The following is a 50271-nucleotide window of genomic DNA, read 5'->3' on the forward strand; positions in this document are numbered from 1 at the left end:
ATAATTCCGGACAACGCTCGCACCCTACGTATTACCGCGGCTGCTGGCACGTAGTTAGCCGGTGCTTCTTCTGCAGGTACCGTCACTTGCGCTTCTTCCCTGCTGAAAGAGGTTTACAACCCGAAGGCCGTCATCCCTCACGCGGCGTCGCTGCATCAGGCTTTCGCCCATTGTGCAATATTCCCCACTGCTGCCTCCCGTAGGAGTCTGGGCCGTGTCTCAGTCCCAGTGTGGCCGGTCGCCCTCTCAGGCCGGCTACCCGTCGTCGCCTTGGTAGGCCATTACCCCACCAACAAGCTGATAGGCCGCGGGCTCATCCTGCACCGCCGGAGCTTTACACCAACCCCCATGCGGAGGAAGGTCATATCCGGTATTAGACCCCGTTTCCAGGGCTTGTCCCAGAGTGCAGGGCAGATTGCCCACGTGTTACTCACCCGTTCGCCACTGATCCACCCCGAAGGGCTTCACCGTTCGACTTGCATGTGTTAAGCACGCCGCCAGCGTTCGTCCTGAGCCAGGATCAAACTCTCCGTGAATGTCTACCCACAGTGCCTAATTAAAAGCACCGGGCGGCACTCGCGTTGAGCGGCACGGCAACCACCGGAATAGGGCGGTCCCGCGCACTGCGTCCTCGCTAGTGTTTTACTTCAAAAGGAATCTCCAACCCCAGAAGAATCTGAGGCCGGGGATGTCAACATATCTGGCGTTGACTTTTGGCACGCTGTTGAGTTCTCAAGGAACGGACACTTCCTTCGGACCGCCTTCCAGCGGGCCCTCCGGGCGCTTCGTTCTTTCGTGTTTCCAGCTTACCAGATGTTTTCCGCTCCGTTTCCGGCGCTTCGTTCATCCAACTCGCTGGTGTCTTCTGCGGCTTGACGCCCCGTCCGACGTTTCAAACTCTAGCCGACCCCTGCTCCGAAAAGCGAATCAGCCGCAATCCAATAAAACGAGCACGCCGAATAGGAACCAAGCCGCGACAAGACGCGACCCGACCCGACCCAGGAGGTGGTGTTTCAAGAGGATTGGCCGCCCCGGGACCGTCCGCGCCGATGCGTGTCCGGTGCTCCCTGCCGAGCGACTGGGAGACAGTACCCCCTATTCAGTGCCCGAAACAAACGCCCAGCCCGGGACCGCGCAGGTCTACCCCTGCGAGCCCCTGCCAACCGCCCCTGCCAGCCCCTCCCGACCCCTACCGACCCGCCACAACGCCCCCGGTCACGGCGTCAGGTCGCAGCACCGTTGGCAGCCGTCCGGGCGAGGCGCAGTTGTTCCTCCTCCACGATCAGCGCGGCCAGCGACTGCTCCGAGACGTCGACCGCTTCAGGAGTCGATTCGGCCACGTCGCTGCGGCGCGCGTAGTCGTCGAACAACTGGCTCTTCGCGCGAAGAATCTCCACCATCCGCTGGTCGACGCTGTCCACGGCCAGCAAGCGGTGCACCTGCACACGCCGGACCTGGCCCATGCGATGGGCTCTGGCTATCGCCTGGCTCTCCATGGTGGGCTTCACCTGGGGCTCACAGAGAATGACGACCGACGCTGCCTGGATGTTCAGTCCCACACCGCCGGCCTGGATCTGGCTCAGCAGCACCGCATGGCCCTGCACGGCGGCGAACTCGTCCACCACGTCCTGCCGTCGGACAGCGTCCAGGCCTCCGTCGATCGGGCCGAAAGCACGCTGCCCCAGGGCGTCCTGGACGACCCGCAGGACATCTCGGAAGTACGAGAAGACAACGACCTTCAACCCATTCTCCGCAGCCTCGTCGACGACCTCCATCAGCCGCAGCAGCTTTGCCGACCCTTCCGGGTCCGCGTACGCGGCACGGCGCATGGCCATGAAGTTCCCCTCGGCGACCGCCGAGCGGTAGGCGACGAGATCGGACGCCGACAGTTCCTCCCATTCGTCGACATGAACGACGTCGGGGAGCTCCGTCAGGACGTCCCGCTGGTTGCGGCGCAGGTAGGCCGGTGCCACTGCCTTGCGAAACGACGTCGGCCCTGCGGCGGCCGAACTGCTGTGGATTCCGGGCAGAAGATCAGGCTGCAGATAGCGGACCAGGTTCCGGAACTCCTCCACCCGGTTCTCCATCGGGGTGCCGGTGAGGAACAGGACACGGTCGACGCGGGCGGTCCACTCTGCCACCGCCTGCGAGCGCTTCGTGCTGTGGTTCTTGACGTAGTGGGCCTCGTCCACCACGACCATGCCGACCGTGACGTCCTCCGGGACCTCCAGGCGACGCAGTCCGTCGAAGGTCACGACGGCGACACCCCCGCTGCGGAGCCATTCGGTGCGCGCCGCTTCCCGCTCCTGGCCGTGGAATCGGAACGCCCTCAACGTGCTGCGCGACTCGATCTCCCTGATCCAGTTGATGAGGACGCTCGCCGGGCAGACGACGAGGAAGTGTGCGCTCCCGTGCGCCCGCAGATGCGCGAGCGCGGCAATCGCCTGGATCGTCTTCCCGAGGCCCATCTCATCGCCGATGATCACCCGCTTCTGGGCGAGGGCGAAGCGGGCACCGAACGCCTGGTAACCACGGAGCGGGACCGTGCACCGGGTGTCGTCCAGCGGCTCGGCCCGGACCCGGTCCGACAGGCTCTCCGGGAGGAAGCCCTCGGAGGCGGTGAGCCCGTCGGAGCCGGATCCGGCGAACTCGCCCAGGACGCCGTAGAACTCGGCCGAGCGGACTTCGAACTCCGCCCAGGCCTCGATGTCCGTGGCCGGTGGGCGGAGGAGGTCCACCGAGGCCTGGGCGAAGAGCATGGACGTTCCTCGGCCCTCCGTCTCCGCGAGCAGGGCGTCCAACCGGTCGACCGCGGCGAACGCCTCCTGTCGGCGCTGCCGCCCGGCGAACAGGCCTCTCACAACGCCCCGGGCCGGCTGGGCGGCGGCGATCAGGGCGGCGGCCTCGCCGGCGACACGCTCCGCCAGCTCCCTGGCCCGTCTCGCATCGGGCCCGGCGGCGACCAGCCGTTGGAGTGCGACGACCAGCGCGGTGCCCGCCGCGTCCTGGTGGTCGACGTCCAGCCGGATCGCCACGGCCTGCTCCGCTGCCCGAGCGATCTGCCCGGCGGCGGCGATGGCCTGGAGAGCGCTCTGGGCTCCGATTCCGGGCAGCAGTTGGAGCGTGTAGGGCGTGGCGTCCACCACCTGCCGCACGGTCCTGATCCCGGCGGCCTCCAACGCGCCGACGCGCAGACGCCCCTCGGTGACGTCCTTCAGCCGGGCCACCGGAATGGCGTCCAGTTCGTCGCGGACCAGCTGGCCCCGCAGACCGGCCGCGGCCTGGCGCACGTGCTCGACAGCACCCTGGTGATCGTCGACGACCGCGCGGGCGACCGCATGGAGCCGCTCCCCGTCCGCCAGCACGACCTTGGGCTTCCGGACGGCGCGCTGCCTCTCTCCCACCTACGGCTCCTGTCCCGACTCGACCCTGCGGCACCCTCTCCGGGCGTCCACATGATTCCATCCAGGCACCGCCGACCGCCCCGGATTCCCGACCACTCCCCCGGCCGCCCGACGGCCCGGCGGAGTCTCCGGGCCGGGGGCGCCCGGGCGTCCGTCTCGATCGACGGCGGTCACCCGGCCGTCAGCCGGCGGTCACAGCGCTGCCAGGGCTGCCTCCAGGTCGTCCAGGCCCAGGGAACCCTGCCGCAGGGCCTTCATGTGCCAGTGCTTGAGGTCGAAGTCGGAGCCCAGCCGGCGGCGGGCCGCCTCGCGGCCGGCCAGCCAGGCGCGCTCGCCGAGTTTGTAGCCGATGGCCTGGCCGGGCCAGCCGAGGTAGCGGACGATCTCACTGTGCAGGTGGGCGGGCGCCAGACCGACGTAGTCGGCCATGAAGGCGGTGGCCAGCTCCGGGGTCCAGCGCTCGCCCGGGTGGAACGGGGAGCCCGCCGGAATGACGCTCTCCAGGTGCATGCCGAGGTCGACGATGACGCGGGCGACGCGCATCATCTGCTTGCCAAGGTAGCCGAGGCGGCGTCCGGGATCGGTGAGGAAGCCGAGCTCGTCCATCAGCCGCTCCGCGTACAGGGCCCAGCCCTCCACGTTGGCGCTGATCTTGCCGAGGGTGACCTGGTAGCGGGACAGCTGCTCCGCCGCCGCGGTCCAGGAGGCGAGCTGCAGATGGTGCCCGGGGACGCCCTCGTGGTACCAGGTGCTGACCAGGCGCCAGGTGCGGAACCGCTCCTGCGCGTCGCCGTTGGCCGGCGGGAGGAAGGTCCGGCCCGGGCGGGCGAAGTCGAGGCTCGGTCCGCTGTAGTACGGCGCGGCGGCGCTGCCGGCCGGGGCGATCCTGGTCTCGACCCGGCGCAGCGGGCCGGTGATGTCGAAGTGGCGCCCGTCGAGTGCCTCGATCGCGTCGTCCGTGATCTGCTGCAGCCAGCCGCGCATCTGCTCGGCGCCGTGCACGGTGTGTCCGTGCTCGTCCAGGTGGGCCCGGGCTTCCCGGACGGTGGCGCCGGGCAGCACCCGTTCGGCCTCTGTGCGCAGCTCGGCCCAGACCCGGTGGAACTCCTCCCAGGCCCAGTCGTAGGTCTCGTCCAGGTCCAGGTCGGCGCCGGTGTACCGGCGGGCCCCGAGCAGGTAGCGCTCGCGGCCGACGGCGTCCGGCGTGCCTTCCGCAGCGGACCGGTAGCTGTCGCGGAGCCAGTCCCGGAACGCGGCCACAGCGGCGGTCGCCTCGTTCGCGGCGGTGTCCAGTTCGGGGCGGAGCCGCTGCGGCGCGGGGGCGACGAACTCGGCGAACCAGCCGGGGCCCCCGGCCGTCTCGCCGGTCCACGCGGTGAGCTGCGCGCACAGCACGTCGGCCTGGCGGGGCGCGGCGAGCAGTTTGCGGGCGACGCCCTCCGCCAGCGTGGCGCGGTAACCGTCCAGCGCGGCGGGCAGGTTGCGCAGTCGGCCCAGGACCGGGGCCCAGTCGTCGTCGGTGGCGGTGGGCATCATCGTGAAGATGCCCCGGAGCTGGTGCACCGGCGTGTGCAGGTTCCGCACGGCGCGGAAGTTCTCGCCGGCCTCGTGCACCCGCACCTCGGCGTGGAGCCGCTCGCGCAGCAGCCGCGCGCACACGAGCTCCGCCGGATCCCCGTCGGGCCCGGCCTCGGGGACGGCCTCGGGGACGGCGTCCAGACGCGCCAGCGCCTCCCGCGCGAGCCGGACCGTCTCCTCGACGCCGTCCGGCGACAGGTCGGGCATCCGGTCGTCGCCCGGAGCCAGGCCCAGGGACGTGGAGGTGACGGGATCGTGTGCGGCGATCCGGGCCACGTAGTCGTCGGCGATCTGTCGTGGAGTCATCGTCAGCTCCTTCGGTCGGCGATCGGTCGCGGTACCAGGCGTAGGAGGCCTTCGGGGTGCGCCGCTGCGCCACGAAGTCGCTACGCCGCGAAGTCACTGCGCCACGAAGTCACCGCGCCGCGAAGTCGCTGCGCCGCGACGTCGACGTGGACGATTCCGGAGCGCCGGCGGAAGGCCTCAGGCCGTCGAACACGTCGTGATTGTAGCCAGGGTCCGCCCTCCCGCCCCGGACGGCCGCCAAGTCCGCACCGCAGCACACGGGTTGGGCCACGACCGGGCGCGACGAGCCGGCCGCCCCCTCCGGTGCGCAGTGGCGCTGATCACAGCAGGTTTCGCGCAGTCGGCGAAATGCGGGGGCCACCCAGGTTGTTTGCACAGGCAACCAATTCCGCCCCGGCGCACACCACCGGCACCCCCGAGGGATCCCATGACCGTCACCGAGCCCGCAGCCTCCCGCGCGGCCGAAATCCTGTCCCGGCCCGTCACGCTCAACGGGCTGACCGTTCCCAACCGCATCGCGATGGCGCCGATGACGCGCAGGTTCTCCCCGGGCGGCGTGCCCGGCGAGGACGTGCGCTCGTACTACGCCCGCCGGGCCGCCGCGGGCGTCGGCCTGATCATCACCGAGGGGACGTACGTCGGCCACGAGTCCGCCGGCCAGAGTGACGACATCCCGCGCTTCCACGGCGAGGAACAGCTGGCCGGGTGGGCCCGCGTCGCCGAGGACGTCCACGCGGCGGGCGGCACCATCGTGCCGCAGCTCTGGCACATCGGCATGGTGCGCCAGCAGGGCGACCCGCCGTTCGCCGACGCGCCCGCCGTCGGCCCGTCCGGGATCCGCCTGGACGGCACCGAGGGAACGGGCCGGGCGATGACCCGGACCGATCTGGACGCCGTCATCGGCGCGTTCGCCGAGGCCGCCACGGCCGCCGAGCGGATCGGCTTCGACGGCGTCGAGCTGCACGGCGCCCACGGCTACCTGCTCGACCAGTTCCTGTGGGCGGGCACCAACCGCCGCACCGACGCCTACGGCGGCGACCCGGTGGCCCGGACGAAGTTCACGGCCGAGCTCGTCGCCGCGGTGCGAGCGGCCGTCTCCCCGGAGTTCCCGGTGATCTTCCGCTACTCGCAGTGGAAGTCCGAGAACTACGAGGCCCGCCTCGCCGAGACCCCCGAGGAGCTGGAGGCGATCCTCACCCCGCTCGCCGAGGCCGGCGTCGACGCCTTCCACGCCTCGACCCGCCGCTACTGGATCCCCGAGTTCGACGGCTCGGACCTCAACCTGGCCGGCTGGACCAAGAAGCTCACCGGCCGCCCCACCATCACCGTCGGCTCGGTCGGCCTCGACGGCGACTTCGTCGGCGCCTTCAGGGGCGAGGGCTCCCCGGTCCAGGCCATCGACAACCTGCTCGACCGGCTGGAGCGCGACGAGTTCGACCTGGTCGCCGTCGGCCGCGCCCTCCTCCAGGACCCGCAGTGGGCCGCCAAGGTCCTCTCCGGCCGCCACGCCGACCTGCGCCCCTACGACGCCGACGCGCTCCGCACCCTCAGCTGACCACCACCCCCGAGGACCCGGCCGCGCGGCAGGTACAGCGGCAAGTACGGCGGGGCCGGGTCCCTTCGGACTCCCGCAGGACCGCTCCGGCAGAACGATGTGTCAACAAGCTTGCGTGAGCGGTGATTCCGGACGAAGTCGACACGGACGAGGCCGTGACGCCGGTGGTGGCCCTCGGCCTGCTGCCCCCACTGCCCTGCACAGTGGCCCGTACGGCCTTATGGTGAAGAAAGGCCCCCCGGATGGACCCCTGAGCAGCCTGCCGACGTACGGCGACGACTTCCCGGAGGAGCGCCGATCATCTTCCCGGAGGAGCGCTGATCATGAGTACCTATCGAGTGGCACAGGCGACCGCCCCGGGCGGTGCGCTCCACCCGGCCGAGCGAGAGGTGCCGCAGCCAGGACCCGGCCACGTGAGGATCGCCGTGGAGGCGTGCGGCGTCTGCCACTCCGACACACTCTTCGTGAACGCGGCGCTACCGGGCGTGTCGTTCCCCGTGGTGCCCGGACACGAGATCGCCGGGCACATCGAGGAGTTCGGCGAGGGCACTCGGGACCGTGGATGGCAGATCGGCGACCGGGTGGCGGTCGGCTGGTTCGGCGGCAGCTGCGGCCACTGCAAGCCGTGCCGCCAGGGCGACTTCATCGTGTGCCGGAACCTGAAGGTCCCGGGATGGGCGTATGACGGGGGCTTCGCCGAGAAGGTGATCGCGCCCGCCGACGCACTGGCCCGGATCCCCGACGAACTGGCGGCGGGCGATGCCGGGCCGATGGCCTGCGCGGGCGTGACCACGTACAACGGGCTGCGGCGCAGCGCCGCACGGCCCGGCGATCTGGTCGCAGTGCTCGGGCTCGGCGGGCTCGGGCACCTCGGGGTTCAGTACGCGGTCGCGATGGGCTTCGAGACGGTGGCGATCGCCCGGGGAGCCGAGAAGGCCGGCTTCGCCGAGCAACTGGGCGCCCACCACTACGTCGACAGCACCGCCGGCACCCCGGTCGCCGAGGCGCTGCAGTCCTTCGGCGGCGCCAGGGCCGTGCTGGCCACTGCCGGGAACTCCGAGGCCATCGCGTCCACGCTGGACGGCCTGGCCCCGCGCGGGGAGCTGGTGGTGATCGGGGCGGATGCCGCTCCGATGGCGATCAGTCCGGCCGGACTGCTCATGGGTGCCAACGTCGTCCGGGGCCACCCGTCCGGCACCGCGCAGGACGTGGAGGACACGATGGCGTTCAGCGCCCTGCACGGCATCCGCCCGATGACCGAGACCGTGCCGCTGGACCACGCCGAGGAGGCGTACCAGAAGATGCTCGCCGGGAAGGCCCGCTTCCGGATGGTGCTCACCACCGGCTGACCCGGATCGGCCACGCCCCCCTGGCTAGGCGGTCCCACTACGGGCCTCCCCCGGCTACTCGATCATGGGCCAGGCCATCGAGGCGCTCGGCTGCAGCGACTGCTCGGCCCAGATGATCTTGCCCCAGGGGGTGTAGCGCACGCCCCAGCGTTCGGTGAGCCGGGCGACGAGGAACAGGCCGCGGCCACCCTCGTCCTCGGCGGCCGCGTAGCGCAGGTGCGGGGCGGTGCTGCTGGTGTCGGCGACCTCGCAGATCAGCGTGCGGTCGTACAGCAGCCGCACCTTGATCGGTTCGGTCCCGTGGCGAATGGCATTGGTCACCAGCTCGCTGAGCACCAGTTCGGTGACGAATACGGCCTCCTCAAGGCCCCACTCGGTGAGCTGCCGGGTCGCCTCGGCCCGCGCCCGGCCCACGGCCTCGGGGGTCGCGGCCACTTCCCACTCGCTGGTCCGATCGGGTGCCAGCACCTGGGTGCGGGCGACGAGCAGGGCGATGTCGTCGGTCTGGCGGACGGGCAGCAGGGCGTCGAGCACGGCGTCGCAGACCTCCTGGGGCGACCGGTCGGCGCGGCCCAGGGTGGCGGTGAGGACGTCCAGGCCGACACCGATGTCGCGGGTGCGGTCCTCGATGAGGCCGTCGGTGTAGAGGACCAGGTTGCTGCCCTGGGGCACCCGTACCTCCGTGGCCTCGAAGGGCATCCCGCCCAGGCCGAGCGGCGGACCGGCGGGAAGGCTGAGGACCTCCACCGTGCCGTCCGGGTGGACGAGGGCGGGCGGCGGGTGGCCCGCCCGGGCCAGGGCGCAGGTGGCGGTGGTGGGGTCGTAGATGGCGTAGAGGCAGGTGGCGCCGGTGATCGCGAGCTCGCCCTCGGCTGCCGCCGTCTCCTGGTCGATGTGGGCGACCAGTTCGTCCAGGTGCCCGAGGAGCTCGTCCGGCGGCAGGTCGAGGGTGGAGAAGTTCTGGACCGCGGTGCGCAGGCGGCCCATGGTCGCGGCCGCGTGCAGGCCGTGGCCGACCACGTCCCCGACGACGAGCGCGACCCGGGTGCCCGACAGCGGGATGACGTCGAACCAGTCGCCGCCGACCCCCGCCTGGGCGGGGAGGTAGCGGTAGGCGATGTCGAGGGCGCTCTGCTCGGGCAGCGCGCGCGGCAACAGGCTGTGCTGAAGGGTGACGGCCATCATGTGCTCGCGCGTGTAGCGGCGGGCGTTGTCGATGGACACGGCGGCCCGGGCGGCCAGCTCCTCGGCCAGGGACAGGTCCTCCTCCTCGAAGGGACCTCGGTCACGGCTGCGCCAGAAGCAGGCGATGCCCATCAGCACACCCCGTGCCGACAGCGGAACGGCGATCAGCGATGCCAGGCCGAACTCCAGCACCGCCTGCGTACGCTCGGTGTCCTGCATGCGCCAGCCGGCGTCGGTCGCCAGCTCGGTGACCAGCGTGGGACGCCCCCCGACGAAGCCCGCCGCCTGCGGGGTGCCCCGGTCCCACCTGACCAGCTCCCCTCGGGGGTACAGCGGCGAATCGTCCCGGGCGCCCGCGACCGCCACCCGCCGCAGCTCCACCGGGGCATCGGCCACCAGGACCCGTGGTTCCTCGCCGTCCAGGACCGCTTCGGCGAGGTCGACAGTGGCGTAGTCGCAGAATTCGTGGGCGGCCGTCCGGACGAGCTCCTCCGCGGTGCGCCGGACGTCCAGGGTCGTGCCGATGGCCAGGCTCGCTTCGTACAGCAGCCTGAGCCGGCTGCGGGCGACCTCCGCCCTCCCCGCGAGGGCGCGCAGTTCGGTGGAGTCGCGCAGGGTGGTGACGCTGCCCGACGGTCCTCCCCCGCTGTCGGTGGGGCGGCTGTTGACGGCCAGCAGGCGGTCTCCGACGGGGAGTACCTCGTCGGTGACCGCACGGTCGGAGAGCAGCAGTTCGGCCGTGCGGGGGGCGAGGCCGAGGTCGGCGACGGTGCACCCCTCCACGTCGGGCGGCAGGTCGAGCAGGCGGCGCGCCTCGTCGTTGGCGAGCAGGACCCGGCCGTCGCCGCTGACGATGGCCACGCCCTCGCGCACCGCGTGCAGCACCGCGTCGTGGTGCTCGTACATCCGGGTCATCTCTTCCGGCCCCAGGCCGCGCGTCTGCCGCAGCAGACGCCTGCCCACCAGCGCCGTGCCGGCCGTGGCCAGGCCCAGCGCCAAGGCGCCGACGCCCAGGACGACCGGCAGCTGGCGGTTGAACGCGCTGCTCACGTTGGAGACCTTCATCCCGGACGAGACGATGCCCACGACCGCCCCGTGGGAGTCCTCCACCGGGACGACCACCTGGTACTCGGAGCCGAGTGGGCCGTTCACGTCCTCGACGGTGACCTGGCCGTGCAACGACGGCCCGATGGTGCCGATGAACATCTTGCCGATCAGCTCCGGATCGGGGTGGGTGTAGCGGATGCCGTTGCGGTCGGTCACCACGATGAAGTCGACCCCGGCAGCCGTGCGGGCCGCTTCGGTCAGCGGCTGGAGCACCGCGCTGGGGTCGGGGCCCTGCATCGTCGCCACCAGACCGGGACCGTGGGCGAACGCCTGGGCCGCGGCGAGCGTGCGGCCGTGCGCCGCTTCGAACCGGTCGCTGCGGGACTGGACCAGCAGCACGACGACGGCCGTCACCACGAGCAACAGCACGATCAGCACCTGCAGGACGAACATCTGACCGGCGACACTCCGGATGCTCATCACCGACCACAGGCGATGCGCCGACTGCTCCCGCGGGGCTGAGCGTGGGTGTCGCCGCTCACGACGGCTACCCGATCGACGCAGGGGCAGCCAGGAGGAGCGGCCCGTGTCTCTGGCCATACACCCATGATCCACCGCACCCCGGTCACGAGCGGGCCACACTACGCTGATGGGGGCGAAGCGCAGGTGGCAGCGTGTCCCGCCGCAGCGCCGAACGGCTCACCCGCCCCGCGGCCGGCCGGCCCTCACCGTTCCTCTCCTCCCTCTCCTCTCGTCTCCTCCACGACCGAACAGTCCTCGGCGCGGATGTCAGGCGGGGGACGGGGAGGTGTGGAACTGGCGGGTGAGGTAGTTGGACCAGGTCTGGTGAAAGGTGGTGGCGAGCCGGGAGTGGGGGGCGATGAGGTCGAAGGCGTGGTAGGCGCCGGGGTAGAGGTGGAATTCGACCGGGACGCCGTGGGCCCGCAGGCGGGTGGCGTAGTCGAGGTTCTCGTCGCGGAAGCAGTCGAGGTCGCCGACGGTGATGAAGGTGGGCGGCAGGGCGCTGAGGTCGGTGGTGCGGGAGGGGGCGGAGTAGGGGCAGACGTCGTCGGTGCCGGCGCGGTCGCCCAGGATCGCCTGCCAGGCGAGGAGGTTGGTCGAGCGGTCCCAGATGCCGATGTCGGTGATCTCGTGGCTCGATGCGGTGCGGTTGCGGTCGTCGAGCATCGGATACGTGAGTGATTGGAACAGGGGTGTCACGCCACCGCGGTCGCGGATCAGGAGGGTCGTGGCCGCCGCGACGCCTCCGCCGCCGCTCTGGCCCGCGATGCCGATGCGGGCGCCGTCCAGGCCCAGCGCGTCCGCCTCGCGGCCGAGCCACTGGTAGGCGGTGAAGCCGTCCTCGGCGGCGCCGGGAGCGGGTGTCTCGGGGGCGAGCCGGTAGTCGACCACGGCGACGGCGCAGCCGAGGCTCGCGCCCAGCCGGGTGAGCCACGGGTCGTCCTGGGCGGCGAAGCCGAGGACCTGTCCGCCGCCGTGGAACCAGAGCAGGACCGGCAGAGGTCCGGGCGCTCCGGTGGGGCGCAGAAGGCGGATCGGTACGTCGGGGCCGTCCGTTCGGCGCACGAGGTACGTCTCGATGGTGACCGACGGATCGCCTGGCTGGGCGTCGGCGGCGGCCTCGGCCTCGGCGCGGAACGCCGCGCGCGTTGCGGCGAGGTCCGTCAGGTCGAACGCGCCGTTGGGGGTCATGGGGACCGCGTCGAGGGCCAGGCTCAGTTCCTGGTCCATCAGTTGACGGGATGCGGGCATGGCCGTTCCTGCTTTCGGGGGGAGGTGTTTCGAGGGGGCCGGGGGGAGACGCTTCAGGGGCGGAACGAGTCGATGACGACCACGCCGGTGGGTCCGTACGTCTCCAGGGACTCCAGGACCTCGCTCGCCTCGTGGAGGCCGACGGTGCGCGAGACGATGCGGCCGGGGTCGAGGCGGCCGGCGGCGATCATGTTCAGCATCGTGCCGAAGCGCTGGCCCTGCATGCCGAAGGCGCTCAGGAACTCCAGCTCCTTGACCATCATGACGTCGACCGGCAGCGCGACGTCCCCCTGTTCCGCAGCGGTGGTGTGTCCGAGCTGCAGGTGGCGGCCGCGAGTGCGCAGGGAGAGGACGGAGTTGCGGCAGGCGGCGGCGATGCCCACGGCGTCGACCGACACGTGGGCACCGCCGCCGGTGAGGGTCTTCACCGCTTCGGCGGGGTCATCGGTCGCCGCGTTGACGGTGTGGACGGCGCCGAGCGCGCGGGCGGCGTCCAGCTTGTCGTCCGTGATGTCGATCGCGATGACGTTGGCGCCCGTCGCCGCGGCGATCTCGACCGTCGACAGTCCCATGCCGCCCCCGGCGCCGTACACCGCGACCCATTCGCCGCCGCGGACCTTCGCCTGGTCGACGACGCCGTGGAAGGCGGTCATGTAGCGGCAGGCCAGCGCGGCGACGTCCACGAAGCCGACGCCCTCCGGTACTTCGACCAGGTTGACGTCGGCGAAGCGGACCATGACGTACTCGGCGAAGGCGCCCCAGTAGGACACCCCGGGTACGAGCGAGTCCACGTGCTCGCAGACGTGCTGATTGCCGCTGCGGCACATCTCGCACGCGCCCTCGCCGGGGTTCATCGGGAAGATGACGCGGTCGCCCTCCTTCCACCCCCGTACCTCGCGGCCGACCTCCACGACGGTGCCGGCGAACTCGTGGCCGAGGACGAACGGGGCCTCGACACGCGGCCCGCCCGTCCAGAACTCCCCGGCCCACAGGGCCCAGTCGGTCCGGCAGATCCCGTTCGCCCCGACGCGCACGATCGCGCCGTCCGGCGGGCAGGAGGGATCGGGCACCTCGCGGATGACGAGCGGCTTGTGGAGTTCCTCGATGACTGCGGCGCGCATGGCGCGGCCTCCTCGTGCTTGGAGTCGACGGGAGCGGGGAGCAACCGCCTAAAGTCCACCGGTTTAAGTGGTGGACTTGGAAGCTAGCCGCTTGCCCGGAATCATGTCAACCGCATAAAGTGGTGGACATGGACGACAGGGACGACAGCCGCGAGGGGCGCCAGCGCGCCAAGGCCGACTTCCGCTTCGACGACGCGCGGCTGTGCTTCGCCTTCGCCGGCACCCTGGCCGACCGCGGCGCGGACACGCCCTTCGAACGGCTCGCCCGGCCTGAGGACTTGAGCCGCTGGGCCGTCGAAAGCGACTGCACGACAGCGCCGCCGCCCTGCACCGAGGCCGACCTCGGCCGCGCCAGGCAACTGCGTGAGGCGATCCAGCGGACCGGCCGCGCCCTGGCGGACGCCACGCCGCCCTCGCCCGAGGACATCGCGCTCGTCAACCGCGCCGCCGCCGAGCCCCCCTCGACACCCGAACTCGCCCCCGACGCGACCACCGTGCGCTGGCACGGCGACGCGCTCGCGGCGGTGCTCTCGATGGTCGCCCGGGATCTGATCGCCCTCTGCGCATCGGAACACCGCACCCGCGTCCGCATCTGCGGGAACCCCGACTGCGGCGCCCCCTTCGTCGACACCTCCCGCGCGGGCGCCCGCCGCTGGTGCTCGATGAAGACCTGCGGCGCCCTCGTCAAAAAGCGCGCCTACCGGGCCAGGCAACAGACACCCGCCGACGGCCCCCGGTAGCGCATCGCCGCGCGCGGCGAAATCGGCACCTACTCCTACCAGGTCCACGGAGCAGGCTGCCTCTTCATCAGCGACAACGGCACCCGAGATCGACGTGGACTTCGCAGCCGACGACAGGGAGATCTTCGATTTCTGGCGGCTGCGCCGCTATGGCCGGAGTTTGCCCGCGCCTCACGACCCCACGGAGCAGGACCTGCGGTCCGCAGTGGAGTCGCTGAAGTCACCGCTGGTCGAGGTGCGGCCAGGGTGGTTCAGCGTGGCCGAGGTCAAGACTTCAGCGTGAGACCGGCGCGGTCGACGACGAGCCCGCCATTCAGCGACTGATCACGAGGTCGTAGGTCGCGGGGCCACGAACCCCCGTGCTCGCGATTGCTTCGGATTCCTGGGGTATCGCTCTCACTACTGGCTCGTTCTGAGCAGGTGTTCGGGCCGCGGTACACGCGGACGGATCATGCGGCCGACCGCGCTGACGTCGAGAGTCAGGAGGGCCCGGCCTCTTCTGTCCCCGCCATCCCGCTCGCCTCTGCGATTCCCTCGACCGTCGCGCGGTCGCTCGCCCGCCGGCCCTCAGCGGCGTCAAGCCGGTCGCGCATTTCCCGCAGTCGGGCCGGGTCGGAGGCGACCTCCAGCGGTACGAGCGACATGACCTCCTTGGCCCACTCCCCGTCGCCGAGGTCGGCCACCACACGGTCGGCGCGGTCCTCGTGTCCGGGTGTCAGGGCGCCGATCAGGCCGAGGAGAACGAGCAGTTCGCGCTGCACCGCAGGTGTGAACAGCTCCCGCTCCTCGTCGTCCAGCTTCACCGCGATCCGCCCACCGCCGAGCTCGGCATAGCCGCGCAGGACGTCCATCAGAAGCTTGAACTGCCGCTCGGGCATCAGGACCTGGAGCGACTCGACGTAGAGCTTCAGTCGCAGCGCCGGCAGTTCCGAGGGGTTCGCATCGCCGTCCTCGTGCTCGCTGTCCGCCATCCGGGCCCTCCCTGGTGTGTCGGTCGACCGGCATCCTCACCGTTCGTAGTCACCCGATGGCACGGATGGTGAAGACAAGTGACGGCGCCCGGAGGCGGGCGGAGTTCCCATTGCCGTCAAGGATCAGACGATACTCGGAGCCGGGACGGGCGCGATCGACGGGCCGGGGGCCGCCGCGGCCCCCGGCCGAACCGCTGGCGAAGACCGTCCGACCTATCGGACACCCTGTCATCACCGCCGAGCGCGGGGTACTCGGCTACGGGTTCGCATTTCGCCAGTCGCTTCCTTCCCGGTCGCGATCCTGACTCGCACCCCTCGCGCAGCTCGCAACTAACGTCCAAATTTCACATGATGACTGGCAATCAGATCGCGGTACCAGGTGCAGGAGGCCTTCGGGGTGCGCTTCTGCGTCTCGAAGTCGACGTGGATGAGGCCGAAGCGCTGGTGGTAGCCCTCAGCCCATCGAACAGGCTGTCATTATAGGGAGACCGTAACTACCAGTCACGGCCTTTCCCAACTCGGCCATCTCGCAGGAAAGTTACCGACCCCTACCTTGCATTCTGCGCCCGGTGGGCGGCGATCAGGTTGCGGTACCAGGCAAAGGAGGCCTTCGGTGTACGCCGCTGCGTTTCGAAGTCGACGTGGACGAGTCCGAACCGCTGGCTGAACAGCCCCTCTGCCCATTCGAAGTTGTCGAGGAGGGACCAGGTGTAGTAGCCGCGGATGTCGATTCCCTCAGCGGCGGCTTGGGCGAGGGCGTCGAGGTGGGCGGCCATGAAGTCGATGCGGGGCTGGTCGGGGACGGTCTCCTCGGTGACGGAGCAGCCGTTCTCCGTGATGGTGATCGGTGGAAGGGCCTTGCCGTAGGTGTCCCGCAGGCCGAGGAGGAGTTGGTGGAGGGCGTCGGGGACGACGGGCCAGCCGAAGGCGGTGTGGGGGACGTCGGGGATGTCGACGAAGTCGAAGGGGAGGCCCGGTTCGGTGGGGGCGGCGATGCGGGTGGGGTTGTAGAAGTTGAGGCCGAGGCCGTCGAGGCCGGGGGCGGCGATGAGGTCGGTGTCGCCGGGGTGGAGGGCGCCGTAGAGGTCGTCGGGGACGCCGAGGGCGGAGAGGTCGGGGTAGTGGCCGAGGAGGACGGGGTCGGTGAACAGGCGGTTGTGCAGGGCGTCGTAGGCCTCGGCGGCGGCCGTGTCGGCGGGCGAGGCGGAGGCGGGCTCGACCGGGGTGAGGTTGTTGGAGAGCATCACCTCCAGGCCGCGGTCGTGGAGCAGGGACGCGGCCAGGCCGTGGGCGAGGAGTTGGTGGTGGGCGGCCGGGAGGGCCTCCAGCATCAGGGTGCGGCCGGGGGCGTGGGTGCCGAGGGCGTAGCCGAAGACGGTGTGGACGAAGGGCTCGTTGAGGGTGATCCAGGCGGGGACGCGGTCGCCGAGGCGGTCGGCCATGACGGTGGCGTACTCGGCGAAGCGGTACGCGGTGTCGCGGTTCAGCCAGCCGCCGTTGTCTTCCAGGCCTTGCGGGAGGTCCCAGTGGAAGAGGGTGGGCAGCGGGGTGATGCCGGCGTCAAGGAGGGCGTCCACCAGGCGGTCGTAGAAGGCGAGTCCGGCGGGGTTGACGGTGCCCGCGCCGGTGGGGAGCACGCGGGGCCAGGAGATGGAGAAGCGGTAGCCGTCCAGCCCGAGGTCCTTCATCAGCGCGATGTCCTCGGGGTACCGGTGGTAGTGGTCGCAGGCCACCGCACCCGTGTGGCCGTCGCGGACGGCGCCGGGGCGGGCGGCGAAGGTGTCCCAGACGGAGGGCCCGCGGCCGTCTTCGGTCACCGCCCCCTCGATCTGGTAGGCGGCGGTGGCGGCGCCCCAGCGGAACCCCGTCGGCAGGTCGTAGCGGTCCGGCATGACTGCCTCCTGACATGAACGTGAGGGGAACTCATGTTACTGGCGCGACACCGAAACGCCAGGGGCAACCGGCCACCACCACAAGGGAACAGCCGCCACCCGCACGCCCCGACCGTCCGCGCGCCATCCCACCGGGCCCCGTCCGGTGGCCGACCGCCGGGGAGGGGGGTTGCATGGGGTGACCGGGCCCCAGCGATTCGGGAGGCTACCGTGTACGAGATGTGGGCCGAGCACGACCCGGCGGTGTCACCGCCGGCCGTGGTGTGGCACGTGGTGACGAAGAACGACTCGTCGACGTCCCTGTGCGGACGCTTCCTCGAACCCGCCCAGCGCGTCGCGCCGGCTGCGGGCGTCGAGGAGTCGGCGGGCCCGGACCGTTACTGCGATCCATGCCTGATCACCGTTCGCGAGGCGATGGCCGCGGCCGCCCGGTGACCGAAGCCGTCAGGTCGCCCTGGGGTCCACCTGAGGACGGACCCCAGGCCTGTCCGACCGATCTTGGTGGGACAGGACCTGGGCGTTCGAGGGCGGCGTCGACGGCAACGGCGTGAACAGGAGTGCGGGAACGGGAGGTTGGGCGGTTCCGGCCGTCCGGGCCGGTCAGTAGGGCCCGGCCAGCGCGGCCACCCCCGGGAAGCGGGCGATCGCCTGGCCGGCGGTCGGCGGGTGGGCGCGCCGGGGTCGCAGTGCGCCGAGGGCCACCGCGGGTCTGGCCAGCCGGGCGGGTCTCGCGGCGAGGGAGAACACCTCGAAGTAGGCGGCCGAGACGGCGGGGTCGGTGAGGGCTGCGCCCAGCACCCGGCGGGTGTACCAGCGGGTGAACACGGCGGCGGGCCCGGCGGCGGTGGCGGGGTGGCTCGACAGCGCGTCCGGGAAGCCCTCGTCCTGGTCCTTGGCCATGTCCCAGGGCGTGTCGACGACCCTGGCGATCCGCCGCTGGATCAGTGCGCTCACCCCCGGGTGCAGGCCTTCGCTGTCGACGGCGGCGCGGATGGCGGCGGCACACTGGGCGGCGACCGTCATGCCGTGCCCGTACACCGGGTTCAGCGCCGCCACCGCGTCGCCGGTGGCGGCGAACCCGGCCAACTGGCCGCCCTCGTAGCACTCGTAGCGGCGCCGGCGGTTCAGCGTCCCGTGGCAGGTGCGGATCGGGCCGAGCGGGCGGGCGGCGCGGGCGAGGTCGTGGACGACCGGGTGGTCCAGCGCCTTCAGGAAGTCGTGGAACTCCCGCTCGCCCCGCGCGGGTTCGCCGCCACGGGTGCCGGAGAGCGTGACGATCCAACGCCCGTCCTCGATCGGGATGATGGTGGCGCCCCGACCGGGCCGGCCGCGCCCCGGGACGGGCACGATGCTCACCACCGGGAAGCCCTCGTTTCCGCCCGGCGTCTCGAACACCCGGGCGGCGTAGGCGAGTCCGGCGTCCACCGTCTCCTCGCACAGTCCCTCGACCCCCAGGGCGCGCAGCCACTCCGGGGCGCGGGAGCGGCGGCCGGTCGCGTCGACGACCAGGTCGGCCCGCAGGGTCTCCCGCGAGCCGTCCGGGTTCTCGATGTGGACCCCGACGATCCGGCCCGGGCCGCCCACCAGACCGAGGACGGAGGTGCGTTCGCGGACCGTCACGTTCGCCTGCTCGCGCAACCGCCGCCGGACGACGTGGTCGAGCAGGTGCCGGCTGCACGCGATCAGGTAGGCCGGCGAGTCGAAGCCCTGGAGCCAGCCCGGCCCGAGGCGCATCAGCAGGCCGGCGGGGATCGAGCGGTAGTGGGCGCCGGCGGCGAGCAGGGCGTCGAGCGTTCCGGGCAGGACCTCCTCGACGGCGTCCGCGCCGCCGCCGAGCAGGATGTGGCTGAACTCGCCCTGCGGCAGGCCCCGACGCGGGCCGGGCAGGACGGGCAGGACGTCCTGTTCGAGAACGGTGACGCTCCGGGCGTGCGGCGCCAGGGCGGCGGCCGCCAGCGTGCCGGCCAGGCCGCCGCCGAGGACGAGGGCCGTGCTCACCCGGCGGCCCCGGTGCGGACGAGGCCGTCACGGCGGGTCGCGCGCATCCACACCGGGCCGGGGCGCAGCGTGGCGAGCGGCAGCTCGCGGACGGTCCGGCCTGGGACGTGCTCCAGGTGCCAGGCCCGCATGATCGTGGCGAGCAGCAGGACGGACTCGGTCATGCCGAACTGCTCGCCGACGCAGCGGCGCGGTCCCGCGCCGAAGCCGATGAACGGGCCGCGCTGTGGGTGGACGCCCACCCACCGCTCGGGGTCGAAGCGGTCGGGCTCGGGGAACAGGGCGGGCTGGCGGTGGAGCAGGTAGGGGCTGTAGATGACCGAGGTGCCCTCGGGCAGGCGGTGCGCGCCGAGTTCGGTGTCGGTGGTGGTGACGCGGGTGAGCAGCCAGCCCGGGGAGTACAGCCGGACGGCCTCGCGGACGACCCGGGTGGTGAGCTCCAGCCCGTCCACGCTCGCCGACGTGCCGGCCGCCGTGGTGGCGCCGGCCTCGGCCCTGTCCACTCCGAGCACATCAGCCTCGGGCGCGTTCACCCCGGGCGCATTCACCCCGGTCGCGTCGACGCGGGCCGCGTCCACCTCGGCCCGGACCCGATCGGCGATGTCCGGGTGCTGGGCGAGCAGGTGCAGGGCCCACACGGTGGAGTTGGCGATGGTGTCGAAGCCGGCGGCGAAGATCGTCATCACCTGGTCGGTGACCTCCGCGTTGGAGAGCGCCTGCCCGCCCGCGTCGGCGGCCACCAGCGTCGACACCAGGTCGCCCCGGTCCTCCGGATCCGCGCGGTAGGCGGTGACGACCTCGTCGACCAGGCGCACCAGCCGGGTGCGGGCGGCGTCGTAGCGGCGGTTGGCCGGCAACGGGATCCGGTTGAGCCGGTGGGGCAGCAGCATGCGCCGGTAGGAGCCGCCGATGAGCAGGACGAAGTCGTCGACGGTCTCCTGGAGGCCGGTGAACGGCAGCCGGGTGAACAGGGTCGAGACCAGGCTGCGCCCGGCGGCCAGGCTCAACTCGGCGGTGATGTCGACCTCCTGCCCGTCGCTCCAGGACCCGGCCAGCCGTCGGGCCTCCCGGGCCATCACCTCCGTGTACCGCGCGATCCGGTCGGCGCGGAAGGCGGGCTGGACGTAGCGGCGCTGGCGGCGGTGGTCGGCGTGGGGGCAGGTCACCAGGCCGTTGCCGGCGAAGTCGCGGACCCGTTCGAACAGGAACCCGCCCTTGTCGAAGACCCGGTCCTCGCGCAGGACGTGCCAGGTCAGCTCCAGGTCGCAGACCACCACCGCCGAGACCGGCCCCAGTCTGATCTGGACGAGGCCGCCGTACCGGGGCAGGGAACGCAGGAACGCCAGCGGGTCGCGCAGGAACGGCACCAGGTGCCCGAGCAGCGGCAGGCCGCCGGGCGGACGGGGGATCATCGCGGTGACTCCGTACGGTAGCGGGCGGCCGTCGCCGTCCAGTGGATGAGCGCGCGGGTGAAGCGGACCAGCCCGAGGGCGAAGGCCCGGACCTCGCCGGGCGACGACGGGTCGCGGGCGATGCCGTCCGCCAGGAACTCCAGCGTCGTCGACTCGGCCTCGCACAGCGCCCCGAGCCGGGCCGACGCCTCTTGGGGGGCCAGGCCCTCGTGGACGGTGAACGAGCGCAGCAGGTTCTTGCCGTTCCCGGCGGCGGACTCCCCCTCGGCGGAGTAGAGGTCGTTGACCCAGCAGACGACGTGGTTGAAGCGCATCAGCAGGTCCGCCACCCTCGGGTGCCGGAAGACCTCGTCGGCGAGGTCCAGGCCGTGGGCGAGTTCGATCCACCCCGCCGCGCACGACACGGCGCCGTCCTGGTCCCGTCGGCGTAGGTACTCGGGGACGGTCTGCACGGCGCCGGCCGGGGCGGCGGTCCCGAGGTCGTGGAAGGGGGTGTCGCGGAAGGGCGCGTCGTGGAAGGCGGTGTCGCGGAAGGCGGTGTCGCGGAGCGAGGCCTCGTCGAGGTAGCCGAGCGAGGTGTCCAGGTACGCGCGGAAGTACGCCGCGTAGCGCGCCCGCCACTGCGGCGGCGTCAGCTCGACCGTCTCCCGCCACAGCACCGCGAACGCCTCGACGAGTGCGTCGCCGGGCGGCTCGATGCCATCCCAGCCGCCGTCCGAGACACCATCCGAGCCACCGCCCGGAACGCTGTCCGGAACGCCGTCCGAGCCGCCACCCGGAACGCTGTCCGAGTCGACGCCCGAACCGCCGCCCAGGACGTCCGTGAGCGCCTGGACGGTCCGCCGGGCCGCCGTGACGGGCCGGCCGATCCACTGGTCGTCGAAGCGGTCGTCGAGGATCCAGGTGAGCACCAGCCACTTCGCCGCCGCAACCAGCCTCGGCCCCCGGGGGACGTCGCCCCACGCCTCCGCCACCAGGTCCAGGTGGCCCTGTGCCAGGAACCCTTGGACGTCACCGCCGAGCACCCCGCTCGCCACCAGCCACGCCCCGACGTCGCGGCGGAGGGCGCCGGCCTCGCCATGCGGCGCCGGTCTGGCGACTCCCGCGAGGAGGTCCGGGCCTCCGGGGTGCTCGGCGGCGAGGCCACACATGCCGCGGTACGACGAAACGCCCATGCCCGTGCTCCCCCTCGCTCACCACCTCCGACCGGCCGGTCGGAGAAGGACCAGTCTGGCCAGCCACCGCGACTGTTCAAAGCGCAACCATCGCTTTTCCCCCGCACGAGTGATCGCGCCGTCACCACGTCGACACGGACCGTGACCGTTCCCCGCGTGCCGCCCGGCCCCTCCCGACACGCCCCACCCGTCGGCGGCCAGGCTCTCGCCGGGCGTCCGATATCCGGTTGGGATGTGGCGCCGGGGTGGCTACGGTGGCGGGATGGCGACTCAGGTGATTGTGCTGAACGGTGGTTCCAGCTCGGGCAAGTCCGGGATCGCCCGGTGTCTTCAGGCGGTGCTGCCGGAGCCCTGGCTGACGGTCGGGGTCGACACCCTGATCGAGGCGATGCCCGCGTCCCTGCACGATACGGACGGGGGCATCGGTTTCGCGGCCGACGGCGGGGTGAGCGTCGGGTCGAAGTTCCAGGCCTTGCAGGCGGCGTGGATCGCGGGGGTCGCGACCATGGCGGGGGCGGGCGCGCGGGTGATCGTCGACGAGGTCTTCCTCGGCCGGGCGGAGTCCCAACTCCGGTGGGAGAAGGCTCTCGTGGGGCTGGACGTGCTGTGGGTCGGGGTCCGCTGCGAGGCGGCGGTGGCCACCGGCCGGGAGCTCGCCCGGGGGAACCGGATCCTGGGGATGGCCGCTTCGCAGGCGGAACTGGTCCACCAGGGCGTGCGCTACGACCTGGAGGTGGACACCTCGCACACCGAGTCGCTGGAGTGCGCGCGGAGGATTGCCGCCCACCTCGGAGGCGACGCTGCCGGATCCGCCCCCGTCGGCGGGTGACCCGGGGCCTGGCCCTGGACCTGGCCGACGCAGACTCGGCGTCGGTCAGGCCCAGGGCCAAGACTCGGGCCTGAGGTCAGGGGTTCTCCCGGTGCCGCCACCGCACCGGGTCGGCGGCGCCCGGCACCGACGCGTCGGCTCCCGGCGCCCCGGCCCGCGCCAGCGGCCGGTAGTCGGCGCACGACAGCACGAGCAACTCGTTGTCCCCGGGCTGGAATTCGTAGTCCACCCGCTCCACGTGGCTCGGGATCCCGAGGGCGTCCAGGTGTTGGCGCAGCCCGTCGAGCTCCCCGTAGCGGACGCCGGTGTCGTACACCATGACCGGGAAGAGCCGGACTTCGCGGCGGGCGGTCCGGGCGAGTTCCAGGAGGGCCGCCAGGTGGAAGTCCTCGTCCAGCCGGTTGCCGTAGGAGAAGAGCAGGTGCGAGCTGAGCACCAGGTCGAAGGAGTCGTCGGCGAACGGGAGTTCGGGCAGCGAGCCGGCGACGTAGCGGTCCGGGCGGGCGGCGATGTCGGCCCGGAAGTCGCGGGCGTTGGCGATCCACTGCCGGGTGAGGCGGTCGGGGTCGCCGTACCATGTCCAGACGAACTCCGGGGCCTCCCTCACCAGTTGGTCGCGCTTGTGCCGGGTCTCCCGTTCGACGAGGACGCCGAGGTCCTCCCGGTGGTGGGCGTACTCGCGGTCGACGGCCACCGCATCGATGCCGCGCCGGCCGGCCTCGGCCGTGAAGGCGGCCGCGCCGCCCGGGCAGTCCAGGATGCGCCGGCCGGGGGCGAGGTCGAGGTCGGTGAGCGCGAACATCGCGCGGTACTCGTCGAAGGAACGTGCGCTGACCAGCACGGTTCAGCCCCTCCCGATGTACGGCATGGTGGTGGGCAGGACGGTCAGGGACTGGACGTTGGTGTCCGGCGGCATCGAGGCCATCAGCAGGACGGCCTCGGTGAAGCGTTCCACCGGGATGGTCGCCTCGACCGCCATCGTGCCGTCCGCCTGCATGGCGGCGGGCTGCGGGCCGCCGTCGACCGGGGTGACGTTGCCGACGTCGATCTGGCCGACCGCGATGCCGTACGCGCGGCCGTCCAGGGAGAGCACCTTGGTGAGGCCGAGGACGGCGTGCTTGGCGGCCGTGTAGGCGATGGAGTTGGGCCGCGGGACGTGGGCGGACGGCGCGCCGTTGTTGATGATGCGCCCGCCCTGCGGGGACTGGGCGCTCATCACCCGGAAGGCCTCGCGGGCGCAGAGGAACCCACCGGTGACGATGGTGTCCAGGACGCGGTTCCAGTCCTCGAACGGGGTCTCGGTGATGGGTCGGCGCGGGGCGGCGGCGCCGGCGTTGTTGAACAGCAGGTCGACCCGGCCGAAGCGGTCGCGGACGGCGTCGAACAGGGCCGCGACCTCCTCCGGTTGGCGGATGTCGGTCGGGACGGCCAGCACCCGGGCGGGGTCGACGTCGGCGAGGGCGATGGTCTCCTGGAGGGCGTCCTTGCGCCGCCCGGCCAGTGCGACGGACCAGCCGGCGCCCAGCAGCGCCAGGGACACGGCCCGGCCGAGCCCGCTGCCGCCGCCGGTGACGACGGCGGTCCGCCCGTGCGGTGTCTGCGCGCTCCCGGTCACATGTCCTCCGTGTTCATCCAGATCCGCAGCATCCGCCGGGAGTTGGGCGCCGGCTCGTCCACGTAGGCCGAACGCCCGTGCAGGACCCGGCTGTTGCGGATGATCAGCAGGTCTCCGGCCGCCATCGGGAGGCCGAAGGCGATCTCGGGCCGGTAGAGCACCTCGTCGAGCACGCCGAGCGCGTCCCACTGGCGGTCCGTCAGCGGCGGGCCGCCGCGGTCGGGGGACGAGCGGACGGTGCGCGTCTGGTAGTAGCAGGCGATGGTCCCGTCCTTCTGGGTGTAGAGGATCGGGGAGACCACGACCTGGGGCCCGGCCCGTCCGGTCCGGTCGAAGGTCCACTCCTCGGTGAGGGTGGCGAGGGCGTCCGGCCGCTCCCGCCCGATCAGGTCGTAGACGTGCCGCGCGCTCGCCAGCTTGGTCAACCCTCCACCGTTGTAGGCGGGTTGGATGCAGAGCAGGACGAGCAGGTCGCAGGTGTCGCAGTGGAAGCCGAGTTCGGTGTTGCCGTCGCCGTCCTGGTCGCGCAGCACCTGGGTGAGGTCGCCGCGCCCGTTCTGCGGGACGATCTCGCCGAAGTCCCGCAGCAGGAAGGACAGGGCGGCCGCGACCTCCTCCTCCGGGGCGGTCGGATCCATCAGCCCCACGACGTGGGCGACGCCGACGGAGCGGGCGCCGCCCTGGACGAGCGCGCGCAGCTTCGCCCGGACCGGCTCGGCCGCGCCCCACCGCTCGGCCCGCGCGTCCGCCCAGAGCAGTTGTCGCTCCCCCTCGTCGAGCGGGAGCGACCACTGCTCCCGCCGTTCCTCCAGCTCCTCGCTGCTCCAGCCGATCTCGGACACCGTGTCGTCGTACATGTGCGGAACCACTCCTCTCTACCGCTGGGCGGCGGCCGCCGCCACCGCCTTGGACCAGAGCGCCAGCGCCTCGTCGACCTGCCCGGCCGTGACGGTCAGCGCCGGGATCATCCTGACCACGTTCAGGTGGACGCCGCAGATCAGCAGCAGCAGGCCGAGGTCGGCCGCCGCCTGCTGGGCGCGCTTGGCGGTGTCCGGGTCCGGGGAGCCGTCCGGGTGGCAGAACTCGTTGCCGATCATCAGCCCGAGGCCCCGGACGTCGGCGACGCCCGGCGCTCCGGCGGCGACCGCCCGCAGGCCGTCCAGCAGCCGCGACCCCTGCTCGGCGGCGTTGTCGACCAGTTGCTCGTCCCGGATGACGTCCAGCGTGGCCAGCGCGGCGGCGCAGGCGACCGGGTTGCCGCCGTAGGTGCCGCCCTGCGAGCCGGGCCAGGCCCGCCGCATCAGGTCGGTCGGCGCGGCGATCGCGGACAACGGGAAGCCGCTGGCCAGGCCCTTGGCGGTGATCAGGACGTCGGGCACCACGCCGTCGTGGTGCAGGTGGGCCCAGAACCGGCCGGTGCGGCCGAAGCCGGTCTGGATCTCGTCGACGACCAGCAGGATGCCGTGCCGGTCCGCGCGCTCGCGCAGCCCGGCGAGGAACCCGGCGGGCGCGGGCACGTAGCCGCCCTCGCCGAGGACCGGTTCGACGAACATCGCGGCGGTCTCGGCGGGGGCGCTGACGGTCGCGAGCACCTGGTCGAGCCCGCGCAGGGCGTGCTCGACGGCCTGCGCCTCGCTCAGCCCGAGGCTCAGGCCGAGCCGGAAGGCGTCGGGGAACGGCGCCACCGCGACACCGGGCATCACCGGGCCGATGCCCGCGCGGAAGCGGCTGCCGGCCGTGGTGAGCGCGGCCGCGCCCATGGTGCGGCCGTGGAAGGAGCCCTCGAAGACGATCACGTTCTGCCGGCCGGTGGCGTGCCGGGCGAGCCGCAGCGCCGCCTCCACCGCCTCGCTGCCGGCGGTGGCGTAGAACAGCGAGTCCAGGCCGGGCGGCAGCACCTCGCCGAGCCGCTCGGTGAGGGTGAGCAGGGGGTCGTGCAGCACGGTGGTGTACTGGCCGTGGATCAGCCGGCCGGCCTGCTCGCGCACCGCCTCGACCACGCGCGGGTGGCAGTGGCCGGTGCTGGTCACCCCCACGCCGGAGGTGAAGTCGAGGTAGCGGCGGCCGTCGGCGTCGAAGAGGTGGAGCCCTTCGCCGCGGGTGGCGACGACGGGGGTGGCCTGCTTGAGCACCGGGGACAGCTGGGACACGAGGTCCGCCTTCCATGGGTCTGGGGGTACGGGTCGGTGGGGGCGCGGCTCACGGGGCGCAGCTCACGGGGCGCCGGCGCGGCGGACGGATCGGTACGGCGGACGGGGGTCAGTGCGGCGGACGGGGGTCAGTGCGGCGGCGCGACGGGCGGCAGGTAGCCGGCCTCGGCGGCCCGGGTGAGCGCGGCCGACCACCACTGCGGGGTGGGCTCGGCGAACCGGACGCCCAGCCGGTCCAGCACGGAGGTGGTGTACGCGCGGTCCACGAGGACGTTGCGCTCCTCCTGGAGGGACCACGCGGCGGCCAGCCCCGCCGCCGTCGGGTGGTCGCGTTCGGCCCGGGCGATCGCCGCCGCGAAGGCCTCGTCGTCGGTGAGCCGGACGGGGTGGCCGTGGCCGGCGAGCCAGCGGACGAGTTCGTCGTGCGGCGTCTCGTGCGGGCTCTCGACGTGGTAGGCGCCGGGCGCGGCGTACGGGTCCAGCGCGATCGCGGCGATCCCGGCGGCCACGGTGTCGACGTAGGAGAACGCGTAGGTGGTGCGCGGCCGGCGCGGGGCGGCGCCGGCCAGCAGGTAGCCGCGGATCAGCTGGTAGATCCGGTTGTCGCCGATGTTGGCCTGGAAGGCGCCGGTCCGGCTGTGCGCCGCGATGTGGCCGCTGCGGTACAGGTAGGCGGCCCGCCCGGTGGCCGCCCAGGCGCGGACGGTCTGCTCGGCGGCGAACTTGGTCCGCTCGTACGGGGTGCGGAAGTGCTGGCCGATCCGCAGGTCGGCCTCGCTGAAGCGGCGGGGCGGGCCGTCCACGCCGCCCGCGACGGCGAGCGTGGAGACGTGGTGGACGCGGGCCGCCGGGGCGTGCTCGTCGATCCAGCCGAGCAGCCGCCGCACCGCGGTGTGGTTGGTCCGCTCCAGGTCGTCGGGCGAGGCCACCAGCCGGACGTCCGCGGCGGCGTGCACGACGAGCTGCGCGCCCCGGGCCCGCGCCAGTCCGGCCGGGGACAGGCCCAGCCCCTCCCGGTCGATGTCCCCGGCGACGACCTGGATCCGGCCGTCGTCTGCGCCCGCGCCCGCGCCTAACCGCCGGACGGCGCCGGCGTCGTGCTCGGCCCGGACCAGGCAGGTGACGTGGGCGCCCCGCTGGACGAAGGCGTCGAGCAGGTGCCGCCCCAGGTAGCCGGTGGCGCCGGTGAGCAGCACCCGGGCGGGTTCGCGCACCGTGGTGCGGGCCGCCGGTACGGCGGGTGCCCGGGTGCCGGGGTGGAGCAGCTGGCCGGAGGTCGACAGCGGCGCCCGGACGGGCCGGGTGGCGGTACCGGCACCGACACCAGCCTCGGCACCGGCACCGGCACCGGCACCGACACCGGCCTCGGTGGCCACCGTCCCGGCGAACGCGGCGACGATCCGCTCGGCGGCGGGGTGCGGCAGGCCGGGCCACCCGTACACCAGGTCGGCGACCAGCCGGTTCTCCACGATGCGGGCGGTGAGCCGCAGGTCGTACAGCGGGTCTCCGCCGGTGCAACGGGCCACTCCGGCCTGCTCGTCCGCGACGGTCCAGTCCAGTGCGGGCTCCTCGGGCAGCCGGAAGGTGCCGAGGAAGTTGAACCCGGCGGCGGGGCGGGTGCCGGGTGCGTCCATCGCCTGGACGGGGGCCTCGCGCAGGCGCTGCGCGGCGCCCTCGGGACCGGCCGACGCCTCGACCACCAGCCGTTTGACGGCGGTGAACCAGCCGACGGTGTCCAGGAATTCGCCCGGATCGCCGGCGGTGTCCCGGCCGTGGGTCTCCACCTCGACGGGCAGCCGCGGGTGGCCGCTCCAGCCGGTCACGGCGTCGGCGAAGGCGGCCAGCAGGAAGGCCTCCAGGCCCGTCCCGCCGCCGTGGCGGCCGACCAGCCGGGCGGTGCCGTCCTCGTCGAGCGTCCAGCCGACGGCCGCCGGCTGCGCGCGGACCACGGGCTCCGGCGCGGACGCCGGCGCGGACGCTGCGGGAGGCGGCACCGACGCCGGGGGCGGCGGCGCGGCGGCGGCCCACTGGTAGAAGTCCGGGGTCGGCGGCAGGTCGGCCGGCTTCTGGTCGAGCACCGCCCGGTAGGCGTGGGCGAGGTCGTCCAGCAGGATGCGCCAGGACAGCCCGTCGACCACCAGGTGGTGCGCGATCAGGGCGAGCCGGTCGTCGGTGCCGGGCGGGCCGGTGAACAGGTGCGCGCGCAGCAGCCGGCCGGCCAACGGGTCCAGGCTGCGGTGGAGTTCGGTGCAGACCCCGGCGACGGTCTCGGCGATCGGGGCCGTCCCGCGCGGGATCCGGGAGAAGGACAGCGGGTCGAGGTCGGCCACCGGCCGGGGTGCGTCGTAGCCCTCCGGCGAGACAGGCCGCCGCAGCGCCGGGTGGCGTTCCAGGACGGCCGCGAGAGCGGCCGAGAGCGCGGCCGGGTCGACGGCAGTCCGGCAGCGCAGCAGGACGGACTGGTTCCAGTGCCGCAGGTCGTCGACGGCCTTCTGGCGGTACAACCACCGCTGGGCGGGGGCGAGTTGACTCCCCCGGTCGCCGCTTCCGGTCCGCCCGGCCGGAGCGGCGGCCGGAACCGGAACGGCTGCGGCCGCCTCGGCCAGGCCGTGCGCGGTCGGGTGCCGGTAGAAGTCGTCGTAGTGGACGCGCAGGCCCGACCGGCGCAGGAAGGCGACGGTGCGCATGGCGAGGATGGAGTCCCCGCCGAGGTCCAGCACGTCGGTGTGCGGCCCGACCCCGGGCAGGCCCAGCGCGGCCGCCCAGAACCCGGCGATCGACCGGGCCAGCGCGTCCCCGCCCGAGGGCGGCCCCGACTCCGCCCGGGCCTCGACCAGTTCGGCGACCAGCTCGGCCAGCCGCTCCCGGTCGAGCTTGCCGTTCGGCCCGACCGGGAACTCCGGCAGGGTCAGGATCGGCTGCGGCACGGAGTAGCCGGGCAGCCGGTCGCGCAGGTAGGAGCCGATCCCGGCCAGCCCGGCGCCGTCGGCCGACAACCGCACAGCGGCCAGGAGTTGGTTCCCCACGGCGGTCTCCCGGACCAGCACCGCGGACCGGGCGACGCCCGGGAAGTCGTCCATCGCCCGCTCGATCTCGGCGAGGTCGACCCGGTAGCCCCGGATCTTGACCTGGCGGTCCACCCGGCCGAGGAAGACCAGGCTCCCGTCCGCCCGGCGGCGGCACAAGTCGCCGGTGCGGTACATGCGTTCACCGTCGTGGCGGACGAAGCCGCGCGCCGTCTCGGCGGGCCGGCCGAAGTAGCCGGCGCTGACGCCCCGGCCGCCGATCAGCAGCTCCCCCACCGCGCCGTCGGGCACCGGCCGCCCGTCGCCGTCCAGCAGGGCGAGCCGCACCTCGCCGATCCCGGTGCCGATCGGGACGGTCGGCTCCTCGGCCGGCAGCTGGCGGGCGGTGGCGGCGAGGAAGCAGGTGGCACCGACGGTCGTCTCGGTCGGGCCGTAGTGGTTGACGAGCCGGGCGGTGACGCCGGTGTCGAGCAGGGCGGCCGCGAGCGGGCGCGGCAGCGCCTCACCGCCGAGCAGCACGGTGTGCAGGGGCGGGGCGTCGCCGGGCCGGCCCTCCAGCAGGACGGTCAGGTGCGAGGGGGTGGTCTTCAGCACGGACACCCCGGCGCGCCGCAGCGACGCCCAGAACGCCTCCGGGTCGCGCACCTCGCCGTCCGGCACCACGTGCACCGAACCGCCGACCGCGAGGGCCAGCAGCCAGGCGGTGTGGCCGAGGTCGGCGGCCAGCGTGGTGACGTGCGCGACGCACGGGGCGTCGGTCTCGGTGAAACCCAGCCGGTCGGCCAGCGCCCGCGCGTAGTGCACCGCGTTGGCGTGGGTGACGGCCACCGCCTTGGGCTCACCGCTCGACCCCGAGGTGAAGGACAGGTACGCGGGGTCCTCGGCCGCACCGAGCATCAGCTCCTCGGCCCCGCAGAGCATGAGGTCACCGGCCCTGCCGGGCATGAGGCCACCGGTCGTACCTGGCGCGCTGCCCGGTGCGTCGGGCAGGCCCTCGGGCCCGGCCAGCCGGTCGACGTCCACCACCTCGGCCGGATGGCCCTCCGGCCCGGGGAAGGCCGCCTCGGTGCTGAGCACCCGGCCGATCCGGACGGCCGCCAGCCGCCGGGCGAGGTCGGCCGCCGACCAGTCCGGGTCGGCCATCACCGCCGCCGCGCCCGAGCGCAGCACGCCGTGCAGCAGCACCAGCATGCGGGCGTCCCGGGGCCCGAGCAGGGCGACCCGGTCGCCCGGGCCGGTGCCGGACGCGGCCAGCCGGGCCGCGATCCGGCCCGCCGCGGCGTCGAGGGTGCGGTAGTCGAGGGTGCGGTCGCCGTCGGTCAGGGCGGTCCGGTCCGGGTGCTCCCGGGCGAGCCGTAACAGGAACCCGGACAGCGACCGGGCGGACGATGCGGCCTGGCTGGACGGCGTGGGCGGCGTGGACGATGCGGACGGCGTGGACCGGACGTGCTGCGTCGCGAAGGTCACTCCGGCTCGCCTCCCGTCCGGGCCGCCCGCCCGGCGCGGACCGACCCGGTCGCGTGCGGGTCCACGACCAGGGGGTCACCCGCGAGGAACGCGTCCAGGCGGGGCCGGTCGGGCAGGCGTCCGGCCAGCTCCCAGGCCAGCATGCGGTGCAGGCCGTCGATGTGGATCAGTCCCTCCCGGACCAGCAGGTCCGTGTAGTCGGAGTGCTCGACCGCGCCGGTGCTCAGGTAGACCGGGGTGAACGGGGCCCACCGCAGCAACCGGAGCTTGGCGGCGCAGACCGGGTTCTCGGCCGACCAGGCGGCCTCGTCGGAGCGGATGCGCTCGGCCGCCTCGGCCACCGTCAGGCCGGAGCGGGGCACGAGTTCGCGCGCGCCGCCCTCGCTCAGGTGCCAGGGCAGGACGACGCCGAGGACGTCCGAGCGCGAGAGCCGGACGCGCCACCAGCCGCCGGGGATCCGGCCGGCGCGTTCGACGTTCTCCTCGCCGTCCCGGTTGCTGTTCGCCTCGTGGGTGCGCTCCACCGGGTGGTCCCGCAGGTAGGCGTGGTGGACCTCGGCGTAGGCGACGGCGGTGACGATCTCCACGCGGTGCTCCTCAGACAGTTCCGATCAGGCTGTTCCGATCAGACGGTTCTCGCCAGACGGTTCTCGCCGGACAGTTCTCGTCAGACAGTTCTCGCCGGACAGTTCCGGTCAGGCGGTTCCGACGTACTCGGTGAAGTGCCGTTCCGCGAACAGCTCCGGCCACCGGCCCTCCGCCAGGCCGAGTTCACGGGCCCGGGCGAGCATCAGCCGCCAGTGCGGCTTCACCGGACGCCAGCGCGCCCCCACCTGGCAGTAGGACGCGTCGATGAAGTACCGGGGCCTGCCCGGGCCGTCCGGCGCCGGTCTGCGGGTGTGGAACAGCGCCGAGTTGAGCAGCACCGTGGAGCCGGGCGGCAGCCGGTCGATGACCACCTCGCCGGGCAGTTCGGCGGTGCCGTGGTGGGCGTACGCGGTCTTCCCGACGGTACGCCGGTGCGAGCCGGGCAGGACGGCCAGGCTGCCGACCTTCTCGTCCAGGCCGCCGAGGTAGTGCAGCGCGTGGACCATCAGCAGCGACGGGTCGGCGCGGTCGTTGGGCTCGCAGTCGTGGTGCCAGGCCTTGCCGGGGATCCCCGGGGCCTGGCGGTCGCTGTGCAGGTGGTGGAAGACGAAGGACGGCCCCATCAGACCGGACAGCGTCCGCAACAGCGGCGGGTGGGTGAGGAGTTCGCCGTGGGCCGGCAGTTCCAGCTCCAGCACCGGGGGCGGGCCGTGCCGGGCGGGATCGGTGCAGGCGGCGATCGAGCGGGCCCGTAGGCCCTCGTCCACCCAGCGGTCCACCTCGGGGGCGAGCCTGGCCCCGAGCGGCTCCGGCACCAGGCCGGGCAGGACCAGGTATCCGGACTCCAGGAACTGGCGGTGTTGCTCGGTGTCTAGGGCCTTACGCCCTCCGGAAGTCTGCGTCACCGAACCGGCCCCCTCCTTCCGGATGACGGGTCGCACAGTCGGGCACGGCGGATCGGACCTGAACAGGTTCGGGTTCTATGAAACGCACGGGATCATCCAGACCTCGGGTGGCGCCGGGTTCGTCCGTCGTCGCCACAGCTGACACACGTTCACCACGAAAGGGCACGAGTTGATCACGCAAGGTAGTCCGCTGAGGAGTATGAACCGTTGATCGTGTCCACCACAAGACCACCGCCGACTCCTGGACACCTTCCCGCCACCGTGACGTTCAGCTCCAGCCACCAATCGACCCGTTCCCCACCCGAAACTCCGGACCCATTGCGCCCCGGTGATTCGCCGCTGGCACAGCGGATGCGGCACAGTGACGTCATGAGCGGCGACACCAGGAGTCACGAGAGCGCCGGGCGGGGCCCCGTGACCAGGCGCCGTCCGGTCCAGCAGCGCAGCCAGGAGCGGTACGGCCGGATCCTCGACGCCTGCGCCGGGCTGCTCGACGAGGTCGGCGCCACCGCGCTCACCACCAAGGAGGTCGCCCAGCGCGCCCAGGTGCCGATCGGCACCCTGTACCAGTTCTTCGCCGGCAAGGAGGACCTGCTGGCCGCCCTCGCCGGCCGCAACCTCGACCGCTACCTCCAGCGGCTCGACCACCGGCTGGCGACCGCCGCGCCCCTCGGCCCGGCCGGGTTCACCGACCTCGCGGTGGAGGAGTTCGTCGCGATGAAGCGCGCGGTGCCCGGCTTCGGCCAGCTCGACTTCGGCCTCGCCGACGCGACCGCCCCCGCCGGGCTGCGGGACGACCGGCACCTGCTCGACCCGGGCGTGGACAACAACACCGCCGTCGCGCTGCGCCTCCAGGCGCTCGGCGGCGAGGTGTTCGCCACCGGCGACCCGGCGGCGCTCACCCTCGCCCTGCGGGTCGCCCTGGAGGCCGCCGACGCGGTGCTCAAGCTGGCCTTCCGCGGTGATCCGCAGGGCGATCCGGCGCTGATCGCCGAGTGCAAGCGGCTGGTCCGCGGCTACCTCGCGGAGCAGCCGCCCGCCCGCTGAGACCGGTCCCCGCACGCCCCTCGGGTCCCGCCCCGCCCCCGCGTCCCGCCCGCCCGCGCCGTTGCGAGCCCGCCGCCGCCGCAGCACAGTGGAAGGCGGAACGGCCGCAGAGGCGGCCGCCACGACCCGAGGAGCAGACCATGCACGCAGCGGTAGGTGACCAGCTCCACATCCACAGCAGGTCGGTGGGCATGACGGACCAGAAGGGCGAGATCGTCGAGGTGCGCGGCACCGACGGCGAACCGCCGTACATGGTCCGCTTCGAGGACGGCCACGAAGGCCTGGTCTACCCCGGCCCCGACTGCGCCATCGAGCACCGCCCGGCGGACCGCTGACCGACTCCCCCGCCGCCCCGCCCCCCACCCGGGCGAGGTGGTGAGCAGCGGTGTCCGCCCCCACGGCCCCGCTGCCCGGAACGCTCGCCGGGCTCGCGCCACTGCTGGACCACTACGGGTACCTCGCGGTGGCGCTGCTCGTGCTGCTCGACAACTGCGGCATCCCGGTGCCCGGGCAGACCGCCTTGGTGCTCGCCTCCGTGTACGCCGGCACCGACACCGAGTAACCGGGTAACCAGGCCGGGCAGCCGGTCAGCCGGTCAGCCGGGCCATCGGCCCATCCGGGTGGCCGCGCGGCTCAGCGCAGCGGGAACACCTCGAACGACGCCGCGAACCGCACCCCGAGCCGGCCGCCCGCTCCCCGCCCGGCCCCCTCCAGGAACTCGCGCGCGTCCGCCATCGCCCCGCCCAGCCCGGCCAGGTACGCCTTGTGCTCCTCCAGCGAGGCCACGCCCAGGTCGAAGTGCTCGGTGGTGTCCACCGCGTGACCCGACTCCGGCGAGGCCGCCGCCCACACCTGTCGGACGCCGTTCCACGGCTCGTGGCCCTCGGCCAGCAGCTCCCGGAACACCCACCGGTTGCCGGCGTCCCGAGCCGCGTCCAGGGCGGCCCGCCCGACCGCGATGTGGTCGGCCTGGTTGGGGACGGTCCCGCCGTAGGTCTCCCGGAAGTTGCTGGTGATCACGATGTCCGGCCGGTGCCGGCGCACCGCCCGGGCGATGTCGCGGCGCAGCGGCAGCCCGTACTCCACCGTCCCGTCCGGATGCCCGAGGAACTCGACCACGTCGACGCCGACCACCCGCGCCGAGGCGATCTGTTCCGCCTCCCGCAGCGGCCCGCACTCCTCGGGGTTCATCGAGTCGATCCCGGCCTCGCCGCTGGTGACCATCACGTAGACGACCTTCTTGCCCTGCGACGTCCACCGCGCGACGGCCGCGGCGGCGCCGTACTCCATGTCGTCCGGGTGGGCGACGACGGCCAGCGCGGTCTGCCAGTCCTCGTCGACGGGCTGGTAGGGCTCGACGGCCTGCTCACTCATGGTGCTCGTCCCTCTCGGTGCAGCTCACAGTCGCATGGTCATACGGTCGTTCCGCAGGCGACTCTAGAAGACCCCCCACACCCACACCCCGTCGGACACCCTCCCGGGCCGGCCGGGTTGCCCCTGACGCACGGGTCAGGGGTTAGCGTCCGGGCACCTGCGGCGGATCGGCCGCCGCGTCGGTTCTGGAGGAGTGCTGCGATGACGCTGCCCACGACGGCCCGGGTCGTCCGGTTGGTCACCGAGCCGGGCGGGTTGCCCGGGCCCGGGGACTTCGCGGTGGTGGAGGAGCCGTTGCCGGCGCCGGGGACGGGCGAGGTGGTCGTCCGCAATCGGGCCTTCCTGGTCTTCCCGGGCCTGCGCACGCTGATCGGGGGCGAGCTCACGGGGGCGCCGTTGCCGGCGATCGGGCCCGGGGACGCGCTGTACGGGCCGGCCCTCGGGGAGGTGCTGGCCGCTCCGGCGGGCGGGCACCTTCGGCCGGGCGACCTGGTCACCCACCTGCGGGGGTGGCGGGACCTCGTGGTCGCGGACGCCGCAGGGTTCACTCCGGTCGACCCGGGGTTCCCGGACCCGGTGGCGCTGCTCTCCCCCGGCACGGCCGCCTACGGCGGGCTGACCCGCAGCGCCGGGGTACGCCCGGGGGACGTGGTGCTGGTGACCGGCGCGGCGGGCGCGGTCGGCACGCTGGCCGGGCAGGTCGCCCGGCTGCTGGGCGCCTCCCGGGTGATCGGCACCACCGGCTCCCCCGCCAAGGCGAAGCGGCTCACCGCCGAACTCGGCTACGACGCGGTACTGGTGCGCGGCGAGCGGCCGTTCGCCGCGCAGCTGGCCGAGGCCGCGCCGGAGGGCGTCGACGTGCTGCTGGACCTGGTCGGCGGGGAGCAGCTGACGGCCGCCGTCGACGCGGCCCGGCCGGGGGCCCGGTTCGCCCTGGTCGGCGCGCTGTCCGGGCAGTTGGCACCGGAGCGGCGGGGCGGCAGTTCGCCGGCTCTGGTGGACAGCTTCCGGGTGATCATGCTGGGCCTGACCCTGCGCGGCTTCACCGGCGTGGACCACCCGGACCTGGAGGCCGAGTGGCGGCAGCGGTTCGGCGGCTGGCTGCGCACCGGCGAGATCGTCTTCCCGTCGACGCGGGTGGCGGGCATCGACCAGGCGCCGCAGGCGTTGCGGAGGTTGTTCGACGGGGACACCTTCGGGGCGACGATCGTCGACCTCGCATAGCACCGAGGAGGAACGGCCATGCGGATCGGGGACGCGGCGGCAGCGGCGGGCACCACGCCCAGGGCACTGCGCTTCTACGAGCAGCGGGGGCTGCTGCCGCCGCCGCCCCGGTCCGCCTCGGGCCAGCGCGAGTACGGGCCGACCGAGGTCGCCCGGGTGCGGGCGATCCGCCGGCTGCTGGCCGTCGGGCTGACCGTCGACGACCTGGCCAGCCGCCCGCACCGCCTGGACCTGCTCACCGAGGAGCCGCCGCGCCGCTGCTCGGACTCCCCCGGCCTGGAGACCTTCGCCCCGGTGGTCACCGCCCGGCTCGCCGCCCTGGACGCCGAGATCGCCCGGCTGACCGCCCTGCGCGAGCGCCTCGCCCGGCACGTCGCCGCCGGGGGCGCGGACCTGCCGGGCTGACCCGGTCCACCATCCGGAACACGGCTCGCCCGGAACGCGGCGCGGGGGGGGCGCCGCCCCCCGGCCCCCCCCCCGAGCGGCGCCGGGGGAGAGGCCCCCCCCCCGGCGCGGCGGGGGGGGCCCCCCCCCCCCCCCCCCCCCCGGCCCCGCGCGGGGCGCCCCGGCGGGGGGACGCCGGCCCCGCGGCCCCCCCGGACCGCCGCGACGGGGGAGGCGCGGCGTTCCGGGCGAGGTCTGCGGGGGGGAGCTAGCCGGCGTCCGGGGCGAGTCGGCCGTCGAGGGGCTCGGGGTGGGGCTCGGGGGCGGGCCAGCCGATCCGGGTGGCGCAGAGCGAGACGACCGCGGCGGAGACGGCGACGGCGGCCATGCCCCACACCAGGCTGGTGGCGTCGGCGATGAAGCCGATCACGGCGGGCCCGGCGAGCAGCCCGGTGGTGCCCATCGCGGCGACCAGGGAGAGCGCGTCCGAGCCCTGGCGGGCCGCGGCGACGTAGACGCACGGGGTGACCGCCGCGACGCCGAGGCCGACGCAGGCGAAGCCGATCAGGGTCGGCACGACGCCGCCGACGAGCAGGGCGAGGGCCAGTCCGGCGCCGGCCAGCAGGCTGCCGGTCCGCACGATCCGGCCGTCGCCGAAGCGGGTGCGCCAGCCGTCCGCGAAGATCCGGGCGAGCACCATCATCACCGAGACGACGGCGATGCCCAGCGGGGCGAGCCCGGCACCGGCGTTCACGACGTCCTTGAGGTAGAGCGCGGACCAGTCGTTCATGGCGCCCTCGGTGACGGTGCCGAACACCATCGCCAGGCCCATCCAGAGGGTCGCCGCGGCCGGGAGGGCGAAGCGGCGGCGGTCCTTCTTCGCGGCCGACGCCTGCTCCTGGTCCGGTTGCTCCTGGTCCGGCCCGTCCTGCGCCGCGGCCGGCGCGTCGTCCGTGAGCAGACCGGGCCGGGCGACCACGACCAGCACCGCGAGCAGCGCGGCGGCGAGCCCGAAGTGCACGGCGAGCGTGCCGGTGAAGGCGGTGACGCCGGAGGCGAGCAGCGCGGCGAGCAGCGAGCCGGCGCTGAAGGTGGCGTGCAGGCGGGACATGGTGGTCCGCGCGTAGCGGGCTTCCAGCGCCGCGCCCTGGGCGTTCATCGCGACGTTCAGGCAGCCCACGGCGACGCCGTCGCAGAACAGCACCAGCAGGGTGAGCGGGTAGTCGGGCACCACGGACAGGGCGACCAGGACGACGCCGAGGGCGAGCGCGGAGAGCACGGACAGCAGGCGGGAGCCGAACCGCCGCATCAGCACCGCGACCAGCGGGAAGGACACCGCCGCGCCGACCCCGCAGGTCATCAGCAGCAGGCCGATCTGGGCCTCGCCGAGGTCGAGCCGGGCCTTCAGCGCGGGGATCCGGGAGACCCAGGTCGCGTACTGGAATCCGAGCAGGAAGAACAGTGCGGCGATGGCCAGTTGGGACCGGCGGAAGTCGTCGCGAACGGGGGACATGTGCATCAGCCCACTTCGGCTCTGGGTGGGAACCCGAGGGACGGGTCGGTGGAGGGGGACAACGACTGCACGACGGCAGCGACGGCGGTCGGGGCCGGGACGGCGACGGCGATGGTGGCCGGGGCGGCGGCCGGGCTCAGCGGCATCGCCATGTAGAGCGCCTCGGGGCCGTAGCTCCCGGGCAGTCCGATCTCGGGGCGGGCGCGGTAGCCCAGCGGGGCCCACACCACCTGCGAGCCGCGGACGGCGACCAGGGACATGGTGCGGTAGCCGCGGGCCCGGGCGGTCTCCTCCAGGCCGCGCAGCATCCGGTGGGCCAGGCCGCGGCCGCGCAGGTCCTCGGCGACGACCAGGTCGTGGAGGTGCATGTTGGTCGCGCGGACGCCGCCGGCCTCGGCCCGGCTGAGGTCGGGGCACTGGAACAGCGGGTAGGGCAGGGCCAGCAGGTAGCCGCCGAGGCCGCCGGCGTGCTCCAGGACGAAGCAGGTGTCGGGCGAGGCGCGGTGGCGGGAGCGCAGCGCCTCGCGGCCTTCGGACAGGCCGCTGGCGGCGTAGGCGCGTTCCTCCAGTGCGACGACGCCGTCCCAGTCCTCCTCCTGGAGCAGCCGGATGCTCAGGTCGGTCATCTGCCGCTGTCTCCGTCCGGGCCGCCGGCTCCGCCGATGCAGGTGTAGGGCAGCGGCTCGAAGCCGTTGAACCCCTGGGTGGTGTAGGCGGTGGCGTAGGCGCCGCAGGAGTGGATCCAGACCGGTTCGCCGGAGGCGATCGCGCGCGGGACGCGGACCAGGCCGTCCTCCTGGGCGTACGCGTCGTCGCTGTCGCAGGTCGGGCCGGCGACGACGGCGTTGACGAACTGGCCGCCGGGGTGGGTGGGGAATTCGAGCCGGTACTGGAGCTCGTCCATCTCGTACAGGCCGTTGAACTTGCCGCAGCTCAGGAAGAGCCAGTCCTCGCGGGTGCCGTCGAGCTGGTGCCGGGAGGAGAGCCGGGCGACGTGGGCGCGGATCGCGCCGTGGTCGGCGACGAGGTGCCGGCCGGGCTCCAGCAGGAACTCCAGCGGCGCGGCGTTGACGGTGCGCAGCCGGTCCATGCCCTCGCGGATGACCGCGAACATCTTGTCCAGCGGCGGGTCGAGCGGGCGGCCGTGCCGGTCCAGGACGCCGAGGGCGGGCAGACCGCCGCCAAGGTTGATCCGCTGCGGGGTGATGCCGCGCCAGTTGAGCGCCTCCAGGACGGCGGCGAGCGAGTCCACGGCGGCGCCCCAGGCTTCGGCGGTCATCTGCTGGGAGCCGACGTGCACGGAGAGTCCGGACGGGGTGAGGCCGGCCGAGCGGGCGGCGTCCAGGACGCGCAGGGCGTCCTCGGGCGAGCAGCCGAACTTGCGGCTCAGGCCCCACAGGGCGCCGTCGCCCGAGGTGGCGACCCGGCAGAACACCCGGGAGCCGGGGGCGTGTTCGGCGATGGCGGCGACGTCCTCCAGGCTGTCGGTGGCGAAGTCGCGCACGCCCAGCCGGTAGGCCTCGGCGATGTTGCGGTCGGACTTGATGGTGTTGCCGTAGTGGATGCGGTCGGGGCTCACCCCGGTGCGCAGGGCCTGGGCGATCTCCTGGGGGCTGGCCGCGTCGAAGCCGGAGCCGAGGGCGGCGAGGCGGCTGAGCACCTCGTCCACCGGGCAGGCCTTCATGGCGAACCGGACGGTGACGTCGGGCAGTTCGCCGATCAGGTCGGTGTACTGGCGCTCGATACCGTCGAGGTCGTAGATGATCCGGTCGTCGGTGGCGGCGGCGAGGGCGGCGCGGAGCGCCGTCCGGTCGTGCGCGGCCGGGTCGGGCGCGACGCCGGTGTGGGCGGTGGTGTGGTGCGCCGGGGCGCGGTGGGCGATGGTCTGACGTATCACGAATGGCTCCCGGTGCGGCTACCGCGGCAGCCGGTCGGCGGGCGTGGCCTTGCTCGCCCGCATGAGCGGACCCCACGCGTCGATCAGCAGCGCGAAGTCCTCGATGTCCGCCTGCGCTTCGTCGAGCAGACGCGCCCGCTGGGGCGCCAGGTGGTCGGCGAACTCGGCGTACTTCCCGCCGAGTCGCCGGTAGCAGTGGTCCAGCGCGTCGAGCCGTCGGTGGTTCTCCGCGCGGTCCGTCGCGGCGCTGCGGCGGGCGGAGTCGGCGATGACGTCGGCGCGGATGTGGTGCGCCTCGTCGAGGAGGGCCCCGCGGGCCGCCTCCATCTCGGAGTAGACCGGGTAGAGGTAGAGCATGGAGAGCAGGAACTTGGCGTAGCGCAGCTGGTAGGCGGTGAAGCCCGTGCCGGTGCGCCGTTCCGGGGTGTAGTAGTTGACGATGTGCCGGTTGTGGACGACGCCGGGCAGGGTGGCGTCGCGGACGAGGTGCAGCAGGAAGTAGTCGCTGCCGATGGTGGCGGTGGCGGGCGGCAGCGGGACGCGGTCGTAGACCTCGTGGTCGAGGGCGACGTTGCACATGTCGATCCGCCAGATGTCGGGCAGGTCGAGCACGGCGCGGTCGCGGCGGAACGGGTCGGTGCCGCCGCCGGTGAAGGAGTCGGCGACGAGTTCGCGGCGTTCCTGCTCGCTCGCGCCGGTGGGCGCCCAGAGCGCGACGACCTGGTGGTAGGCGTCCGGGTCGAGTTCGCGGATCTCGCCGATGTCGACGGAGAGTTCACCGATGAAGGAGCCGCCGACCAGGGCGACGGGCTTGTCGGCGTGCACCGGGTCGAGGGTGACCTCGGTGACGGCGGCGGCCGCGTCGGCCGCCTTGAGGCCGAGCGTGGCGAGCTCGCGCTCGATCGGGAACACCGGTTCGCCGTCGAGCAGTTGGTACGCGCTGTCGGAGTCGCGGCGGTGCACGGAGGCGCAGCCGAGCGCGCCGGCGAGCAGGAACGCCCGGTTGGTGCAGGCGCCGTAGGAGACGGCGTCGGGGAGCATCAGGTCGAGCAGTTTGTCGCCGAGCGGCCCGTCGGGGCCGGCGGCGCCGGAGCGCTCGATCACGTCGCGCAGGAAGGCGCGTTGGGCGGCCTCGTCGAGGTGGTGGACGACCACCTCCCCGGCCTCGAAAGCGGCACCAGAGCCGGCACCGGGCGCAGCACCGGACCCGGCGGCGGGCAGCGCGGCGACGGCCTCGGCGTGCCGCCGGTAGGTGGCCGGATCGGCGGAGTCCAGGATCAGCAGGTGCACCCGGACGCCGAACCGCCGTGCGGCGTAAGCGGCTTCGGCGCCGATCGCCGCGATGGTGGCCGCGCACTCGCGGTTGGTGGGCAGGGTCAGGCAGACGGCGCGCATGCCGGCTCCCCCGTGGACTCGGCGGGCTGCGGGGCGGGCCGGTCGTCCGCGGACTCCGGGCCGCGCCAGGAGCGCAGGCCGAGCAACCGCTCGCCGAGTTCGGTGAGTTCGGCGGGCCCGTAGCGCAGCGACTCGTGGCGGGTCGCGTCGCCGACCAGGGTGCGGTTCCAGTCCGGGGTGGCGAGGGTGCGCCAGGACTCCACCCGGGAGCGGCGCAGCTGCGCGGCCTCCTCCAGCGCGGGCATCATCGACAGGTACTGCACGGCGCGGACGCCGTTCTCGGAGGTGTTGCGGGCGACGCCGTGGGCGAGCAGGCCGTTCCAGATCAGCAGGTCGCCGGCCTTCAACTCGGGCCGCACCACCGGGAACTCGGTGCGGTCGACGTCCGGGCGGATCGGGTCGCGGTCGGCGGCCTGGGCGGCCTGCCACTCGTTGAAGCGGCGGAACAGCTCCGGGTTGCACTGGAAGCCGCCGTGGTCGGGCCGGGTGTCGTCGAGCGCGATGATGCCCTGGACGCGCTGGGGCAGCATGCCCTGGGTGGTGTCGACGTCCCAGTGCAGTTCGATGTCGAAGCCCCGGTCGGTGGGCTCGATCAGCGCGCGGTCGCGGTTGCGGATGTTCGGCGGGTTGAGGTTGAGCCGGTCGAGGGTGACCCAGAGCTCCTCGCAGTCCCAGACGTCGACGAAGGCGTCGTAGACCCGCCGGGCCTGTCTGCTGTCCCAGATCAGCTGGTGGTGGTAGGCCTCGACGAAGCCGTAGATGTGCAGTTCCCGGTCGAGTTCGTCGCGGTGGTCGCGTTCGCGGTACCAGTCCTCGGGGCGGTCGGGCGAGAGGCCCTGGAAGTCCCAGGCGAAGTCGAGCAGGCGCCGTGCGGCCTCGGCCGGGATGGCCTCCTTGACCACGATGTAGCCGTAGGTCTGCCAGAACGCGAAGTCCTCCTCGGAGAGCACCCGCAGCGGACGCTCCTTGCGGACTTCGCGCAGCGCCGTGCGCGCGAGGTAGCTCTCCCCGTCCTCGCTGAAGTAGGGGCGCGCCGAGGCGGCTCGGTGCAGATATCCGTCAGGGCTCGGCATGGGCAGTCACTCCATGGTTCGTAGTCGACGCAGCGCTTCCTGGACGCACAGTGCGGGCACGGCGAGCCGACGGCCCGTCACCGGCCGTGCGTGGAATTCAGTCCGCGGACCGCATGCCGTCCGCATGCGCTCCACCTCGCCCGGGCCCCGGCCGTGCAAGGTTTCGCCACGTCAGGGGGCCAACTCGCCGGTCCGGCAAGGCCCCTCACCCTGCCTCAGCCCTGGCCGAACCGCGCCCCTCATACGTTGGACTAGACCAACTAATGGTGTCAACCCTCGACGGCTGGTTACCAATAGGGAAATCCCGCAGTTCAGATGGCCCCTTGGGGTTCGCTTTATGTTTCGGAGAGTGACATAAGCCGGAGTATGTTTCGGGAATTGACATACCCGGACGTGAACCAAAACGAGTTCCCCAGCGTTGCGCCCTGACCTTCGCGCCGTACGTTGGGCCTATGGCACACCGCCCCGCCGCCACCCGGCTCACCCCGCCCGGCTGGCTGACCGCGAGCCTGCGCCCCAAGGCCGCGCCGGTCCCCTGGGCCGCCGCCGCCCGGGCCTCGGTGGCGCTGGCCGCGCCGCTCGCGGTCGGCACGGCCACCGGCCGGCCCGGGTACGGCGCGCTGGTGTCGATGGGCGCGCTGTCCGGGGTCATCGGGGACACCGCGGACGCCTACCGGATGCGGGTGTTCAACATCGCCGTGCCGCAGCTGTTCGGCGCCCTCGGGGTCCTGCTCGGCACCCTGGTGTACGGTGCGGGCTGGACGGCCGTCGCCGTGCTGACCGCCGTCGCCCTGGTCTCCGGCATGATCTCCTCGATCGGCGCGGTCGCCTCGGTGTCCGGACTGCTCCTGCTGCTCAACGCGGTGGTCGGCGCCGGACTGCCGCTGCCCTCCCCCTGGTGGGCGCCGCCCGGACTGCTGCTGCTCGGCGGCCTGTTGGTGCTCGGCCTCACCCTGCTCGCCTGGCCGCTGCGCGGCGGCGCGCCGGAGCGCTCCGCCGTGGCCGGCACCTACCGGTCGGTCGCCGCCTTCCTGGAGGCCGCCGGCACCCCCGGAGCCGACGACGCCCGGCAGGCGCTCACCCAGTCGCTGAACCAGTCCTACGACCTGCTGCTCGCCCGCCGGGCCCGCCGGCACGGCCGCTCCCCCACCCTGGTCCGGCTGCTCGCCCAGCTCAACGCCGCCATCCCGGTGGTGGAGGCCGCCTCGGCGGCGCAGCTGCGCCCGCGCGAGTACGGTCCGCTGCCGCCCGCCTACCCGGCGGCGGTGCGCGAGCTGGCCGCGGCCGTCGAGCGGGGCCGCTCCGGATCGACCCCGCCGCCCGGACTGCCCGATCCGGCCGGGCCGTCCACCCGCGCCCTGGTCGCCGCGATCGGCCACGCCCGGGCCGTCGCGCACGAGCCCGCACCCGACCCGTACGCCGACGGCGACCCGCTCGGCCGGCCCGCCGCGCTGCGGGTCCGCACCCGCCGGGCCGCCCACGCGCTGCTGCTGTCCGGCGCGTCCTGGCGGTACGGGCTGCGGCTGGCCCTGTGCATCGGCCTCGCCCAGATCCTGGTGTCGGTGATCGCGGTGCCCCGCTCGTACTGGGTGTCACTGACCGTCACCTTCGTGCTGAAGCCCGACTTCGGCTCGGTGTTCTCCCGGGCGGTGCTGCGCGCGCTCGGCACCGCCGCCGGGCTGCTGATCGCCATCCCGGTGCTGGCCGAGGTGCCGCACGGCTGGTGGGACGTGCCGGTGATGGCGGCGCTGGCGGCCCTGATCCCGGTGCTGTCGGCGAAGGGGTACGCGTTCCAGACCGCGGCGATCACCCCGGTGATCCTGCTGCTCTCCGACCTGCTCAACCACCGGGGCTTCCACCTGGTGCTGCCCCGGCTGTACGACTCGCTGATCGGCTGCGGCATCGCGCTGCTGACCGGCTACCTGCTGTGGCCGGAGTCCTGGCACACCCGGATCGGGGAGCGGCTGGCCGACGCCGTCGCGGACTCCGCCGCGTACGTCTCGCTGGCCTTCACCACCGGGCCCGGGGCCGACCAGCCGGCCCGCGCCCGGTACCGGCGGCGGCTCTACCGGGACCTGTCCGCCGTGCGCAGCGAGTTCCAGCGGGCGCTCACCGAACCGCCGCCGGTCGGGGCCCGGGCCGAGGCCTGGTGGCCGCTGGTGATCGCGGTCGAGCGGATCGTGGACACCACGACCGCCACCCGGGTCCGGGTCGAGCACGGCGCTCCGGCGCCGTCCCCGGCCGAGGTCGGCGCCGTCGTCCGGGAGCTGTCCGACCTGGCCGGGGCGCTGCGCAGCGGCGGGCCGCTGCCCGAGGCCGGGCCGGACGACCTCCGGCCCGACTGTGCGCTGGGCCGGCTGCACCGCGAGGTGCAGGCGGCGCGGGCGGTGGTGCCCGCCTGAGGGCCGGGCCGGCCGGTCCTGGAGCGGCCGCCCGGGCGTCCGTCCCGCCGAAGCCCGGGCCAGTCCCGCCGCAGGCCCGGTCAGTCCTGGATCCGCCGCCAGGGCCGGTCCGCCTCCAGTTCGAAGGCCAGCTCCAGCAGCAGCCGCTCCTGCCCGTGCGCGGCAGAGAGGTGCACGCCGATCGGCAGGCCGCTCGGCGCGGCGCCGGTGGGCAGGGCGATGCCGGGGCCGCCGGTCACGTTGTTGACCGGGGTGAAGGCCACGTAGCGCTGGAGGCGCTCGATCAGCTCGTCGAAGGCCACGTTCGGGCTGAGGTGGCCGATCGGCGGGGCGGCGTGCGCGAGGACCGGCGAGAGGATCACGTCGTGGGTGCGGAAGAGGCCCGCGTACGCGGCTTCGGCGCCGCGCAGCCGGCGCAGCACGGCCGGGGTGTGCAGGAACTCCCGCTGGTAGAGCCGGCGCAGCCCGGTGGTCAGGCCGTCGAGCCGGTTGATCCGGAAGCTGCGGTCCAGCATCAGCCGGCCGCTGACCGCGATGGCGAAGGCGATGTAGCCCCAGTAGAGGACGAAGTCGCGGGAGAACTCCTCGCCGAACGGCAGGGTGGTCTCCTCCACGTGGTGGCCCAGTGCGGCCAGCCGGGCGGCGGTCTGCTCGACGGCGGCGCGGGTGGGTTCGTCTGTGGTGGCGAGCGGCGAGTCCACGACCAGTCCGATCCGCAGCCGGCGCCGCCCCGGGCCTTCGACCAGGCCGAGCGGGGGCAGCGCGGGGTTGCGGTGGTGGCGCTCGGCGGCGGCGTAGAAGGCGGCGGTGTCGCGGACGGAGCGGGTGAGCACGCCGTCGGTGACGAGGTCGATCGGCAGTTTGCCGCCCTGGGCGTTGGTGACCAGGCGGCCCCGGGTGGGCTTGAGTCCGACCAGTCCGCAGCAGGCGGCCGGGATGCGGATCGATCCGCCGCCGTCGTTGGCGTGCGCGATCGGCACCACTCCGGCGGCGACCAGCGCGGCCGAGCCGCCGGAGGAGGCGCCGGCCGAGTGCGAGGGCTTCCACGGGTTGCGCACCGGCTGGGCGGTGGCGAACTCGGTGGAGGCGTTGAGGCCGAACTCGGGCAGCCGGGTCTTGCCGAGGACGGCCAGGCCGGTGGCGAGGAACTGGTCGGTGAAGCGGGAGTTGCGCCGGGCCGGGCGGGCCTGGAAGGCCTCGCTGCCCATGCCGGTCGGCAGGCCGCGCAGGTCGACGTTGTCCTTGAGGAAGGTGGGGACGCCGTACAGCGGGCCGTCGGTGCCGTCCGGGCCGAGCCGGGGCCGGTCGTAGGACGGGTGGGCGACGGGGGTGAGCGTCCGGTCGACCTGGGCGGCGCGGGCGGCGGCGGCCGCGGCCAGTTCGGCGGGGGCCACCTCGCCGGCGCGGACGAGGGCGGCCAGGGCCACGGCGTCGTGCGCGCCGAGGGCGTCGTCGGTGAACCCGTGGGCCCGCTCGTCGGTCATCCGAACTCCCCAATCCCTACTGACCGGTAGTCGCGCAAGAGTTCGCAGTGTAGGCGCGGGGCGGCGCCCGGGGATACCCCACCCCCGGCGCCCGCCGTCGGCCCCCGACGGCGCACGGGCGTTCGGCATGCGCCCCCGCGTTCACCCCACCCGCCGGTCGGAGATCGTTTCGCCGACGGCCCCGGGGAAAGGCCGGATCACGAACCGATCCGGTCCACCCCCCACCCCAAGGTGACGCCCGTGCCCACCCAGTACACCTCGGCCACCGCCCCCGGCGCCCTCCCCCTGCTCGGCCACGTCCCCGCGTTCGTCCGCCGGCCGCTGGAGTTCGTCGCCGGCCTGCCCGCCCACGGCGACCTCGTCCGGCTGCGGCTCGGCCCGCTGGACGCGTACGTCGCCTGCCACCCCGAGCTGGTCCGCCAACTGCTCACCGAGGACCGCACCTACGACAAGGGCGGGCTCGTCCTCGACAAGGCCCGCGAGGTCTTCGGCGACGGCCTGGCCACCTGCCCGGCCGCCGCGCACCGGCGCCAACGCCGCATGCTGCAACCCGCGTTCCACCGCGACCGGCTGCCCGGCTACGCCGCGATGATGGCCGAGGAGATCGCCGGCACCACCGCCTCCTGGAGCGACGGCGACGTGGTCGACGTCCCCGCCGCGATGTACCGCCTCACCACCGCGGTGACCGCCCGCTGCCTGTTCGCCGCCCACGAGCGGGCCGGCTCGCTGCCCGTCCACGACAGCATGGACGTCATCACCCGCGGCGTCGGCCGGCGCGTCATGATGCCGCTGCCCGGCACCGACCGCATCCCCACCCCGGGCAACCGCCGCTTCCGCCGCGCCCAACAGGACCTGAAGGAGGTCACCCGGCGGCTGCTCGCCGACTACCGCGCCGCCGGCACCGATCACAACGACCTGCTGTCCACGCTGCTCAGCGCCCGCGACGAGGACGGGCGGGGGCTCACCGACGCCGAGATCCACGACCAGGTGGTCACCTTCCTGCTCGCCGGCATGGAGACCACCGCCGCCACCCTCTCCTGGGCCTGGACCCTGCTCGCCGCCCACCCGGCCATCCGCGACCGCCTGCACGCCGAGCTGGACACCGTGCTCGACGGCCGCCCCGCCCGCCACGAGGACCTGCCCGCCCTGCCGCTCACCGCCAGGGTGGTCACCGAGACGCTGCGGCTCTACCCGCCGGTGTGGATCCTCAGCCGCGTCGCCGCCGCCGACGCCGAACTCGGCGGCCACCGCGTCCCGGCCGGCGCGACCATCCTGTTCAGCCCGTACCTGCTGCACCGCCGCGCCGACGTCTTCGCCTGCCCCGCCCGCTTCGACCCCGACCGCTGGCTCACCATCACCCGCCCCTCCCCCGGCACCTACGCCCCCTTCGGCCTCGGCGCCCGCCGCTGCATCGGCGACGTGTTCGGCACCACCGAGGCCGCCCTCGCCATCGCCACCATCGCGGCCCGCTGGACCGTCACCCCCACCCCCGGCCGCCCGGTCCGCCCCGCCCGCAGCTCCTCGCTGTCCCCCCGCCCCTTCACGGCCACCCTCGCCCGCCGGGCGTGGTGACCGGGGCTCCCGCCCCGCACCGGCGGCGGGCGGGAGCCCCTCCTGACGATGCGTCACATGGTGCGCGGCGGGCGGGGGATGCCCTGCCAGCGGTAGAGCATCGACTCCCACGTGTAGGTGTAGGTGAAGGTGACGTCGAAGCTGGTGGTCCGCTCCAGGTGCGGCTGGCCGGGGGTCTCCGGGTCGAGCCAGGTGGTCGCGCCGTAGACGGACGCCCGCGGGTACACGCAGATCGTCCAACGGAACCAGCCCGAGGAGAGCTGGACGTCCTGGGACGGCACGTTGCCGCCCGGCGTGCTGAAGCTCCAGGCGTACGTGCCGGCGTCCAGGAACAGCCGCCGCTCGACGCACTGCTGCGCCGGCGTCACAGGGGCCGGCAGCGGCACCAACTGCCCGTAGCCCTGGAGGAATTCGCGTTCGGTCGCGGCGGATGCCGTCCCGGCCGTCGGCCCGGCCACCAGGGCGAGCAGGACGGCCGTCAGGGCCGGGATCCAGGAGAGTCTGCGCAGCATTCGATCCTCCGGCCGGACGGAGGCCCGGCGAGTGTGGACGGAAGTGGTCTACGCCAATCCTGCCGGGCCGGGTGCGGCCGTTCCCATCCCAGACCTCTGGGGTGGCCGCCGGGTCAGTCCTCGCTTCGCCGGTCGGCCGCCAGGGTGGTGAGCAGTCGCTCGATGGCCTCCAGCCGGCGGTGCAGGTCCTCGACGTCGCCGCGGGTGGCGCTCTGCTCGGCGGGCTTGAGGGTGATCACCAGCTGGCCGTCGGGCTCCAGCCGCCCGACCGCGACGTCGCGGATCGTGTCGCCGTTCTGGACGCGGACGGCGTGCTCGATCTCGGACGCGCGCAGCGCCAGCCCGCGCAGCGCGCCCGGGACGAGCTTGCCGTCGCGCACCACGGTGGTCGGGGTGCCCTCCAACAGCCGGGCGGCACGCGGGTCGTGGGCCAGCCAGCGGGTGACGGCGGCGTTCACCGCGATCAGGGTGACCGCACCGATGGCGCCGCCGAGCAGGCTGTTGTCATTGCCGATGATCGCGTTCTGCACCACGTTGGACAGCAGGAAGATGACCACCATGTCGAAGGTGTTCAGGCCCGCCAGCCCGCGCTTCCCCGCGATCCGGAACAGGATCAGGATCAGCGCGTAGACCGCGATCGTGCGGAGGATCTTCTCCACGATCGGAATCTGGACGATCACCAGGTCGTGCCACATGGCCCCGCTCCTTCAACCCCTCGGCCGGACGGGGCGGGCAGCGCCCGGGCCCGACGGTACGCGCCCCGCCGGGCCCCGGCCAGCACCCGGACGAACCCGGGTCCCCGGCCGGACAGGACCTACGAGCGGCGCTTCGGCTTGCCGCGCTTGGCCGCGGCCGCACCCCGGCCGCCCGCCGCGGGCTTCGGCCGGCCCTTCTGCTGGCCGCCCTTCTGCTGACCGGACTTCTGCTGACCGGACTTCTGCTGGCCGGACTTCTGCTGGCCGCCCTTCTGCGGCTGGGACTTGCGCGGCGCCGCGGCCTTCTGGGGCTCGGCCGCCGGCTGGGCGCCGCGCCCGCGCGAGCTGTTGACCGTGCGGCCCCGGACGATGCCGATGAACTCCTCGACCAGCTCCGTCGTGCGGTCCTCCGGCCAGGCGAGCGCCACCTGGGACTGCGGCGCCTCGGCGACCGGCCGGAAGGTGAGGTCCTTGCGGTGGTGCAGCCGGGCCAGCGACTGCGGCACCAGCAGCACGCCGACGTTGGCCGCGACCAGCTCGATGGCGTCGGCGGTGCTGGCCGGGCGCTCGATCGCCGGGCGGCCGGGCAGCTCGCCCGGCCAGCCGAGGGTGTCGTCGAGCGGGTGGAACACCACCTCCTCGGCGAGGTCGCCGAGCGCGACCTCCTCGGCGGCCGCGAGCCAGTGGTCCTTGGGGAAGACCACGACGGTGGTCTCGGCGTAGAGCGGGATCGCGCTGAGCACGTCCCGGTCGACGGGCAGCCGGACGAGCCCGGCGTCCGCGGTGCCCTCGCGCAGCGTCCCCTCGCCGTCCCCGGCCGGGACGGCGAGGAGGTCGAGCCGCACGTCCGGGAGCCGCTCGGACCACACCCGGACCCATTTGCCGGGGGTCACGCCCGGGACGTACGCGAGCCGGAAGGACGGGTTCACCTGCATGTCTGTCACAGGGCAAGGCTACCGACCGTGACCGGGAGCGCCCGCGCACTCCCTTACCCTTGTCACCATGACATCGCTCAAGCAGAAGACCAGCCAGACCATGAAGCCGGCCACCGCCGCCAAGAAGCTGGGGATCTACCTCGACGCGGCGCCGACCGGCTTCCAGGAGGGTGTGGTCTCCCGCGAGGAGCTCAGCGCGCTTCAGGCCGACCCGCCGCAGTGGCTCCAGGAGCTGCGCCAGAACGGCCCGCACCCTCGCCCGGTGGTCGCCGCCAAGCTCGGCGTCTCCATCGCCGGCCTGGCCCGCGGCGGCGTGACCGAGGCGCTCACCACCGAGCAGATCGAGGCCGTCAAGGCCGAGAACCCGCTCTGGCTGCAGCACGAGCGCGCCAACCAGGTGGACGTCCGCAAGGAGGCCGTCCGGATCAAGGAGAAGCAGGAGAAGGACGCCGCGGCGCTTGCCGCCAAGGCTGCCAAGGCCGCCAAGGCCGGCTGACCCGCGCGCTCCGGCCGCCGGCCGGGCCCGATTGTCAGACCCCTGCGCAAGGCTGGTGGCGGGGCGCCGGGCGCGGCGCGGGGCGCCGAGGCGGGGCGGGCAGGGGCGATGGGGGCGTGGCGGGGGGGAGGCGCGCGGGCGCCCCCCGGCCGCGCCGGGGCGGGGGCGGGGGGGCGGCCCGG

41 protein-coding genes, 1 rRNA gene and 1 pseudogene are annotated in these 50271 nt (G+C 73.6%); 14 read left to right on the forward strand and 29 right to left on the reverse strand.

All coding sequences use genetic code 11. The features are described 5' to 3' along the window. The 3 genes from ACFV61_RS10495 to ACFV61_RS10505 all read right to left on the reverse strand — a co-directional run. Positions 1 to 536, reverse strand: a 16S ribosomal RNA gene (locus ACFV61_RS10495); the annotation flags it as partial. 687 nt (positions 537 to 1223) lie between these two features. After that, on the reverse strand, positions 1224 to 3404 hold the full coding sequence (locus ACFV61_RS10500; protein WP_380491085.1) for a DEAD/DEAH box helicase: 2181 nt from the start codon (positions 3402 to 3404) through the stop codon (positions 1224 to 1226). A 192-nt stretch (positions 3405 to 3596) separates the two neighbouring features. Then, entirely contained in the window at positions 3597 to 5288 is a 1692-nt protein-coding gene (locus tag ACFV61_RS10505) for a DUF885 domain-containing protein (protein WP_380491087.1), read from the reverse strand. Between the two features lie 427 nt (positions 5289 to 5715). Here ACFV61_RS10505 and ACFV61_RS10510 point away from each other — a divergent pair, with 427 nt between their 5' ends. Both ACFV61_RS10510 and ACFV61_RS10515 read left to right on the forward strand, forming a co-directional pair. Beyond that, positions 5716 to 6843, forward strand: a complete 1128-nt coding sequence (locus tag ACFV61_RS10510; protein ID WP_380491089.1) for an NADH:flavin oxidoreductase — start codon at positions 5716 to 5718, stop codon at positions 6841 to 6843. A gap of 323 nt (positions 6844 to 7166) precedes the next feature. Further along, entirely contained in the window at positions 7167 to 8192 is a 1026-nt protein-coding gene (locus ACFV61_RS10515; RefSeq protein WP_063350439.1) for an alcohol dehydrogenase catalytic domain-containing protein, read from the forward strand. A 54-nt stretch (positions 8193 to 8246) separates the two neighbouring features. Here the strand turns inward: ACFV61_RS10515 and ACFV61_RS10520 are convergent, their stop codons facing one another. The 3 genes from ACFV61_RS10520 to ACFV61_RS10530 all read right to left on the reverse strand — a co-directional run bounded on the left by ACFV61_RS10520 (position 8247) and on the right by ACFV61_RS10530 (position 13318). Next, complete coding sequence (locus ACFV61_RS10520; RefSeq protein WP_380491091.1) at positions 8247 to 10904, reverse strand: SpoIIE family protein phosphatase; 2658 nt, start codon at positions 10902 to 10904, stop codon at positions 8247 to 8249. Positions 10905 to 11213: 309 nt separating this feature from the next. After that, positions 11214 to 12197 carry an alpha/beta hydrolase gene (locus ACFV61_RS10525; protein WP_380491093.1) on the reverse strand — a complete coding sequence of 328 codons (984 nt, stop codon included), beginning with the start codon at positions 12195 to 12197 and terminating at the stop codon, positions 11214 to 11216. Between the two features lie 53 nt (positions 12198 to 12250). Next, entirely contained in the window at positions 12251 to 13318 is a 1068-nt protein-coding gene (locus ACFV61_RS10530; RefSeq protein WP_363377147.1) for an alcohol dehydrogenase catalytic domain-containing protein, read from the reverse strand. A 128-nt stretch (positions 13319 to 13446) separates the two neighbouring features. Between ACFV61_RS10530 and ACFV61_RS10535 the strand changes: the two genes are divergently transcribed. Together ACFV61_RS10535 and ACFV61_RS10540 are read left to right on the forward strand one after the other, a co-directional pair. Then, positions 13447 to 14058: a CGNR zinc finger domain-containing protein gene (locus ACFV61_RS10535; protein WP_380491095.1), complete on the forward strand. Its 612-nt coding sequence runs from the start codon at positions 13447 to 13449 to the stop codon at positions 14056 to 14058. A gap of 94 nt (positions 14059 to 14152) precedes the next feature. Next, positions 14153 to 14341, forward strand: coding sequence for a DUF6896 domain-containing protein (locus tag ACFV61_RS10540; protein WP_380491097.1), 189 nt, complete (start codon positions 14153 to 14155; stop codon positions 14339 to 14341). A gap of 196 nt (positions 14342 to 14537) precedes the next feature. Here ACFV61_RS10540 and ACFV61_RS10545 read toward each other — a convergent pair whose 3' ends face one another. The 3 genes and pseudogenes from ACFV61_RS10545 to ACFV61_RS10555 all read right to left on the reverse strand — a co-directional run bounded on the left by ACFV61_RS10545 (position 14538) and on the right by ACFV61_RS10555 (position 16921). Continuing rightward, a complete protein-coding gene (locus ACFV61_RS10545) occupies positions 14538 to 15029 on the reverse strand; it encodes a hypothetical protein (protein WP_380491099.1) in 492 nt (163 codons plus the stop codon). A gap of 330 nt (positions 15030 to 15359) precedes the next feature. Beyond that, positions 15360 to 15491: pseudogene (locus ACFV61_RS10550) on the reverse strand (family 1 glycosylhydrolase); the annotation flags it as partial. Between the two features lie 86 nt (positions 15492 to 15577). Further along, positions 15578 to 16921: a GH1 family beta-glucosidase gene (locus ACFV61_RS10555; RefSeq protein WP_380491101.1), complete on the reverse strand. Its 1344-nt coding sequence runs from the start codon at positions 16919 to 16921 to the stop codon at positions 15578 to 15580. A 210-nt stretch (positions 16922 to 17131) separates the two neighbouring features. On the opposite strand from ACFV61_RS10555, the gene ACFV61_RS10560 reads away from it, so the two are divergent. After that, positions 17132 to 17356 (forward strand): hypothetical protein, encoded by a 225-nt coding sequence (locus tag ACFV61_RS10560; RefSeq protein WP_363377142.1) that lies wholly within the window; start codon positions 17132 to 17134, stop codon positions 17354 to 17356. A 165-nt stretch (positions 17357 to 17521) separates the two neighbouring features. Here ACFV61_RS10560 and ACFV61_RS10565 read toward each other — a convergent pair whose 3' ends face one another. Genes ACFV61_RS10565 through ACFV61_RS10575 form a run of 3 tightly spaced genes read right to left on the reverse strand, consistent with a single transcriptional unit; the run spans position 17522 to position 21506 of the window. Next, positions 17522 to 18919, reverse strand: a complete 1398-nt coding sequence (locus tag ACFV61_RS10565; protein WP_063350413.1) for an NAD(P)/FAD-dependent oxidoreductase — start codon at positions 18917 to 18919, stop codon at positions 17522 to 17524. Then, positions 18916 to 20331 carry a cytochrome P450 gene (locus tag ACFV61_RS10570; RefSeq protein ID WP_380491103.1) on the reverse strand — a complete coding sequence of 472 codons (1416 nt, stop codon included), beginning with the start codon at positions 20329 to 20331 and terminating at the stop codon, positions 18916 to 18918. The genes ACFV61_RS10565 and ACFV61_RS10570 overlap by 4 nt, the downstream gene beginning before the upstream one ends. Continuing rightward, entirely contained in the window at positions 20328 to 21506 is a 1179-nt protein-coding gene (locus tag ACFV61_RS10575; protein ID WP_380491105.1) for a terpene synthase family protein, read from the reverse strand. The genes ACFV61_RS10570 and ACFV61_RS10575 overlap by 4 nt, the downstream gene beginning before the upstream one ends. A 262-nt stretch (positions 21507 to 21768) precedes the next feature. Between ACFV61_RS10575 and cpt the strand changes: the two genes are divergently transcribed. Continuing rightward, the gene (gene cpt, locus ACFV61_RS10580; protein ID WP_380491107.1) at positions 21769 to 22335 is read left to right on the forward strand and encodes a chloramphenicol phosphotransferase CPT; all 567 of its coding nucleotides are present in this window, start codon (positions 21769 to 21771) and stop codon (positions 22333 to 22335) included. A gap of 76 nt (positions 22336 to 22411) precedes the next feature. Here the strand turns inward: cpt and ACFV61_RS10585 are convergent, their stop codons facing one another. The 7 genes from ACFV61_RS10585 to ACFV61_RS10615 all read right to left on the reverse strand — a co-directional run bounded on the left by ACFV61_RS10585 (position 22412) and on the right by ACFV61_RS10615 (position 32086). Further along, positions 22412 to 23176 carry a class I SAM-dependent methyltransferase gene (locus tag ACFV61_RS10585; RefSeq protein ID WP_380491109.1) on the reverse strand — a complete coding sequence of 255 codons (765 nt, stop codon included), beginning with the start codon at positions 23174 to 23176 and terminating at the stop codon, positions 22412 to 22414. Between the two features lie 3 nt (positions 23177 to 23179). After that, entirely contained in the window at positions 23180 to 23950 is a 771-nt protein-coding gene (locus ACFV61_RS10590; RefSeq protein WP_380491112.1) for an SDR family oxidoreductase, read from the reverse strand. After that, entirely contained in the window at positions 23947 to 24807 is an 861-nt protein-coding gene (locus tag ACFV61_RS10595; RefSeq protein WP_380337327.1) for a TauD/TfdA family dioxygenase, read from the reverse strand. The genes ACFV61_RS10590 and ACFV61_RS10595 overlap by 4 nt, the downstream gene beginning before the upstream one ends. A gap of 18 nt (positions 24808 to 24825) precedes the next feature. After that, positions 24826 to 26100: an aspartate aminotransferase family protein gene (locus ACFV61_RS10600; RefSeq protein ID WP_063350406.1), complete on the reverse strand. Its 1275-nt coding sequence runs from the start codon at positions 26098 to 26100 to the stop codon at positions 24826 to 24828. Positions 26101 to 26228: 128 nt separating this feature from the next. After that, the gene (locus ACFV61_RS10605; RefSeq protein ID WP_380491114.1) at positions 26229 to 30593 is read right to left on the reverse strand and encodes an amino acid adenylation domain-containing protein; all 4365 of its coding nucleotides are present in this window, start codon (positions 30591 to 30593) and stop codon (positions 26229 to 26231) included. Then, the gene (locus ACFV61_RS10610) at positions 30590 to 31180 is read right to left on the reverse strand and encodes a DUF6309 family protein (RefSeq protein ID WP_380491117.1); all 591 of its coding nucleotides are present in this window, start codon (positions 31178 to 31180) and stop codon (positions 30590 to 30592) included. The genes ACFV61_RS10605 and ACFV61_RS10610 overlap by 4 nt, the downstream gene beginning before the upstream one ends. A 108-nt stretch (positions 31181 to 31288) precedes the next feature. Further along, positions 31289 to 32086 (reverse strand): phytanoyl-CoA dioxygenase, encoded by a 798-nt coding sequence (locus tag ACFV61_RS10615; RefSeq protein ID WP_363377132.1) that lies wholly within the window; start codon positions 32084 to 32086, stop codon positions 31289 to 31291. Between the two features lie 369 nt (positions 32087 to 32455). On the opposite strand from ACFV61_RS10615, the gene ACFV61_RS10620 reads away from it, so the two are divergent. The 3 genes from ACFV61_RS10620 to ACFV61_RS10630 all read left to right on the forward strand — a co-directional run bounded on the left by ACFV61_RS10620 (position 32456) and on the right by ACFV61_RS10630 (position 33695). Further along, on the forward strand, positions 32456 to 33133 hold the full coding sequence (locus ACFV61_RS10620; protein ID WP_380371818.1) for a TetR/AcrR family transcriptional regulator: 678 nt from the start codon (positions 32456 to 32458) through the stop codon (positions 33131 to 33133). A gap of 140 nt (positions 33134 to 33273) precedes the next feature. Then, entirely contained in the window at positions 33274 to 33468 is a 195-nt protein-coding gene (locus tag ACFV61_RS10625; protein WP_363377130.1) for a DUF1918 domain-containing protein, read from the forward strand. 50 nt (positions 33469 to 33518) lie between these two features. Then, positions 33519 to 33695 carry a hypothetical protein gene (locus tag ACFV61_RS10630; protein WP_380491119.1) on the forward strand — a complete coding sequence of 59 codons (177 nt, stop codon included), beginning with the start codon at positions 33519 to 33521 and terminating at the stop codon, positions 33693 to 33695. Between the two features lie 71 nt (positions 33696 to 33766). Here ACFV61_RS10630 and ACFV61_RS10635 read toward each other — a convergent pair whose 3' ends face one another. Further along, entirely contained in the window at positions 33767 to 34507 is a 741-nt protein-coding gene (locus ACFV61_RS10635; RefSeq protein WP_063350402.1) for a PIG-L deacetylase family protein, read from the reverse strand. 201 nt (positions 34508 to 34708) lie between these two features. Between ACFV61_RS10635 and ACFV61_RS10640 the strand changes: the two genes are divergently transcribed. Then, complete coding sequence (locus ACFV61_RS10640) at positions 34709 to 35731, forward strand: zinc-binding dehydrogenase (RefSeq protein ID WP_380491122.1); 1023 nt, start codon at positions 34709 to 34711, stop codon at positions 35729 to 35731. Between the two features lie 18 nt (positions 35732 to 35749). After that, positions 35750 to 36136: a MerR family transcriptional regulator gene (locus ACFV61_RS10645; RefSeq protein WP_063350400.1), complete on the forward strand. Its 387-nt coding sequence runs from the start codon at positions 35750 to 35752 to the stop codon at positions 36134 to 36136. A 247-nt stretch (positions 36137 to 36383) separates the two neighbouring features. Here ACFV61_RS10645 and ACFV61_RS10650 read toward each other — a convergent pair whose 3' ends face one another. The 5 genes from ACFV61_RS10650 to ACFV61_RS10670 all read right to left on the reverse strand — a co-directional run bounded on the left by ACFV61_RS10650 (position 36384) and on the right by ACFV61_RS10670 (position 41993). Next, positions 36384 to 37634 carry an MFS transporter gene (locus ACFV61_RS10650; RefSeq protein WP_380428606.1) on the reverse strand — a complete coding sequence of 417 codons (1251 nt, stop codon included), beginning with the start codon at positions 37632 to 37634 and terminating at the stop codon, positions 36384 to 36386. After that, positions 37634 to 38254, reverse strand: coding sequence for a GNAT family N-acetyltransferase (locus tag ACFV61_RS10655; protein WP_380491124.1), 621 nt, complete (start codon positions 38252 to 38254; stop codon positions 37634 to 37636). Before ACFV61_RS10655 ends, ACFV61_RS10650 begins: the two co-directional genes overlap by 1 nt. After that, positions 38251 to 39393, reverse strand: coding sequence for a type III PLP-dependent enzyme (locus tag ACFV61_RS10660; RefSeq protein WP_244293730.1), 1143 nt, complete (start codon positions 39391 to 39393; stop codon positions 38251 to 38253). The genes ACFV61_RS10655 and ACFV61_RS10660 overlap by 4 nt, the downstream gene beginning before the upstream one ends. Positions 39394 to 39543: 150 nt before the next feature. After that, positions 39544 to 40920 carry a DUF6271 family protein gene (locus ACFV61_RS10665; protein ID WP_380491127.1) on the reverse strand — a complete coding sequence of 459 codons (1377 nt, stop codon included), beginning with the start codon at positions 40918 to 40920 and terminating at the stop codon, positions 39544 to 39546. Continuing rightward, positions 40902 to 41993, reverse strand: a complete 1092-nt coding sequence (locus tag ACFV61_RS10670; protein ID WP_380491129.1) for a phytanoyl-CoA dioxygenase family protein — start codon at positions 41991 to 41993, stop codon at positions 40902 to 40904. The genes ACFV61_RS10665 and ACFV61_RS10670 overlap by 19 nt, the downstream gene beginning before the upstream one ends. Before the next feature lie 452 nt (positions 41994 to 42445). Between ACFV61_RS10670 and ACFV61_RS10675 the strand changes: the two genes are divergently transcribed. Then, positions 42446 to 44395 carry an FUSC family protein gene (locus tag ACFV61_RS10675; RefSeq protein WP_063350396.1) on the forward strand — a complete coding sequence of 650 codons (1950 nt, stop codon included), beginning with the start codon at positions 42446 to 42448 and terminating at the stop codon, positions 44393 to 44395. Between the two features lie 80 nt (positions 44396 to 44475). Here ACFV61_RS10675 and ACFV61_RS10680 read toward each other — a convergent pair whose 3' ends face one another. Next, the gene (locus tag ACFV61_RS10680; RefSeq protein ID WP_380491132.1) at positions 44476 to 45879 is read right to left on the reverse strand and encodes an amidase; all 1404 of its coding nucleotides are present in this window, start codon (positions 45877 to 45879) and stop codon (positions 44476 to 44478) included. Positions 45880 to 46119: 240 nt separating this feature from the next. Between ACFV61_RS10680 and ACFV61_RS10685 the strand changes: the two genes are divergently transcribed. After that, positions 46120 to 47451, forward strand: coding sequence for a cytochrome P450 (locus ACFV61_RS10685; RefSeq protein ID WP_380428597.1), 1332 nt, complete (start codon positions 46120 to 46122; stop codon positions 47449 to 47451). 53 nt (positions 47452 to 47504) lie between these two features. Here the strand turns inward: ACFV61_RS10685 and ACFV61_RS10690 are convergent, their stop codons facing one another. The 3 genes from ACFV61_RS10690 to ACFV61_RS10700 form a co-directional block, all read right to left on the reverse strand. Next, positions 47505 to 47963 (reverse strand): hypothetical protein, encoded by a 459-nt coding sequence (locus ACFV61_RS10690; RefSeq protein WP_380428595.1) that lies wholly within the window; start codon positions 47961 to 47963, stop codon positions 47505 to 47507. A 113-nt stretch (positions 47964 to 48076) separates the two neighbouring features. Next, entirely contained in the window at positions 48077 to 48658 is a 582-nt protein-coding gene (locus ACFV61_RS10695; protein WP_380491134.1) for a DUF421 domain-containing protein, read from the reverse strand. A gap of 119 nt (positions 48659 to 48777) precedes the next feature. Further along, positions 48778 to 49593 carry a LysR family substrate-binding domain-containing protein gene (locus ACFV61_RS10700; protein ID WP_380491137.1) on the reverse strand — a complete coding sequence of 272 codons (816 nt, stop codon included), beginning with the start codon at positions 49591 to 49593 and terminating at the stop codon, positions 48778 to 48780. A 67-nt stretch (positions 49594 to 49660) separates the two neighbouring features. Here ACFV61_RS10700 and ACFV61_RS10705 point away from each other — a divergent pair, with 67 nt between their 5' ends. Next, complete coding sequence (locus ACFV61_RS10705) at positions 49661 to 50089, forward strand: DUF5997 family protein (protein WP_363377117.1); 429 nt, start codon at positions 49661 to 49663, stop codon at positions 50087 to 50089. Positions 50090 to 50271 lie beyond the last annotated feature (182 nt).

Source organism: Kitasatospora sp. NPDC059817, assembly GCF_042731835.1.
Classification (GTDB): domain Bacteria; phylum Actinomycetota; class Actinomycetes; order Streptomycetales; family Streptomycetaceae; genus Kitasatospora.

What these genes read in the sequence shown, in the direction of transcription:
- ACFV61_RS10505 (WP_380491087.1), bottom strand. Translation starts at nt 5,288, where the DNA reads ATGACTCCACGACAGATCGCCGACGACTACGTGGCCCGGATCGCCGCA.
- ACFV61_RS10510 (WP_380491089.1), top strand. Translation starts at nt 5,716, where the DNA reads ATGACCGTCACCGAGCCCGCAGCCTCCCGCGCGGCCGAAATCCTGTCC.
- ACFV61_RS10515 (WP_063350439.1), top strand. Translation starts at nt 7,167, where the DNA reads ATGAGTACCTATCGAGTGGCACAGGCGACCGCCCCGGGCGGTGCGCTC.
- ACFV61_RS10520 (WP_380491091.1), bottom strand. Translation starts at nt 10,904, where the DNA reads ATGAGCATCCGGAGTGTCGCCGGTCAGATGTTCGTCCTGCAGGTGCTG.
- ACFV61_RS10525 (WP_380491093.1), bottom strand. Translation starts at nt 12,197, where the DNA reads ATGCCCGCATCCCGTCAACTGATGGACCAGGAACTGAGCCTGGCCCTC.
- ACFV61_RS10530 (WP_363377147.1), bottom strand. Translation starts at nt 13,318, where the DNA reads ATGCGCGCCGCAGTCATCGAGGAACTCCACAAGCCGCTCGTCATCCGC.
- ACFV61_RS10535 (WP_380491095.1), top strand. Translation starts at nt 13,447, where the DNA reads ATGGACGACAGGGACGACAGCCGCGAGGGGCGCCAGCGCGCCAAGGCC.
- ACFV61_RS10545 (WP_380491099.1), bottom strand. Translation starts at nt 15,029, where the DNA reads ATGGCGGACAGCGAGCACGAGGACGGCGATGCGAACCCCTCGGAACTG.
- ACFV61_RS10555 (WP_380491101.1), bottom strand. Translation starts at nt 16,921, where the DNA reads ATGCCGGACCGCTACGACCTGCCGACGGGGTTCCGCTGGGGCGCCGCC.
- ACFV61_RS10570 (WP_380491103.1), bottom strand. Translation starts at nt 20,331, where the DNA reads ATGATCCCCCGTCCGCCCGGCGGCCTGCCGCTGCTCGGGCACCTGGTG.
- ACFV61_RS10575 (WP_380491105.1), bottom strand. Translation starts at nt 21,506, where the DNA reads ATGGGCGTTTCGTCGTACCGCGGCATGTGTGGCCTCGCCGCCGAGCAC.
- cpt (WP_380491107.1), top strand. Translation starts at nt 21,769, where the DNA reads ATGGCGACTCAGGTGATTGTGCTGAACGGTGGTTCCAGCTCGGGCAAG.
- ACFV61_RS10595 (WP_380337327.1), bottom strand. Translation starts at nt 24,807, where the DNA reads ATGTACGACGACACGGTGTCCGAGATCGGCTGGAGCAGCGAGGAGCTG.
- ACFV61_RS10620 (WP_380371818.1), top strand. Translation starts at nt 32,456, where the DNA reads ATGAGCGGCGACACCAGGAGTCACGAGAGCGCCGGGCGGGGCCCCGTG.
- ACFV61_RS10625 (WP_363377130.1), top strand. Translation starts at nt 33,274, where the DNA reads ATGCACGCAGCGGTAGGTGACCAGCTCCACATCCACAGCAGGTCGGTG.
- ACFV61_RS10635 (WP_063350402.1), bottom strand. Translation starts at nt 34,507, where the DNA reads ATGAGTGAGCAGGCCGTCGAGCCCTACCAGCCCGTCGACGAGGACTGG.
- ACFV61_RS10640 (WP_380491122.1), top strand. Translation starts at nt 34,709, where the DNA reads ATGACGCTGCCCACGACGGCCCGGGTCGTCCGGTTGGTCACCGAGCCG.
- ACFV61_RS10645 (WP_063350400.1), top strand. Translation starts at nt 35,750, where the DNA reads ATGCGGATCGGGGACGCGGCGGCAGCGGCGGGCACCACGCCCAGGGCA.
- ACFV61_RS10650 (WP_380428606.1), bottom strand. Translation starts at nt 37,634, where the DNA reads ATGCACATGTCCCCCGTTCGCGACGACTTCCGCCGGTCCCAACTGGCC.
- ACFV61_RS10655 (WP_380491124.1), bottom strand. Translation starts at nt 38,254, where the DNA reads ATGACCGACCTGAGCATCCGGCTGCTCCAGGAGGAGGACTGGGACGGC.
- ACFV61_RS10665 (WP_380491127.1), bottom strand. Translation starts at nt 40,920, where the DNA reads ATGCGCGCCGTCTGCCTGACCCTGCCCACCAACCGCGAGTGCGCGGCC.
- ACFV61_RS10670 (WP_380491129.1), bottom strand. Translation starts at nt 41,993, where the DNA reads ATGCCGAGCCCTGACGGATATCTGCACCGAGCCGCCTCGGCGCGCCCC.
- ACFV61_RS10675 (WP_063350396.1), top strand. Translation starts at nt 42,446, where the DNA reads ATGGCACACCGCCCCGCCGCCACCCGGCTCACCCCGCCCGGCTGGCTG.
- ACFV61_RS10680 (WP_380491132.1), bottom strand. Translation starts at nt 45,879, where the DNA reads ATGACCGACGAGCGGGCCCACGGGTTCACCGACGACGCCCTCGGCGCG.
- ACFV61_RS10690 (WP_380428595.1), bottom strand. Translation starts at nt 47,963, where the DNA reads ATGCTGCGCAGACTCTCCTGGATCCCGGCCCTGACGGCCGTCCTGCTC.
- ACFV61_RS10695 (WP_380491134.1), bottom strand. Translation starts at nt 48,658, where the DNA reads ATGTGGCACGACCTGGTGATCGTCCAGATTCCGATCGTGGAGAAGATC.
- ACFV61_RS10700 (WP_380491137.1), bottom strand. Translation starts at nt 49,593, where the DNA reads ATGCAGGTGAACCCGTCCTTCCGGCTCGCGTACGTCCCGGGCGTGACC.
- ACFV61_RS10705 (WP_363377117.1), top strand. Translation starts at nt 49,661, where the DNA reads ATGACATCGCTCAAGCAGAAGACCAGCCAGACCATGAAGCCGGCCACC.